Below are 55,801 nucleotides of genomic sequence, written 5' to 3'. Positions count from 1 at the left end.
ACTCATGTGGGCGGGGATTCACGGCGGAGCCGAGCTGGAGATCATCGCGGGCACCAACTGGTTCGCCCAATGGCAGCTGACGGCCCGGTGCAATACGCTCAGACAGTCGATGTGGGATGAGACGATCTTGCCGCCCGAGGCCCCGCGCGGAGCTATCGCGCTGGCGGTGGTGGATTTCTGGCGGGCAGCGTTTGGGCGCGACGCCCAGACGCCAGACGCGTTCGACCTGGGGCTGCGGTACGAGCACCACAAGGCGAACATGCGCGCGCTCGACCTGGATCTGCCGCATGTAGATCTGGATGGTGAAATGCTTCGAGCTACCCGCAAGTGGATGGCGAAGCGGCATGGGCTTGCCGATGGGAACGCTGGGCCCTTGCCAGATGCTCCCTTGTCCTTGACGATTGACAATGGACTGATGCGCATGGAGGCTGGTGGCGCCGTCTATGGCTGCTCGGTTCGGGGAGGCTGGATCGATCCTTGCCAGGTTTCGTTGCGCGAGTTTCTGGCGCTGCCGGCATGGGCCCTCAAGGGACACATCCTTCGGTTGACCACCGCCATTCATGAGGTTCGCTTTGGCTCATGGGCGATCCGATCTTTACCGACGGGAGCGGCTTGATCGGCCTCCAGCGGATGGCGCTAGCTATCGCCAAACCTGGCGAGCTGACCACAGCGTCCGGGATACCGGGGAAAGCGATGCCCGATCATTCAACGCAAGTGTTCGAGCGAAAACAAGCCCCAGCGGCTATCTAGACGCGCCCCTCGACACACATCGAAACTGGACTTCAGCCGACGCATACGTTCCCATCCCTGAGTCCTGGCCGGAGCTGTTGAGAGGCTGCATATCACGACCGCTCTCCTGACAATACTGCTGCGCTTGCTGAAAGTAGCGTGCCTTCACAGCACTCGCAGAAAAGTCAGTGAAGCGGCCGTGGCCTCCGACCATGTACATGTCAGGGCCGATGCTAACCACCCCATCAGTACCGGTTGCGCAACCTGAGAGGCTGCTCAACACGACGGCACATGCAAGAAAAATACGACGCATGATGGAAGCTCCAAAAAACAGTGTCAATAAAAAAACGAGAGCGGCGGACTTGGCCATTGTCACGCTTTTCGTGACGACAAATTATCGGCCAGTTACGAAACTCGTGACATGGTTCCCGAGTCAGGCCGAATCCCCAACCTCATCGGGCAGCGAATTCGCTCAAGACGAGAGATGCTGGGGTGGTCTCAGGAAAAGCTTGGCGTACTCATAGGCATTGATGAGTCCTCAAGCCGAGCCCGTATCAGTCGGTACGAGCTCGGGAATCATGAGCCCCCACTGGACACTGCGCGAAACATTGCAAGAGCGCTCGACGTGCCTTTGGCATATCTTTATTGCGAAGAGAAGGATTTGAGCGCTCTCCTGCTTGAGCTCGGAAAGCTTTCAGCGAAGAGGAGAACTACGTTGATATCCGCGTGGATGGAAGACTTGGACAAGTCTCCCTGATTTTCTTTGCACAGTTGCTCGGTCGAGCGGTCGAGCGGCTGAGGTGCATGGAGGAACGAGCGAAATCACAACAGGGTTTTGAGGCGAACCCTCGAGGGCAAATCTGTCCCGCTGTGAAAGACTGAACGCAGCACCTGACTGCATCAGGCCTTTGACCATCGCCATTCATGAGGTTCGTTTTGGCTTGTGGGCGATCGCGTCCATGCCGGCGTAGGCTGTCTTGTTGTCACACTACACGCATACTTTCAGACGACGCGGCACTTTGTAGAACATCCCGCGAAAGGTCTTTCTACATTTGGTCAGCTCCTTTTTCGTAACCGCGGTCGCCCAGCACACGTAGGCTTGAAGGGTGACGGTATGGATCTCGGATGATGGTGTACCAGTCATTCCTCAAACTCGGCCGAGGAAAACTTCAACACTGCAGCATTTTCCTTGGCTGCGCGCTGCGTCGCATCGTCGAATACGCCTCCGCCCGCATCGGCCTCGATCTCAACGCGCAGGCTGACGCGCACGCCGGGCCTGGTGGTAAACAGCATGACCAGTTCGTCGTATAGGTCATTGAAGGACTTCTTCCCCAGCACGGGATCCAGCGTCGTCGACGCATAAAAGCGGCGCTTTGACGGCGATGGCCCGGACTGAGGTGCGCCAGACTCCGTCGTACTTGCCGGCGCCTGCGGTGGCAGCTGCCCGCCGGATCCACCGCCGGCAGACGGCGTAGGTTCACCGGGACTTCGCTCCCGAACCGAGTTCGTGAACGACGCTGCAGCCACTGGGTCAATCAGCAGCAGGGAGCTGTCCAGCACCGGCGTCGTTCGGGTTCCGAACACGAACCCGATGAATCCGTCATCGTCCTTGCCTTGGGCCAAGGCGAAGAAGTCGCGACTCTCGGCACCGGCTGCCACGGCGTTCTGAAAGACGCGGTCATCGCGCAGTCGCGGCAGGTACAACTGGTGGCAAGTCTGATGCCAAACCGTGAGAGCGCCTACGTCCGACTGCTCCGGCTTCCAGAACCAGCTTCGCAGCACGCCAGCCAGGTGGATTGGCGCCCACGCGTTGATGACCAACTCGTTCTCCTTGAGCACACGATCCAGTTCGTCGCCAAAATGCTGCGCGCCCGAGTTGAGCGCGAAGTACTCCCATCGAACTTCGGACAGCCCCTTGCCCGGGCGCGCTTCCTGCACCGGCGCCAGCAGCCATTTGTAGGCCTCCCGGATCGTCCGTCGCACGGTGTCGACTGCCTCGCCCAAGCTGCGCTCTGCCTGACGCGCCTGCAGTTGATCAAGGTTCAGTCGCAGTTCTTTGACGTCGTTGACGATCGATTGCCAAGCCAGCATCGAACGTACCTGGTCCTTGAGGCGCGAAACCGTCTCGAAATCCGCCGCCACAAAGAGCAGGCGGTTCTGCTTGAACCGCGGCTGATCACCTCGTCCCTTCAAGATTTCCGTGGCGCGATCAATGGCCAGGCTCTGGCCACTGCGACTGAACGCCGCGTCTGCGGGCAACACCACCAACCGCAGCATCCAGTCGTCGGGCACGTCGGCGCTGGGCGTGAAAACATGCACCGCGTCGAACGCCGCTGTCGTGATGCTGCGTTGCAGCCGATCGCGAATGGCGGGGAAAACGTCCTCTTTGTCCTGGAACCGGCGCTTGCGGTCTTCCATCTCGCGGCGCAAGTTGGCGCGCACGTCGAACCAGAAACGGTTGTTGCCGCTATTCAGATACTGAAGCCTGTCGCCAAGGCGGCGCAGCGCGTCCTTGAACAGGCTCGGTTGCTGGCCAGGCTGCGCCGCACCCAGCACCACCCGCTCAAGCTCGATGCCTCGCACCACCTGCCCGCCATTGGTGGGCGCACTGCCCAAGAAGATGGCACGCGCAGCTCGGCGGCAAGCCTGGACGCTACCCAGGCGAGGGTCCCTACGCTCGATGTCGGTCGTCTCGGCCCGCTCACCGTCGATGTCCTTTTCAAGCACCGGATCCCAGCCTTGCGGCAGGTAGTAGATCGCCTCGTTGCGAACATCGGCGTCATACAACGGCAGGCTGCCTGGCATGATCAGAAGATCGGTGTTGTTGGCGTTCCAGAGACGGTGGATCACCTTGGCCATCAGCTTGAGAACGCCGCGCGTGCGCTGGAAGTTGTCCAGTGACGACCAGTCCTCGTAGAGACGGTCGAACACTTCCGGATGGATCGGGTAGGCTGACAGCAGCCGGTCGTGATAGCGCGACTCCTGCGTCTCATGAGGGAAGTCGTGCGAATTGGCCACGTACAGATCAGCGAAGGCCCTGCACACCTCCTCGGCCGCCAATTGGTCGCTAATCGACGTGAAGAGCCGGCGCCGCACAATCTCAAACGCCTCGGACGAAGACACCGGCTTCCACAAGGCCTGAACCCGACCGAAGTAGTGCGCCAGGGCGCCGAGCGCCTTCACGCCCCGCTGACTGCCTGCCTCCTTGTCCGACTCGGGTAGCGATGCCAGCAGAATCGCCGTGGGCACTGCCTTGAGTGCCTCGGTCAGTGCCTGAACAAAGCTCAGGTTCGAGTCGAAGGTGCCGCCGGTGAGCGCCTTACCTTCCTCGAACTGGCGCACATACGCCACCAGTTCGTCGATCAGGATCACGCAGGGCGCGTACTTCGACAGCAGCTGTTCCAGCACAGCCTTGCCCGGCGAAGTGCCTGACTGGTCGGCATCGCGCACCAGGTCATAGGCTTCTGCCTTACCCAGCTGCCAGGCCAGCTCGCCCCACAGCGTCTTGACGGCAACGCCTTCATAGACCGCTGGCTGGTTCGGCGATTGCCGGATGCCATCGAGCACAACCAAACGGGCCGGTTGAAGGTCGACAATCCCGGCACTCTCCAGGATTGCAGGAACACCCTGCAGGTTCGACGCCGGCACCGTGCCCTTGGCCAGGTGATACACCGCCAGCATGGTGTGGGTCTTGCCACCGCCGAAAGCCGTCTGCAGCTGAATGACGGGGTCGCCCCCCTTGCCGGCCAGACGCTTGACCACCGAGTCCAGCAGCAAGCGCATTCCTTCGGTAATGAAGGTGCGCTGGAAGAACAGTGCTGCGTCCTGGTACTCGGCCGCAGCGGTCTTGTCATGGACGCGCGACAGGTCGGCTGCAAACTCGGCCTGCTGGAACGTACCCTTGAGCACGTCGGAATGCGGAACGGCGACTTCGCGCCACGGTTTCAATCCCATCTCTTCAACTCCCAGAAGCTTGCGAACTACCAGCTGCATAGCCATGCCGTCGCGGACCACCACCACCGAAGGTTGGCGGCGCCGTCAGTGTCTCCGGCATCGTTTCTGCCGACCCGCCGATGGCCACGGCCAGCTGCGGATACACCGTCAGCAGTTCGTCCGGCATGTCCTTCATCCATTGCGGCTTTGGATCAACCGCCTGGCGCAAGATGCGATGCCCCTTAACGTCGATCGGCCCCTTGCCCAGGGCTTGCATCATCGGCAGCGGCGAGCTGCCGCCCGTCAGCACCACATGCAGGCGTACACCATCCATGGCCAGCCAGCGCAACCAGGTCTCGTCCACGGCTTCGAGTGCCTTCTTGAAACCGGCCTCCACTGCATGGGCAAACCGTGCAACCTTGTCGTCGGCAAGAAACTCGTCGAGCGTCACGAGCCCGACCGTGCTGTCAGCCAGCACGTACTCCACCCTGCCGGTCTTGAACAAGGTCTCCTTCAGGCTGCGAATCCGTCGCGACAGCTCGGCCAACACCATTCTGCCGGCGTTGTCGCTCTGATCGACGGACTCCCGTTGCGCAATGAAGCCCCGAAGCAGACCGTCCACCCGGTCGCCGGCCCACTTCAAGCCCTGAATCGATGTCGGCACCTGGAACACCCGGAGTTCACCGTCATCAGGCCGATGCGTCGAGATGAACAAGCCAAAGTCGGTCGTTCCTGCGCCCACATCGACAACCATGAACGCGTCCCGCAGGTTTTCGCTGTCTGCGATCGCGCCTGCAGCCACCGCGACAGGTTCCGGAATGCCGTCGTCGATCAGGTACTCAGGCCGCTGGCCCAAGGCTTTGATCTGCTCCACAGCCGACTTCAGCTCTCCAACGGGAATGCCACCCGCCCAGCGGGCACTGAACGTATCGGCCAGGATCTGCGCCTCCGCGAGCATCGTTCGCATCTGACGGTCAGCCCACAAGGCTTGCTCCGCGTCCCAACACGGGCGGGCAAACCGGCGCTTGGCATAGCGGGGCGACTTGACGCCTTGGTAGGCCAGCGACTTCTCGGCCATATCGGTCAGGTAGGCCAGGTACACGCGGATCAAATCACCCTGAGTAAGCCGGAAGTCGGTCGGGTTCATCGGCCTTTGCAGAAGGCACGCCTCGCCGTCGAGGTTTCCCTCGCGTCGCAGGCTCAGCCAACCCTTGATCGAGTCCAGCCGCTCGCGGCCTGAATCGACCAGGTCCTGGCTCATCTCGATGGCTTCGAAGCCGAAGTAGGCCTTGCCATCGTCACCGATGAAGACCGACGAAGGCAGCGTGTAGCCCTGCTTGCCAGCCTCGCTGCCCAGCTCGAGGTCCAGGTATCCGTCAGGCAGCACGGTGGCAAACGCCTTTGACATCGCCGTTCCGAAATCGAGGCACAGCATCACATCGGCATCGGTGACTTCATCGCGCTCGATGGAGCCCAACGAGAGCGTGACCTCCGGCAGCGCCGGCTTCTTCGGAGTCGAAGGGGCTTCGGCAACGGAGCTTGCCGCAAGCGCAGCTTTCGAGACCGGCGCAGCTTCGCCGTCGTTGGCCATCGCTACCGACGTGGGTGTCGATGCCGGGAGGGGTGCCCCCTCCGTCAACGTAGCTTCGACTTCGTTCCCACCGTCCAGAGACGCCAGCGCGATCTGCAGCGCTTTGCGCTCCAGCGATGAAACGGCGCCGATGGTTTGGTCGCGCTCAATGCGCTCCATCAAGCTGGCAATCAATATGGCGGCAGTTTTCTTGTCCAACGCGTCCTCCTCGACGATTGATCAGCAATTGCAATCCGGCCTGGCGGCCATCACTCCACGAGCCCCTTGGTCACCACGTCACCGACACCACCGTCGGTGCGCTTGCGCACGATGGCGGGCTGCTTGACCAGCATGCGTTGCCGCGGCACACCGCCCACCATGATGAAAAGCTTGGTCGACATCTCCACTTCCTCGCCCGGCGTGCCGTACAACTCCAGCCCTCGCAAAGCTGCGGCCTGCTCCACTTGCACCGCCAGGGCTTGCACGCTGTCGAGCAGCTCCTGCGCGGCGGGGGCCAAACCGGGGTCGTAGACCTCGAGGCTGGAGACCAAAGGTTCGCGCAGAGTGTCGCGCAGTAGTCGGGCCTTACGGGCGGCCTGCAGCGAGAGACCGATGCTCTCGTCAGCGCTGCTGGCTGCCGCCTCAATGGCCGATTCGCTGGCGCGCCGCACGGTCCGCACCCGCCCATGCTCCAACCAGTCACGCACCTCTTCGTTCAACTCGGGGTGCCGGGCGGCCAGTTCGCGGGCCACCGCACGAGCACGGTCCGAGTTATTGCAGAGAACGTCCAGTTGCGCGAGCAACGCCTGGTCGCGCTGCCCCTGACGGCCGAGCAGCAACAAGGCCTCGGTGACGTCGGTGATCAGCCGCTCCAGAGGCTTCTTCAGCTCATCGGGCCAGGAACGACCGCCACTCAGCCGACGGCAGTAGTCCACCACGCGGTACATGGTCGGGTCGGCCACGACCGAGATTCGCGTGCGCACGATGTCGTGCACCAGCAGCAGCACCTGCCTGCACAGGTCTATCTGGGCCTTGTCTTCTTGCGGTTTTCCAACAGTCGCCAACGGCGCGCTCACGCATTCATGCAAAGCCACACCGAGGTCGTCGCCGGCCTCGATTTCGCTGTCAAGCAGCGCTTCGCGCAGTACCTCCAAGGTTCGCGCTTGCCGCCGTGCCATCGTGTCGCCGGGGGCCTGCGTATCCGGTCGAAACGCCTCAAATGCCGTGGCAAGGCGCTGCAGTGTCTGAGCCAGGGAGTTGGATCGCTCCAGCAGGGCAACCACCATCTCGGCACGCGCCTTGTCCGCCGCCGGCTCCTCCACGATGGAACGCGCCAGATAGTCGGGCAACCATGGCGCAGATATCTGGGCACAGGCACGCGCCAAATTCAACTTGTCGTTTCCGTTGGTCAGCAGCTGCATGTTAGGCAGCGGCTCGGCGAACGCCGGGCGCAGTTGATCCAACATCACAGGAGTCCACCGGTTAACGATCTGTGTCAGGCGGATGCACTCCGCAATTGCCAGCAGGCGATACCCCGGCTTCTCTGCCGTCCGGGCCTGATCTACCAAGTGGCGGCGGCCTGCTTCAATGGCTGGGTCGTCGGCCTGCTTGGGCAACACCTTAGTTGCACTCAGTGCGGACAACGCCTCGCGGCGATCCTCTGGCGAAGTGCCCGCGTCTGCGAACCTCGCCAGTGCGGCGGCGGCGTCTAGGTTGTTGGGAGTGGTGGTCGCCATGAGCACTCCTTCAAAGGTCGAACGAGGTCTGGGTACCCACCGGGCCAGCATCCTGGGCAGCGGATTCGATGCCAGACCAGGCGCCGATCAACTCGTTGTAGGCGCGTGCGTCCTCCGCCTTGCCCAAGCGCTCGCACAAGGTGTAGAGCCGGTAAGCCAGGGCCCGTATCGGCTCGGCGCGTGCCGGCATGCGCGCCAGCAAGGCGCCCGCGGCCGATTCACCGCCCTTGCTGATGGCGCCGATCAACTGATGCAGCGCTTCCCAGATCGGCGTGCGCACATCGGTCTCGGGGGACCAATCCGCGGGCATCTCGGCCCAGCGCAGCAGGCGCAGTTCCCCACCTGAGCTCTCGATTACGCCGGAGCCGCGCAAGCCGTCCACGCTAGTGCCTTTGGCGCGTGCGAGCACATCGGCCTCACCAAACTTGCCCGCCGCCCAGCCCCGGTGCTCGAACCAGGCCAGGCAGAACTGGGTGTCGTGATCGAAGTCGTCTTCGGCCAGGAAGCGATTGATCAACTGGAGCGCGGTCTTCACGCTCATCTTGCTGCCGTCAGCTTCCAATACGGCGCTGTACTGGCTGAAGATGGCCATGCCGGGGCCGATGATGGCTTGGCTTAGGTCGACTGGAGCCACGGGCGAATTGACGCCACCATGAGTCATGTCGAGTAGGGCCTCCGGCAACGCCGCATTCAGCTCGCGGATGAACGCGCGGCGGCCAATTGAGGGGGCCTCATCTGCACGCTGTCGACAAACCAGCACAATGCTGGAAGCTAGGGCATTGGTGCCCGAGCCGATCATGCGGTTACTCATCTCGGTACGCATCGGCCAAGTGCCCGTAATGGCAAAACCGGCGTCCAGCACCGCCTGCAAGAAGGTTTCCCATCCCGTGCTCGACGTTCCCAAGTCCCCTTTTGTGTCACTCTGTTTAAACGCGTAGTAGATCGTCACCGGGAAGGCCGGATGCGCCTTCTCAGCTAAGTTGTGCATGGCTTGAGTCATGCCATCGAGGAAGAATGCTTCGGCCTTGTCCTTACTTCCGTGACGATAAGGTGTAGCCACCAATTCTTCAGCTTTCGGAACAGCCAACGTCGCATACAACCCAGGATAAATGGGCCTCAGGGTCCTGCGCAACCAGACGTAGAAGAAGTCCGATAGATCTGCATAACCAATATTGTCGTAATACGGCGGATCGGTCGAAATCACCTTCGCAAGGCTTATATCCTGGCGCTGAGCGTCGATCTGACATACAAACCCATGGGATGCTGGAGAAATACGATCCAAAACCTTGGCAATCCAATTTACAGAGTCACTGAAGTTCGTCGCCGATTCACTGAACGGATTACCCTCGGCAAAATCCCAAGTCATGGGCATCGCCTGGCGAGAAAAAGTATTGCGAACTGAGGCACTGCGAGAAGGTGACCCAGTGGATGATTTGGAACTAGTAGGACCGCTATCCCAAGAACAAATTGAGTTGTGGCGATCTGACGATCGGCTAACGACAAGAGCGAGGTACGTTGCGATTGCATCGGAGTAGGCCTTCGCGCCCCGTCCCTGACCGTCAAGTCCAGCCTCGTCATCAGCCATGCCGGCACGGACAGCATCTTGCCTGCATCGCTCAGCGGCTTCTTGTACAAGTTCTGAGAGTGTTGTCAAGGCTAGCAATTGCCGCGGGGTAAACAGGTCTCCGTAGGTCTTGAGACCATAAAGCGGTGGTGAGAACCATCGAGGATTCTCAGGAATTGCAACATCAGGTGCCCAGGCTGGGCAAGCCTCCGCCGCAATCGCCGCGTGCTCACCTACGGGCGACAGATAGACTCGACCTCGTTGACCTTCGGCAACGATCGCCATCAACTTTGCACCCATTCTTCCAGCATTTGCCTCAGAATATATATAACTCGAATCTATCGGGGTATCGGACATCAAACACTGAAAATATGCCCCCCGTGACAGCTTCGTACCCTCTTTCGCGCCCTTGTCAGGAGCTCCTACACGAACGGTGAATTCGTACCCCCCGTTGCTTATTACGGGCCGTACATATGCCTGCTGGCCTTCCTTATTTGCCAACAAAAAGGTCGAGGCCAAGGGCACGTCGACGCCTTGGAATGCTGGATTTGGGCTCTTGACCGTCCGCGCCCACAACCAAGCGATGACGGTCAACTTCTCGCCCAAGTAGGGCTTCAGATCGGGCCGCTCAACCACCATCTCGGCTGTTACTTCGACCTTTGGGTAAAGATGGCCAATTCGCTTCTCGGCCTCTGCGCGCATCCATGCGCCGTAACGGCGAAGGTCTTCGGCCAAGCCTGCGGCGCCGCCCCAGTCCTCTCCGAACTTGCCCTGCTTGTCATCGGCCAATCGAGGCCCGACGGGCGCACGACCCGCAAAAAGCGGTGGAATTTCAATCATCGCCTTGTTGATCGTCACCGCCACGGGGTTCAAGTCGCTGGCCCAACTTTCCAGCCCAAGCCGCTGGGCTTCCAGCGGCAGCGCCCCCCCCCCCGCGAAAGGATCATGAAAAGCAGGAAGCCTTTCAGGATCGAAGAGCGCTGCCGCCTGCGGGTGGGCCTTGTTCAGTTTGCAGGTCTCGATCCAGCTCTCTCGGATGGCCGCTCTCGCGCGCGACAGCACCTCTTCGTTGTTCGTGTTCTCCCACTTCACCAAGTCTTCGATGATGGCGAACAGCTCATCTCGCTTGACCTGTGCCTGCGCCTTGGTCATGCCCGCGAAGTACCCACGCTCGCCACCTGGGTCGTTGACCATCTGCGCAAAGATCACCGCCCGCGCCGCCGCTAGCGGACGGCGCGCCCACCACAGGTGCAAGGTGCTGGGGTGGCCATGGCGAATGGACTTCTCTTTCGCCGACGCCACGTTGATGGCGTCAAGCGGCAGCGCCACTTCGATGAGTTTTTTTGGAGACTTGATGGCGGTCATATGAGTGCAGGCGCGTGTTGCTGTAGGGCGGATTCAGCAACCGGGCCGAAGAACTGGCGGGAGAGAGAGAAGAAGCGGCTGAGCTTGCTATTCACGGGAACAAGGTCGACGGCCGCCAAGTCAGCGAGGCTCCAGTTCTTCTGAAGATGCTCCTCGTACAGTGCGTCCAGCTCGTCCCACCACTGACGACGACGGGTCAACAGGAACGGGCTGTTCAGGTTGAGGATGTCGATCGTGTATTGCGCCTGGTCTTGCTCGCCGGGTTTCAACCCTGCAGCGGGAACGACGCGCCCATCCGACAAGAAGGCGAAGAACCGGCGGCAATCGGGCCGATGACACGAGACGAGGCGCAGCATGTCGCAGGCAGCCTGCTTTCCAGGTGCGTGGCCGCCAAACACCACATCGCCTTGCGCCTTGAAGACTTGCAAGTCCTGGGCGCTGTCGAGTGCGCTGGCCGCAAGGTTGGCGTAGTCGAAGGTGCGCGACGGGTTCTGGCGCTTGTTTTCGACATGCTCGATGTGGTAGCCCAACCCCTCCTCGTCAGCGCGCAGTTCGCTGTAGCAGCACAGCTGAAACTGCTCATCGAGCAGGTTTTGCATGACGGCGTTCTTGTGCCCGAACGAGCCCCAGCGGCTGGTGGCTTGCTGGTGCGTTTGCGGCGGGTTGGCATTTGCTTGCCCCAGGCGGTGTCCGCCGCCACCCTGTTTTTGAATGCTCCTCATTGCTTCAGCGCCTCTTGACGCTGAATGCTGCGCTGCAAGCGCTGCAGCTGCGGATGCTGCGCGCCCAAGGTGTCGGTCAGGCGCTGCAAGAGGCTGCGGGCTTCCGCTTCCTGGTAACGGCCCTGGTCGATCCATTCGGTCAGGCGCTGCAGGTCAGCTTTCTCCGCCACCGGCGGCTGAGGATCGACAAGCATCACGCTGTGAAGCACGTCACCACTGGGCTCGCCATAGGTCATGGCCAGCGGCGGCGCGGCAACGACCTTGCCGCTGCTGTCCTGCCCAATGACGCGGATGTTCTCGCGCTTCACCGTGCTGAGCACCTGCGGGCTGTGGGTGGTCACGATGAACTGCGTGTTGCGGAAGGTCTGCATCAGGTCGGTCAGCACGCGCTGCTGCCAGGACGGATGCAAGTGCAGATCGACCTCGTCGATCAGCGCGATGGCCGGCAGATCGAGCGGATTGATGATTTGCATGCCGCCGGAGCGCATCTGGCTGTTGGCCTGGGCCATGCGTCTTGCGAGGTCCATGGTCAGGCCCAGCACCACGCGATAGCCATCACTGAGTTGGCTGATGCGCAGGGTCCGGGTGCTGCCGTCCGGCATCAGCCGGTCTATCACAAAGCGCAGCGGTCCGACTTCGGTGCGTGGCTTGCTGAAGCCCACCGGCAGCACGCGCACGATGGCCATGCGCACGGCGCTCAACTCCGGGTGATGGTAGTCGAAGTCTCGCCGTGCCTCACGCTCGCGACGTTCGACGTCCTCCATCGCGTTGAACCACTCGAATGCAGCACGGAAGCGCGAATTCGGCTCAAGCGCACCGGTTAGCGCATCGAAGCGCGAGAAGCTCTTCTTGAAGCCACGACGGCGCTGAACTTCCTCGCGGATGGCTCGGTTTGTGCCGTAGTACGCAATGACGGGAAGGAAGTAGGCCTGCTGGTCGGCGTCGGCCTGGACAAGGCCGAGCGTGAAGTCGTCCAGTTCCTTCAGGCCGCGGCTGAGGAAGGCTTCATGCTCTTCGGACAACAGATTCTTGATAGTAGCGGCACCCACGGTGCCATCGCGTTTGCGCCCGCTGGCCCAGACGACGGGCACATCATCACGTGTGCGGGCTTCCCACGCCAGCATCATGAAGGGCTCGCGGCGCTCGCCGTCTGCAACACGCAGATCGGTGTCCTTGGTGGTGAGGCCAGCAATGCCGGGCAGCTTGGTGAGGTACCGACCAAAGCCGATCGCGATAGCGTCCAGAACAGCCGTCTTGCCAGCGCCATTCTCGGCAATGATCACCGTCAGCCGCTTGCCGAAGTCGATGGTCAGTTCCTCGAAACACCGGAAGTTGCGAAGGTGCAGGCGTTCGAGTTTCATTGTTGGCATCCGAATAACATGCTGAATAGCCCCGCCGGAGATCGCATCTCTAGTCCGACGCCTCCCTCGTGGAGGCGTTTCTCTTTGGGGGCGTCATTGCTGCTTGTGAGCTTCACAGCGATCCCTCCGCCGGCACCGCGCGCTTCAGCAACTGCTGCAGATCGAGATTGACACTGGTGACGGCCCAGTCCGGCTCCTGGGTGAAGGGGCGCCGGATGTAGTGCGGCCCGTCGACGCTGTCGCCGTCCACGTTCACCACCGCCAGCAGGAACTTTTCTTGCTGGTTCAGCCCGTATAGGATTTCGTTGCGCGTCACCGTAACCGAGCTGGCGCCCTTCACGCGCCCCTTCACTTCGACATGGCGTGGCGGCAGCAGGCGACCATCGGCAGCCTGGCGCAGCGCAGTGATGTCCCAGCCGCACTTTTGCGCGGACACGTCGACGACCTCATGCCCAAGCGCTCGCTCGGCGGCCATCACGGCCTCCATGGCCAGGCGCTCCACACGGGCACGCGCGGCGGCATCGGCCGACCAGCCGGGTTCGCCGCGGCGCTGGGCCAGCAGACCCGCCGGGATGACCAACGCGCCGCCGAGCACCACGGGCGTGGACGAAATGACGTGTCGCATGGCCTGCAGCTCGGCCGTGCGCGACTGCAGGCGGGCAGTGAGCTCATCGAGCGTGCGCAGCGCGTTGTCGTAGTTGAGCCGCGGCTGCTTCCCCGCAGCCACATCGTCCTTGAGCTTGATAGCCCGGTCTTGCCAGAAGTTGATCTCCTTGACCAGGCGCTCGTGAACAGCCGTGAGGGTCTTGTCAGCGGCCGTCTCGCGTCGCTTCTTGATCTCGTCGAAGTGCTCCGGCGCCAAGTGAGAGCTGGCATGCGCAAGCGCTTGTGCCTCCAGGTCCCGGGCGATCCAGGGCGCCGCCATGAGGTCGCTCACCAGGGCCAGATCGTCTGCACCCAGCGGCGCCAGGTCAAGGTGGGGCGCCCAGCCGGCGTGGCGCGCCTGGCCCTGCGGGTCGATCTCGACGAATTGCAGCCGACGGGAGACCACCCGCCCCGCGTCAGCGCCCTCGCGCACGCTGTGGTCCAGGATGAACATCACCCGCGGAGTGACGCCCATGTCCGATGGCGCCAGAAGCACCGCGCCCTGCTTGAGCTTGTTGCGGTGCTGCTCCAGCACCATGTCCGTCACGGCCTGCATCAGCGGGTGACCCGGGTGGATCAGGCTGGCCATGGGTGAGCTGGCGCGCTCTGCGACGCGCAGGTGCTGCTTCTCGAAGCAGATGCGCTCGTAGCGGCGCAGCACGGGGTCTACATTCCGGCGGTCGCGGCCGGACAACAGGCGATCACGCTCGCGGATGCTGGCCGGGACGTGGCTGATCTCCCAGCGGCCGGTCTCACGCGGTCGCAATTCACCACCAACCTGCTGAAACGCCTGGGTGAAGAACGCTCGCACGAAGTAGGGCTGCAGGCGACGGGCTTCGGCCTTTTCCATCTCTTCGCGGACGGCGAACAGGCGCTTGGGGTCCATCACCTCTTCGCAAAGCGCGTTGCGTTGGAGGATTTCTTTGAGGTGCCGGGTGTCGAGCGCGCCTTCGACCTTCTTGCGCAGCCGGGCCTGGACCTGGGGATCGTCACCGTAGCGGATGGCCTCGATCAGCAGATCACGCAAGCTCATTTCCTCGAAGATCTCGCCGAGCACATCGAAAACCTTACCCTTGAGCGTCGCCCGGGCGACCTCCATCTTCTCGAACAGCTTGTGAAACACGTCGCCCTCGCGGGTTTCGTTGGCCACCAGGTTCCAAAGGTGGCACACCTCGGTCTGCCCGATCCGGTGGATGCGGCCGAAGCGCTGCTCAAGCCGGTTCGGATTCCAGGGCAGGTCGTAATTGACCATCAGGTTGGCGTTCTGCAGGTTCACGCCTTCGCCGGCCGCGTCGGTCGCCACCAGCACGCGGGTGGCCAGGTCATTGCGGAACAGCTCCTGTACCTTGCGCCGGTCCTCGCGCCTAACGCCGCCGTGAATGACGACGACGGCCTCCTCGCTCCCCAGCAGACCACGGATCTTGCCGGTCAGGTAGTCCAGCGTGTCCTTGTGCTCGGTGAACAGGATGAGCTTGCGCTGACGGCCCGACGCGTCGTGCATCTCGGGCGTCTTCTGGAGCAGTGACGACAGCTCTTCCCACTTCTTATCCAGACCGGAATGCTCGACCTGGCGCGCCTGGTCTTCCAGCGCCTGCAGGCTGATGATTTCCGCCTCCAGTTCCTGGATGGTCTGCGACGCAGTCGCCTGGTCGACCACTTCTTCTTCGAAGTTTTCGTAGGCCTCGGCGGACATGGCCTCCGACGCATCCCAAACGTCGTCAGCCTCCATCGCAGGCGTCACCACGTCGGAGAGGACTGACCCTCGCTGCCGAAGCTTTTCGTTTTCGACGCGCCGCGTCAGCTTGAGCCGCCTGCGGTGCAGCGACTGGTGGATGGCCTTCGGGCTGGAAGCCAGGCGCCGCTGCAATGAGGTGAGCGCAAAGCCGACCGTGCCCTTGCGCGCGCCGTCCTGCAGCTTGTCGGCGCGGTTCATCTCCTCGCGGACGTAGGTCGTGACGGCGTTGTAGAGCGCTGCTTCCTGCTCGGAGAGCTTGTAGTTGACGGTGTAGGCGCGTCGCTCGGGGAAGAGCAGCGTGCCGTCAAACTTGAGAAGCTCTTCCTTCACCATGCGCCGCATGAGGTCGGTGACGTCCACCTTGTGGGCTCCGTCACGGAACTTGCCGTAGAAGCGGTCGCTGTCCAGCAGCGACATGAAGAGCTGAAAGTCTTCTTCCTTGCCGTTGTGCGGCGTGGCCGTCATCAACAGGAAGTGGCGGGTGATGGAGCCCAGCAGCTCGCCCAGTTGGAAACGCCTGGTCTTGTTGACCTTCTGGCCAAAGTAGTTGGCCGACAGCTTGTGGGCTTCGTCGCAGACCACCAGGTCCCAGTGCGACAGGCGCAGCTTGTCGAGCAATTCATCGCTGCGCGCCAACTGATCGACACGCGCGATCAGGAGATCGAGATCGTCGAACGGATTGCCGGATCGCGATTGTTCGATCTGGTCGCGGCTGAAGATGTTGAAGGCCAGGCCAAACTTCTCGTGGAGTTCATCCTGCCACTGCTCGACCAGGCTGCCGGGCGCCACGATCAAGATGCGCTTGGCATCCGCGCGCATCAGGAGCTCGCGAATCAGCAAGCCGGCCATGATCGTCTTGCCCGCACCTGGATCGTCTGCCAGCACGTAGCGCAGGGGCTGGCGAGGCAACATGGATTCGTAGACCGCCGTGATCTGGTGCGGCAGCGGTTCGACGTTGGACGTGTGCACCGCCATCATCGGGTCGAACAGGTGCGCTAGGTCGATGCGCAGCGCTTCTACGCCGAGCTTGAAGCACTCACCATCCGCATCGAACGCCCACGGGCGGCCTGCGTCTGCCAGGCCCAGTGTGGCCTCGTCCTGACGAAACAGCATGCGTTCATGCAGCGTGCCGTCCGGCGTCTTGTAGTAGACCGTCAGCGCGTTGTCACCAATAGGCTCGGTGGTCACGATGCGCACCACTTGGCCCGGCTCCAGGCCGGCCACTGTGGCGTTCTTCTTGATGTCTTCGAGCTTCAGCAAATGTTCTCTCCCTTCGGCGCTTCGTGCGGCGGTCAGTCCGCGCTGTAGCCCGGCGCGAGAGCCAGGTTCTCGACGCCAGCCAGCATCAGCCGGTTGCGCAGCCACAGGTGGAACTCCGGCCCGCGCAGACGGTGATCCGCCGAACAATCGACGTTCATGCGCCTAAGCAGGTAGCCCGCTACGGCGGCCCTCGTGCGGACGGTCAAGACGCCGCCCACCATGCCAAATTCGGCCTCGATCGTGTCGGGGTGCTTCACGTTGGCCGGGTGCGGCACGCACTCGAGATCGACCAGGCGCTGCCACTGCGCATCCTGGTCCAGGGCTTCGTCGTCGGTGCGCTCCGAACTCGAAGTCTCTACGTCGGCGATGCGTGCGATGACGAAGTCTCGGAACGAGGCGGAGCGGCGATCAAAGGCCCGGATGTGCCAGCGGTGACCATCGTTGGCCAGAGCCAGGGGCGCGATTTCGCGTGTCGTCAGCCCACTGGTGAGCGACCGATAGGTTATCCGCACGATCCGCGCGTGATGAATGCCACGGGTTAAGGTGCCCAACACGTCCAGCGGGATCGCCTGCGGCGCCACTGCACTGGCATTCGGGACGGGCGCACGGCCTCGGGCCGGCGTGGCATCGCCAACGCCCTCGACAAGCCATGCGAGCACGCGTGGGGCGCTGTGGTCAAAAAGGGGCTGGAAGCGGTCCGTCCGAACATATGCCCGGGTCGATCCATCGAGCAGCATGTTCTCAGGGGCCAGTTCGCGGTACGCCGCCAGGTCGCGGGTGGCGGCAGCGGTCTGAATCTCGAACCGGGTGACTAGATCGCCGCGACGGATCTCTCCGAAAAACTGCAGACGCAGATCGACGTGCGCCAGCCTATCGCGCTGTGCAAGTGACATAGAAGCCAAGCTTGTCATGTGCAATCAAATCCCAAACAGTCCTCAAGATCGCCATTAGAGATCAAATTGATCTTAAACGAAAATCTTTTGGGTCGCATGATGGGTACCAGCTCTATTTTCACAACCACAGCTGACTCTCGGGGAAATTTGAGTGGCCAGCGGGGCTGACTAAAGTCCCGGCCGCGGTGCCGCACCATTAGCGCCGGAGACTACTTGGGAATCGTGCCTTAAAAAATGGTGCTCGACTCGCACCAGCTCCCGGACGAACAGCAAGGACGAGACGGCCGCTTCGCAGGCCTAGATTCGTTCAAGAATCCTGCGCTGCTCCCGCAACATTTGGTTTGCCTTGCGAACCAAATCGCGCGTCTCGCGCCACACACCACCTTTAAATGCATTCTGCGAGGTCGCAGCCCTACCTGCGGCGCTCTTTGGGCCGGTAGAGCGGGTCCATGGTTGCCATTGACGGATCAGCTCTGCCTGTCGCGCCCGACGCTCGGGCGTCCACCCTGTTCGCTTGCTCATCGTCGTCTTCCAATAGTCCGTTTTTCTCGACTCCCGAGCTTCTCGCGCGCGCGTCGAAGGTTGCGCGTTCGACGCCATTGTTGACCTGCTGCGCGCCGTGAGCGATGTTGGCTTGCTTCACAAAAGTCGGTTGCCTTGGACACTTGAGGTCGACCAGTGTCTGCAGGGTGGCCCTGCTTTGAGCTTGGGCCTTGAACGCCATCGTCATGAAGATCTGGTGGTTAGGCAAGTGCTGCTGGCGGGATGCTTTGAGTGCAAAGCTGGTGAACAAGGTCTGCAAGGCTGTGGCCTGGGCGAGCAGCATGGCTTCAAGATGACTCATGTCACCGGCCTTGACCGCCTGGATGGAGCCTTCGAGGCAATCCATCATCGCGCCAATGTCGACGTCTTCCCCCATGACCTCCTTCTTGAACGCGTCGACGACAAGTAGAGAGTTCACCTCGGGGCGAAGTGCGGCTCGCCCCTTGGCCTCCCGACCGGCCTCAGCGCAGTCGCTCATCGGAGCCGAAGTGCCGGGGTCTGGTTCCCGAGTCTTGGTCATCGCTCCTCCTCGCGCCCAGCATTGGGCCGATCCCCGTACGCTTTCTTGAGATGACCCAGAAGATCGCCCCGAAGGTGAGGCGGAGTGTGGAGAACGTCTTCGCGCATTTGCTCACGGGCGGACTCAGTGTCATTCCATGCGTCGCATACGCGCATCGCTGCCTGCAAGAGCTCGCTTGTGAGAAGCGCTGACTTTTGAATGCAGTCGATCAATGCCTGTTTTTGGGCCAGTACCGCGACTCGCTGCTCGGCCGTAAGCCGCCCTGCAGGAACAACAATGCCGTTTCCATCTGGGGTGAGTGACGGAGTGATGCCGCATTCGAGTAGTTCGTAAAGGAGAACTTCGGCGTTCATAGCACCTCCATGCCACCGGCTTCGTCGAGTTCAACTTGCTCAACTTGCTCAACTTGTTCAACTTGCTCAACTTGTTCAACTTGTTCAACTTGTTCAACTTGTTCAACTTGCTCAACTTGCTCAACTTGCTCAGTCACCACGTGCTGGACAGTGCGTCCTGTTCGTTCTTCTTCGGCAGGCAACTCCCAGGTCCAGCAACCTGGGCGCTTCCGCTTTTCCAATCCGAGATGCTCGGAGGCCCTCCGAACCGTAGCCCACGCAATACCGGCGGACTTGGCTTCTGCCGCGATCACATTGGAAGGAGTCGGTCCTTTACCCAAAATTTCAATCAGTAATGCTTTGGCGGCGTCGCGCCTTCTTCCAACGCCATGTTCTTCTGATGTCGGCTCAGTGAGCAAAGCGCGTGCGGTTCCTCCAACTGCCGGCCCCCATTCCACACGAGAGGCTTGAATGCCAGGCAGAGGCTCAACTTGATCGAGCCTATATTCGAACCCTCCATCGTCCGGTCCAATATTGCTTTTGCTGCGGGCCAAGACTCGACGGACTTCGCCGTCCTTACCGCTGACCTGGGCGGCGACAAGAACCACGCGTGCCACGGCCGCAAATGCCACCGAACCGATGACGCGCTGAGTGGGATCCCCACCCTGCCCGCCTTTGGCAAAGTGTGTAATGCCGAGTAAAGCAAAATGGTTATTTGCGGCAGCATCAACCAATGGCTGCAGTGCTCGGCGCACCTCAGTGTTTTTGTGACTGTCCCCCGTCACAACCGAAACCACTGGGTCAATAATCACAAGGCTCGCGCCGCCCGCACTAAGAATTGCGGTCGCCAGCTGCGGCATGTCACGCGCTGGGTCGAAAGGATGCACCCCGCCTTCGTCGCGCGTACCTTGCACAAAGTAGATCCGCGAGCGATCTCCTCCCGCTGCAAGGAAGCGCGGCAGTAGCGTATCAGCGGCATCGTCCTCGCCAGACCAGACGATCACATTGCCGGCTTCGCAGGGTGTCCCATCGGGCCAACGACCACCAACGGTCACGATGGCCGCGAACGCACCAACAGCAATCGTTGTCTTCCCTTGTCCAGGTGCGCCGGCCAGGATGTGTATCTTCCCTAGTGCCAGCCAGTCGCGCCACAGCCACTGCATCGGCTTCGGCTTTAGGTCGCATCCGCGAGCAAGAACCACGCCCGGCGTCGCGTACGTCATGCCCAGCGTATTCCGTCCAGTTTTCTCGTCGGCATCAAGCTCTTCGACAAGTTTGTTGTAGTCAGACCTCATCGGTATGCCTCCGCCAATCGATTCATGCGATTCGCAGCTGTCAGCAGGCGCGTCCGATCGATTTCTGTCAGGCCGACGCCTTGAGAAACATTTCCTGCTGCAACGGCCACGAGCATCGCCTCGAAACTCAGCACCTCTAAGGCAGCGCGCGGCGGCAGCGGTGAGGGCTTCCTGCGATGCTCAGACTTGCCATCGTCAACCCATGCGCCCAAAACCTTTGCGGCATCTAAAAACTCCAGCCCATTTGCCTGCATGTGATACGCAAGTACATCCCCACCCTTGGTGAGACACGCCATGCAGATCCAGGCACCGTTAACGACATTAACGCGCATCGAGTCAGAGCCACCATGAAAATCACAGGAGGTGGTTTTCCATTTGGCTGAACGCGGCCCTTTGAGGACGAGGCCCCGGTCCTCAAAATAGGTCGTGGGCTCAGGGAGGCGGGTCCTGTCGAAACTCATGTTTCCACCCCAAGCAGTCGGCGGAGGTCAATCACCTTCCAAGCAAGACGCCGATTGATGCGCAGCGGGCGAAGCGGACCATCTTCGTGGCAAGCCCAACCTCGCAGAGTTTGAGCGCGTCGATGAAGGTAGTAGGCAGCCTGTTCCGTCGGGACGGTTGGAAGCGTCACCTGCTCCAGTGGCTGGAACTCTTTAACGGGTTTGGCGCAAGGGCCATCTGTGCTTTGTCTGTGCGCGGTCGCGAGTGTCATCGCATCTCCAAAATGAGATGCCACGAGAACTTGTGGTTCAGCGGTCAATGACCGTATAGCCGCGACAAACGCGCACTACACCCAAGCCCTCTTCAAAGCACTCCTGCGCAAATCCGGCGGGTTATGTTGATCTGGTTAGCGACCAAAATCAACGCGAGGGCATGGTAAACGAAACAGAACAATGTTGGGAACAAATTTTTGCGAAGGCCTCGAGCACCTGGCTGGCAGATGGGTGTCTGTCACGCAGTTGTACCCCGCATGCGCGCGTGCCCAAATCATTTGCGCGCACCAGGTGCTGTGTACTGTGCAGCTCGCGCTCTACGAAGCCTCCAAGAATGAAAACCTTGGACTGTCAGTTCCGACTTGGGTCGTGACCAACACTGTTCTCCTATCGACTGTTGACCACGTGCAGCTTGCCCGGTTCGGCTTCGCGCTCAAACTTCACCCCAGCCAGCGCCAGAATGTAAGCCTCTATCTGCTCATGAAAAGGGCGCAGGGCGTCCGTGCTACGAGGGCGATAGCCCTCGGCGGTAGCGCTTGGCTTGTGTCCCATGACTTGAGCGATGGCCCCTGCAGGCGCCCCAGCCGCCTCACCCAACAGCGAGAACGAGCGTCGCAAGCCGTGGATGGTGAGGCCATCGATCGACGCGCTCTTCAATGCTAGGGCGTGACTGGCGCGAGCGTCAGCAATGCGACCTACCTTGCCAGTGCTGACGAAAACGTATTCGCTAGAGCGTGGCATGGTCGCCAGCAGTTGCGCCATGTATGGCGTAAGTGGAATGGTGCGGGTGTCATCCACCTTGTCGGCGAGGGTCAGCTTACGCCACAGGAAGTCCACATTTGCCCATGTCAACGCGGCCAGCTCTTCACGCCGTGCGCCAGTTAGAAGCAAGGCACGAAGATACACTGACGCGGTGCGGTTGTTCAGTTGTTCCACGCCAGCCCACCAGCCGGGAATCTGGGCGGCTTCAAGCGCGTCGGTGCGGCGTGTGTTGCTCGGCAGACTTTCCACGATGGCAGCAGCGCGCCCGGCATCCCGGTCGGTCAACTTGCGATATGCCGGTTGGGAGCTACACCAACGAAGGAAACCCCGGAACATCATCAATGCTCGAGCGGCCTGATGCTTGCCCTTCGTTGCTTCGCAATCGAACCAACTTTTCAGACTGTCCTCGTTCACACCGGCCAACGGCAACGCCAGCAGCGGAAACAGCGGTCCCGGTCGGGTCCGACCCTCACCCCGCTTTTTCTCTACACCACCCGGCGCCGCCATCGCTTCCAAGTCGGCGCGGTAACGAGGCTTCCAGGCGTCGCGGCGCTTAGGCTTGCCATTGGCAAGATAGAGAGGCCACACCTCACCCACAGTAATTGCCTCTGCGGCGCTGGCCGCCACCTTCGCAGCTCGGTCCGCGACCTGTTGACGCTCAAGCTCGCGGGGGTCAATGCCAGTGTCCACCAGCATTTTGAGCCGCTTCGCCTCACCTCGGGCCTTCTCGATGGGCCAGTCGGCAGCGGTCCCGACATTGATGCGGATGGTCGCACCTACAAGCCTGGCCTCAAACACATAAGTCTTGCGACCCGTGGGCGTGACGCGCAGCGCCAGCGTGGGGGTTTCGGTGTCCCAGAGAAATGCCTGGGACTTGCCTGCCGGACAGGCGAAATCAGCCACCCGCCCAACCGTCAAACGAACCCTGCTCTTTTGCTGCTTCATGGTGCCTCGTGAATCTGTAGGCAATCTGTAGGCAACTTCAGTCGAAACTGCCGAACAAAAATCAACGCAAGAGCTGCTTAAGCATCCAGCAAATCTCTTTCAAGCCGTTGATTTTTATAGAGTATATCAACACCACTCAACAAGGATAAATGTAGATATCCTGTCATTCGTAATGAGAAGGTCGGGTGTTCGATTCATCTCTCCGGCACCAACAAACGCTGAAAAGCCCGCCATGAACTTCATGGCGGGCTTTTTGTCTTGAGGCCCCCGCAGGCTCGCTGCAATGGGGCCAGGCGGCATTGGCGCTACGCGAAACGGGCCGGCGAGAACGGCCTCACGTCCACACGCGGCGCGGCGCCCGTCATCATTGCCGCCAGCAGTTCCCCGGTCACCGGCCCCAGGGTGAATCCCTGGTGCCCATGCCCGAAGGCGCACCACAGGCCGGGCACCGAGGGCACGGCGCCGAACACGGGTTTCATGTCCGGCAGGCAGGGGCGCGTGCCCATCCAGGGCTCGGGGTCCACGCGTTCACCCAGCGGGAAGCTGCGGCGCGCGACCTTCTCCGCGGCATCGATCTGCACGGGGGTTCGCGGTGCGTCGACGTTCGCGAGCTCGGCGCCGGTGGTGAGCCGCAGGCCGTCCTTCATGGGCGCAACCACGTAGCCGTATTCGGCGTCGATCACCGTGCTGTTCAAGGCTTTGCCCGGCAGGGGCGCGTAGTGCATGTGGTACCCGCGCTTGGGGATCATGGGGGCCGTGTAGCCAAAGCGCGAGGTGAGCCCCAGGGTCCAGGGGCCCAGCGCCACGACCACCTGCTTTGCCGAGAGCGTGCGCCCGTCGGCCGTGTCCACCTGCCACCCGGCCGACCCGCTGGATCGAAGGCCCAGGGCGTCGCCCAGGTGCACCGCGCCGCCGCGCCGTTCGAACAGGTGCGCGTAGGCCTGCACCAGGTCGCCCGGGCTGCGGATGGCCACGGGGTCGGTCCAGCGCACCGCCCCCGCGAATTCGCCCTCCAGCGCAGGCTCTTCGCGAGCCACGTCCGCGCCCGTGAGCTTGAGGTGATGCACCCCGGCACGGGCGCGCTCATCGGCCACCTCGAAGAAGCCGTGCAATTCACGCTCGCTGCGGTAAAGCATGAGGTAGCCCTGGCCGGCCACAAGATGCTCGGCGCCGGCGTCGCGCATCAGCGACGCGTGCGTGTCCAGCGAGAGCGCAATCAAGGTCTCGTACTCACGCGAGATCCGCTGGTAAGGGTCAGGTGCCGAGTTGCGGTAGTAGGTCCACAGCGGGCCCAGCATGCGCGCGGCATCGCCGGCGTGGTAGCGCACGTCGACGCGCCGGTTGGTCGCGCCGGACAACAGGAATCCGAGGTCGCGCGGCAAGGCATAGGGCGCGATCGCTTCGCGCTGGATGATGCCCGCATTGCCGTAGGACGTTTCGAGCCCGGGTGCGCGGCGATCGAGCAAGGCGACGGACTGGCCCCTGGCCTGCAGGTGCAGCGCGCAGCCGACCCCCACCATGCCCGCGCCGAGAACGATGATGTCGTGTGTCATGGTGCGATTCATTCTAGTTGCTGCCTTTTTCATGGCACGGCGATGACAGCCCTGGCACGCCGCAGGGGCATCTGTTGTATCTCGGGGCAAACCCTCTTGCGGCAGGTCGATGTCACGGAGTTTTCGTGCGGCTTCGATGAAATACGAAGGACTTCCTGCATGGTGCAGGGAGCAAGGGGCCTGCACCGGCCCCCGTGCAATTTCATCGGAGCATCTACATGAAGAAGAGCCTCGTCGCTCTGGCCGTTCTGGCCACCACGGGCGCCGCCATGGCGCAGTCCAACGTCACGCTGTACGGCCGCATCGACACCTCGGTCGGCTCCAACAAGGTCAACGGCGTGAGCACCACGCAGATGTTCAGCGGCAACCTGTCGTCCACCCGCTGGGGCCTGCGCGGCAGCGAAGACCTGGGCGGCGGCCTCAAGGCCATCTTCGGTCTGGAGCAGGGCTTTGACAGCAGCAACGGCACGCAAGCCGCCGGCAGCGCGTTCGATCGCATGTCCATCGTCGGCCTCAGCGGCGGCTTCGGCACGCTCAAGCTCGGCCGTCACGACACCTCGTTCGACGACATCCGCGACCTGAGCGTGAGCAGCAACCTGTGGGACTCGGAATTCAGCCCGACCAAGATCGCCTACACCGCCGGTGTGGCCGATTACTCGAGCCGCGCGAGCAACCAGCTGCGCTACGAATCGCCCTCTTTAGGCGGCTTCAGCCTCGGCGCCAGCTACGGCCTGGACGAGGATTCGACCGTGAAGGCCGACACCACCGCGTTCAACCTGCGTTACCGCGCCGGCAACCTCGACGTGGGCGTGGGCTACCAAGAGCAGAAGGCCAACAACCGCGAGTACACCACCGTGGGTGGCGCGTACAACTTTGGGGTGGCCCGCGTGTCGGCAGGCTACAACCGCGCTGAAATCAAGAACGGCGCCAAGGCCAATGGCTACGCCATCGGCGTGAACGTGCCCGTGGGCAACCTGGACTTCTCGGTGGGTTACGCCTACAGCAAGGCCGAGAACACCGCCGGCGCCACGACCGCCAAGGGTTCTGCGCTGTCCGCCGGCGTGACCTACGCCTTGTCCAAGCGCACCCGCCTGTACGGCGCCTACCTCGACGGCGACGTGGAGAACGGCGCTGGCGTCACCACGACCGACCGCCGCATGTACTCGGTCGGCGTGCGCCACGACTTCTGATTTCCCGCTTTCGCGTTACTTCCTGCCTTTTCCAAGGTTTCATGCCCTGCGGCCGGCTTCGGCCGCAGGGCTTTTTGCCTTGCGCGAAGGGCGGTCCATCCAGCGGCACCGGGCAACCGGCTTTGCCGGACCTCGGGTGTCGCCCCCTTCAGAGGCTGGCGCGCCGCAGGCGACGCGAGAGGGGGCTCACTGCATGCCCGGGTTGCCGTCCATGCCGACGATGCGCGGGGTGTTGATCTTCACGCCCTTGATGACCTTCTTGTCGCGCAGGTAGCCCGAGACCACGTCCCAGATGGGCTCGCCCTTGGCGCCTTCCTGCACCGAGGCCCAGCCAGCGACCTTGTAGGTCTTGCCGGCCTCGATCGGCTTGCCCTTGAGCATCATGTTGTTGATGCGCTGGCCCATCGCGGCCTTGGGCGAGACCGTGTACTGCATGCCCCCCACGCGCACCATGTCGCCACCCTGCTGGTAGTAGGGGTCGGGGTTGAAGATGTTGTCGGCCACGTCTTCGAGGATGGTCTTGATCTGCTCACCCGTGAACTCGTTGAGCGTGGTGGCGGGGTAGGTCATGGCCATCTGGTCCATCATGCGCTCGTAGGTGATGGTGTCGCCCGGCAGCAGCGAGGTGCCCCAGCGCACGCCCGGCGAGAAGGCGATGTCGGCGCCCTTGTTCTGCATCAGCGCATCACAGATGACCTGGTCCCACGAACCGTTAAAGTTGCCGCGGCGGTACAGCAGCTCTTCGGTGACCGCGAGCTTCTCGTCGAGCTTGTCCTTGTAGGGCGCGCGGACCTTGTCGATGTAGGCCTGCATCTCGGCATCGGCCGGCAGCAGGTTGGAAAACACCGGCATCAGCTTGTAGCGGAAGTCCTGCACCTTGCCGCCGCGCACGTCGAAGTCGAGCACGCCCACGAATTTGCTGTTGGAGCCGGCGTTGGTCACCAGGGTCTGGCCACCACCGTTCTTCACGATGGTGGGCGCGGGCATGCCGTCGTGCGTGTGGCCGCCGAGGATGGCGTCAATGCCGCGCACGCGCGAGGCCATCTTGATGTCGACGTCCATGCCGTTGTGGGAGAGCACCACGACGACCTGCGCGCCCTTGCCGCGCGCTTCATCCACCATCTTCTGCATGTGCTCGTCCTGGATGCCGAAGGTCCAGTCGGGCACCATGTAGCGCGGGTTGGCGATGGGGGTGTAGGGGAAGGCCTGGCCGATGACGGCCACCTGCACGCCATTCATTTCGCGCAGCGCGTAGGGCTTGAACACGAGGTCTTCGAAGTCGGTGGTCTTGACGTTCTGCGCGAGGAATTCCATGTTCCCCTTGAAGTCCTTCTCCACGATTTCCTGCACGCGCTTGGCGCCGAAGGTGAACTCCCAGTGAGGCGTCATCATGTTCACGCCCAGCAGTTTGCAGGCATCGACCATGTCCTGGCCGTTGGTCCACAACGAGGTGGCCGAACCCTGCCAGGTGTCGCCACCGTCGAGCAGCAGCGCGTGCGGGCGGCTGGCGCGCAACTGCTTGATCAGCGTGGCCATGTGCGCGAAGCCGCCCACCTTGCCGTAAGTCTTTGCGGCCTGGCTGAAGTTGAGGTACGAAAACGCGTGCGCGTTCGCGGTGCCCGGCTTGATGTTGAAATGTTTGAGCAGCTTCTCGCCCACGATGTGCGGCGGGCGCCCCACCGCATCGGCCACGCCGAGGTTCACGCTGGGCTCGCGGAAGTAGATCGGCTGCAACTGGGCGTGGCAGTCGGTGAAGTGCAGGAAGCTCACGTTGCCAAACGTTGGCACCTCGTACAGCTTTTCACCCGCGCCGGGCGCAGCGGCCAGCACGTCGCGGTGGTTCAGGGCCATGCCGGTGGCACTGGCCACGGCGAGCACCTGCATGAATTCACGGCGACTGAAACTCATCTCTGTCCTTGATTGATAACTGATGACTGATATTTGAGCGAAATTTTTTTGAAGGGCCCCGGCCGCTGTGTGCGGCCGGGGCCCGATCGCTCTACTTGTTGACGGGCGAGGCGGGGTCCAGCAGCAGGGCCATCACGTCCTTGAGCTGCTTCTCGTTGAGGATGCCCTTGTGGCCCACCCGCGGCATCTGCGAGCAGGCGTTGTAGGCGCGCGAGTTCCACAGCTTGCCCCAGGTGTATTCCACGATGGCCTTGCCACCGGCGCTGTTCGGGTCGGTGACGCCGCGCAGCTTGCCGTAGTTGTACAGGCTCGGGCCCAGCGTGCCGAAGGAGATTTCCTCCTTGCTGATCTGGTGGCAGTTGTAGCAGTTGCCGCCGTTGGCATCGCCGGCCTTGTCGGTCCAGGTCAGGCCGCGCCCGCTCTGGGCGATCTTCTCGCCCTCTTTCCAGTCGCCAAGGAACTTGCCGTCGCTGGGCCACTTCACGGTCTTCATGTTGGCGGCTTCGATGGCCTTGGCCACGGTCGGGTCGATCGTCTTGCCCGCCACGTCGGCGGCCGCGCATTCGCGGTTGGCGTCGTCCTGCACCAGGCGGTCCACCTTGGCGATGCCGCGGTCCTGGAAGGAGTTCTTGATGATGTCGGCGGTGGCCTTGTCGTACTCGGCGGCCGAGGGGGACACGGTGCACGCGGACAGCGCGAGGGCCGCCACGGGCAGCAGGGCGAAGGCAATGGCTTTGTTCATGTTCGGTGTCTCCGGTTCAGCGCTTGATGGCAGGCACGATCGACTCAGCGGTCTTGGCGTTCACGCCCATGTAGACACCGAGTGCAATGGTCGCGTCGCTGCCGAACTTGGGCTCGGGAAAGCGCTGCTGGCGGAAACAGTCGTTCAGGCGCAGCTGCATGCCCCACATTTGCGAGTTGGACACGCGGTAGGCCGGCCAGGCCGCGAAGCCGATGCCGTCGCCCGGGTTCTTGGTGAGGTTGGGCAGGTCCTGCAGCCGGATGCGCTTGTCGCTCTCGCCATGGCAGGAGGCGCAGGAGAAATCGTGGGTGCCGCCGCGCGTGAAGAACATGCGCTTGCCAGCTTCGTACATCAGCTTTTCCTGCGCGTGCGACTGCGGCAGGTTGAAGCGCATGCCCTTGGAGGCGGTCGCCACATAAGTGGCCAGGGCCGTCACGTTGGCCATCTCACCGCGGCCAAATGGCGTCTTGGCAATCTCCGCACCGTTGAAGCCCTGCAGGGTTTCCATGCAGGTGATCAGGCGCGTCTCCAGGTCCTGCACGCGGCCGGTGTCCTTGAAGAAGCGCGGCATCTCGACGAAGGCGCCTTTGATCACGCCGGGACCTTTGCCCAGGTCGCACTGCTCCAGCGATGCGTTTTTCGGACCCCGTTTCTGTTTCCAGAGTTCTTCACCCTTCATCTCGAACAGCTCGGCAGGGTTGCCGTCCTGCAGCATCTCCCGGTACTTCGCGATGCCGTCGGCAGTCGCATCCTGGGCGTGCGCGATGCCCAGTCCTGCAGACAGGGCCGCAACAGCCAGCAGGCGGTGGGACAGATGGTGCTTCATGGGGTCTCCTCTTTATCGTGGTGAGAAATCGAAAAACGGCCAGGCTGTGAAGACTGGCCGTTCATGCCTGCGCGTGGCTCAGGCGATCGTGGCTTCGTCGGTCCGCGTGTCGCCCTTGGTATCGACCCACTTCACCGTGACCTTGTCACCCTTGGCAGCGCCCTTGAACTTGAACGAGAGGAAGGGGTTCTGTGCCACCGAGCCGGTGAACAGCGAACTCAGCACAACCTTGCCGTTGTGCGTGGCTTCCACTTCCTTGATGAAGTGGGCGGGAATGAGAGCGCCAGCGGCGTCGCGGCGCGTGCCGGGCTCCATGACGTGGGACATGAGGATGCGAACGGTGGTTTCGTCACCGGCGAGGGCGGCGCGGATGCGCATCGGATCGGCCATGATGGACTCCTGGGTATCTGTAAATGGTTGGCTTGGAAGGACGTCGGGATCGGGGGGCGATCAGCCGCCGCAACCACCCAGCGTGACCTTGGTTTCCTTGGTGGCCGAGAAAAGCTTGCCGTCGGCCTTGACCACGGCAATCACGTTGCTGCTCTGACCCATCTTCAGGCGGGTCTGCACGTCGGGCGCAGTGCCGGCCGGAATGATGAAACCGCACGACAGGGGCATGGGGTTCTTCTCGACGATCAGGTAGATCTCGGTGGTGTTGGGCAGCTTGCTGGTGGCGCCCACAGGCACCACGGCGCCGTTTTCAGCGATGTCCGGTGCGACCACGGTGACCTGGTCGCTGTTGGCGGGCGTGCCGCCCACGGCCTTGAGCGCCTCGGCCAGGGTCTTCACTTCGAAGCCGGCGCGGTCCACGGCGGCCTGAGCCTGGCCCTGGGTGATGACGCCCAGCGACACGAGTGTGGCGAACGCCCCGGTGGTCTTGAGGGCGACTCGGCGTGAGTTGTTCATGGGGAGCTCCTGGTGAGAATGAAAAAATGGGTTGAGTTTACTGGGGGGCCCCAGCAAGGATCCAGCCGGCAAGCAGTTTGAGCTCGTCGTCTTTCAGATTCGGTTGTGGGGGCATGGGCACCGGGCCGTACAAGCCCGAACCGCCGGACTTGATGCGTGCCGCCACCGCCTCCAGCGCTCCCGCCTGTCCTTTGTGCTTGGCGGCCACGTCCTTGAAGGCGGGGCCGACCAGCTTCTTGTCCACCGCGTGGCAGGCCATGCAGGCGCTCTTGGTCGCCAGGGCCTTGGCGGCGGCGGCGTCCTGGGCGTGGGCACCCGCGCTCCAGAGCGCACCAGATGCTGCCAGGCACAGCAGGATCGATTTCATGGACATAGCGTAAGGTCTCCTTGTCGTGGGGGGAATGGGGTTTACGAGTAAATGCAAATATTTAGAAGCATACTCAAAGGGCCCATGGGCAGCGCCCGCCGGGCCCTTTGAGGCGCGCGCTTACTTGGCGCCGTCGGCGATCCATTTGGCGATGGCGGCCGCCTCGGCTGCGCTCAATTGGGGCTGCGCGGGCATGGGCACGGCGCCGAACACCCCCACGCCGCCTTCGCGGATCTTCACGGCGAGGTAGGCTTCCAGGCGCTCCTGGCCTTTGTGCTTCTTCGCGATCTCGGTAAAGCCCGGACCCACGATCTTCTGCGACATGCCGTGGCAAGCCGTGCAGCTGTTGGCCGCGAGCAGGGCTTTCACGTCACCGCCTGCAGGCTTGGCGGCAGCGACCACCACGGTCGGCTTGGAACCGCTGCCCACGGGTGCCGTGGGCGCTGGCTTGGTGGTGTCGGCGCCGCGCACCGGGCCGATCACGCGGTTCTGCTCCTGGATGTTGCCGTGCGCGTCGCGCGCGAAGTCGGGCAGCGAAGAGCGGATGGTCGGCTCCACCGGGCAATCCTTCATGCAGGCCACGTTCTTGACGTCGCCCTTGCCTTCGAGTTTCCACAGCGGCTCGTAAAACACCATGCCGTTGCGGTTGGGCATGCGCTTTTGCACCTCGGCAATGTTCTGGTCGCTCAGGGTGAAGTCGGCCGGTACCACCTCGGCCAGGCTCAGCAGGTAGGCCGTCACAGCGTAGACCTCGTCGGTCTTGAGCGTCTTGGGCGCGTTCCAGGGCATGGCGCGGTTGATGTAGTCCCACAGCGTCGAGAGCGTGGCCACCTTCATCATGGTGGTCTTCTGCGGGAAGCTGCTGCCGGGTTCGAGGTTCTTCACGCGGCCACGTTCGATGTCGGCCTTGGTGGTGCCGCCCACGATGGGGGTGAACACCTCGTTCGACTCGCCGAAGCTGCCATGGCAGGACGCGCACTGCGCCTCCCACACCTGCTCGCCCAGAGCCACCGAGCCCGCGCCCTTGGGCAGGCCCTTGAAATCGGGACGCACATCGATGTCCCAGGCCTTCACCTCGGCCTGGGTGGCATCGCGGCCCAGGTCGTGCCAGGGCTTGGTCTGCGCCAACGCGCTGCCGGAGCAAACCATGGCGAGCGACGCGAGGACAACACCAGAAACAACGCGGAACCGGCTTGGCCGGGCCGCAGGTGTTGCCCCCTGGAGGGGGGCGCGCAAAGCGCGGCGGGGGGTCGTCATATCAGTACACCTGGACATTGGAGACTTCGCCGTTTTCAGCGACGCGCCATGACTGGATGGCGTTCTGGTGGTAGATCGAGCGCGTGCCGCGAACGGCGCGCAGCTGGTTGATCTTGGGTTGCACATAGCCCGTGCTGTCGATCGCGCGGCTTTGCAGCACGGCGGGCTTGCCGTCCCAGACCCAGTCGATGTTGAAGCGCGTCAGCGCCTTGGGCAGGATCGGGCCTTCCAGCCGCGCGGTGCGCCAGTTGCGCCCACCGTCGGTGCTGACATCCACGCGCTTGATGGCGCCACGGCCCGACCAGGCCAGGCCGGTCACGTTGTAGTAGCCCTTGTCCAACAGCGTCTGGCTGCCCGAGGGCGTGGTGATCACGCTCTTGCATTCCTGAATGCCGGTGTACTGGCGGTGCGTGCCGTCGGGCATGTGGTCGATGTAGTGCACCGCCTCGTCCTTGGTGGCCCACTTCTGGTCCCCGACTTCCAGGCGGCGCAGGTACTTCACCCAGCTCACGCCCTGGATGCCCGGCACCACCAGGCGAAGCGGATAGCCGTTCTCGGGGCGCAGCATCTCGCCATTCATGGCCCAGGCCACCAGGCAGTCATCCATTGCGCGGTCGATGTCGATGGTGCGCGTCATCGACGAGCCGTCGGCGCCTTCGGCCAGCACGTACTTGCCGTTCTTCTTGTCGTATCCGCACATCTCCAGCAGGGTGGAGAGCAGCACGCCGGTGAACTCGGAGCAGCTCACCATGCCGTGCGTGTACTGCACGGAGGGCAGCGCCACATTGCCCCACTCCGGCGCGGAGTTGGCGCCACACTCGATGAAGTGGATGCGCGAGACGCTGGGCAGGCGCATCAGGTCGTCCATGGTGAAGACGCGCTCGCGCTTGACCAGGCCATTGACCATCAGGCGGTGCTGGGAGGGGTCGATGTCCCACCAGCCCTGGTGGTGGCGCTCGAAATGAAGGCCGCTGGGCGTGATGATGCCGAACAGGCCCTGCAGCGGTGTGAAGCTCACCGAGGCCTGGGGCACGCGGGTGAGGCCCGGGCTCTGGCGGCGCTGCAGGTTGCTTTCCCATTTGCTGGGCATCCCGTAGCCCAGCGTGGCCACGGGCTGGCCCAGGCCGGTGCTGTGTGCAGGGAGCTTGAGGATCGCGTCCTCGCCATCGGCGGCCAAGGCGCGCGTGCTGGCTGCGGCGCTGGTCACGGCGCCTGCGCCCATGGCGAGGGCCTTGCCCATGAAGCTGCGGCGGGCCTTGCGTGCCTGCTCCAGCTTCTCGGTGCTCAGGTGGTTTTCCGGGGCGGGCAGAACGCGCCCGATGACGTCACTCAGGTCTTTGGACACGGTGGGATTTCCTTGTGGGGTGGGCGATGGCCTGTCGCCTTGGATGTGGGACTATATGAGTGATTGCTGATATTCGGATTAGTAGAAACCCGTAACCCCAAGGGTTAACACGGTAAAGCACTCCTCAGCCCCGCTGCTAGCATGAACCATCGAAATATGCGTACTTACGGATAGTTAGGCGCAACAAGAGGCGTCTGCTACAGTTTTGGATGCACTTACATTTCAACACCCCACTGGAGACCACGATGGTGAAAACAATGAAATGGCTGACCGCGGGCGTGCTCTGCGCCGCCGCCATGGGGGCACAAGCCCAGGTCAATCAGATCAAGGTGTGGGCTGCGGCCTGTGCCAACTGCCATGGCACCGATGGCCGGGCCCAGGCAGGCGCCATCTCGCTCGCAGGCCAGGGCAAGGACGACCTCCTGCAGAAGCTGCTGGAGTTCAAGGCCGGCAAGCGGCCCGCGACCATCATGCACCAGCTCGCCAAGGGCTACACCGATGAACAGCTGGCCGATATCGCCGGTTATTTCGCTGCACAGAAGAAGTAAGGAGCCCCTGCCATGAAACGCCGTCAATTCGTTCAAACGCTGGGGGCCGGTTCGGCCGTGGCCAGCCTGGGTCTCCTGAGTGGCTGCGCCACCACCGGCAGCGGCGCCAAGGTCGTCGTGGTCGGTGGCGGCTACGGTGGCGCCACCGCCGCCAAATACGTGCGCATGTTCTCCGACTACGGCATCGATGTGACCCTGGTCGAGCCCAACGCGGCCTTTGTCTCCTGCCCGATTTCCAACCTGGTGCTCGGTGGCCACAAGACCATGGCCGACATCACCACGCCGTACGACAACCTGAGCAAGCGCCACGGTGTGAAGGTGGTGCGCGACATGGTGTCCAGCATCGACCCGGCCAAGCACACCGTGAAGCTGGCCAGTGGTGGCGAACTGCCCTACGACCGCCTGATCCTCTCGCCGGGCATCGACTTCATGTGGGACACCCTGCCCGGCATGGGCAGGCCTGGTGCCGCCGACAAGGTGCTGCACGCCTGGAAGGCCGGCCCGCAGACGCTGGCGCTGCGCCAGCAGCTCGAGGCCATGCCCGATGGCGGTGTGTATGCGCTGTCCATCCCGCTGGCGCCCTACCGCTGCCCGCCCGGCCCCTACGAGCGCGCCTGCATGGTGGCGAGCTACTTCAAGAAAGCCAAGCCCAGGAGCAAGGTCGTCATCTTCGACGCCAACGACGACATCACCTCGAAAAAGGGCCTGTTCATGAAGGCCTGGGACGAGCACTACAAGGGCCTGATCGAATACCGACCCAAGCACAAGCTGGTGGATGTGGACGCTGCCACGAACACCCTGAAGTTCGAGTTCAACGACGACTTCAAAGCCAGCGTGGCCAACGTCCTGCCTGCGCAGCGCGCAGGCGAGATCGCGGTGAAAACCGGCCTGGCCACCGCCAACGCGCGCTGGTGCGAAGTGGACTTCCTGACCTTTGAATCGAAGGCTGCGAAGCACATCCACGTGCTGGGCGACGCGATCCAGATCGCCCCGGGCATGCCCAAGTCGGGCCACATGGCCAACCAGCACGGCAAGACCTGCGCTGCCGCCGTGGTCTCGCTGCTGCAAGGCAAGGAGGCGCCTTCGCTGCCGATCTACGCCAACACCTGCTACAGCTTCGTCACCGCGACCGACGTGGTGCACGTGGCCAGCGTGCACAAGTACGACGCGGCGCAGAAGACCATGCTGACGGTGCCCGGCTCGGGTGGCCTGTCCAGCGCGGCCAGCGAACTCGAAGGCCAATACGCCATGGCCTGGGCGCGCAACATCTGGGCCGATTCGCTGGCCTGAGGCCGCCGCACGCCAGCAGCCCCGCTCGCGGGGCTTTTTCTTGCCCCGTCCACACCAGGGAGTTCCATGAAACGCCGGTCGTTCGCCTCGCTCGCCCTCCTCCCCCTGTTCACCCGGCCCGCCTCGGCGGCCGAGCGCATCGGTGTGCTGATGCTGCACGGCAAGAACCCGGGCGGACCCGCCAGCCCGCAGTACCAACCGGTGAAGACGGCGATGGAACAGCAGGGCTGGCTGGTCTCGCTGCCAGACATGCCCTGGTCGCGCAACCGCTACCTGCAAGGCCACTGGGATGGCGCCATGGCCGAGGTGGCGCAGCACGTGAAAGCCTTGCAGGATCAGGGCGCCACGCGCATCGTGATCTGGGGCCACAGCATGGGCGTGCCCGCCGCCATGAGCCACGCCGCCCGCGGCGGTGTGGCCCACGCGCTGGTGCTGATGGCACCGGGCCACGTCCCGCGCGGCTACTTCACCTCGCCCAGCCTCGCGCCGGTGCGCGACAGCATCCAGAGCGCCCGCGAGCTGCTGGCCGCCGGCAAGGGCGACGAGACGCAGCGTTTCCTGGACATCAACCAGGGCCGGCAACAGCCGGTGGTCACCACCGCGAAGAACTTTCTCTCGTACTTCGACCCCGAGTCCGACGCCGACATGGGTGTGACGGCGCCGAGGCTGCCCCCGGGCCTGCCCGTGCTGACCGCCATCGGGGAAAAAGACCCCCTGTTCTCCCGCGTGCGGGCCTACTACGTGGACCGCCTGCCGGCCAACCCGAAAACGCAACTGCTGGAAGTCCCGGGCGGCCACCTGGAGACACCCCAGGTGGCGCTCGACCAGGTCATGCAGTGGATTCCCCAGGCTCTCGGGGCCTGAGCCGTATACTTCGTCCCGCGCCATTGCTGGCGCATCCGCTAGGGGTGTTGCCCCGGGCCTTGGGCCCGGGCGCGACTGAGAGAGTCCCTTTGAACCTGATTGAGGTAATCCTCGCGCAGGGAAGCAGGCCGGATACCCAAGCCCCGTTGCGCCGCGCGGCAGGCACCCGGCCCAGCCCACCTGCTTCAACACTGCTTGGAGCGTTTCCATGTCGATGAATCCATCCCCGGCCAACCAGGCCCTGACCCCCGTGCCGCAAGACAACCGGGTCTTCCACTTCCACGAACACGCCGCCCTCTGGTTCAGCCTGGGCACCGGTCTTCTGGTGATGCAGATCGGCGCCTACCTGGTGCCCGCGGTGGGCACGCGCGACGCGGTCATTGCCATCGTGCTCGGGTCGCTCATCGGCGCCGGGCTGCTGGCCTGGACGGCCCGCCTGGGTTGCCAGACCGGCCTGTCCAGCGCCGGCCTGATGCACGCCACCTACGGCAGCGCCTTCGCGCGCCTGCCAGTGCTGCTCAACATCGCTCAGCTGGTCGGCTGGACCACCTTCGAGCTGGTCATCATGCAAGAGGGCACGGTCGCCATCCTCAAGCAGGCGCTGGGCAGCGAGCCTGGCGGCCTGCTCGATGGCACCGGCGGCAAGCTGCTGGCCACCCTGCTGTGGGGTGGCGTGCTCACCGCGCTCATGGCGGGCTCCATGCTCACGCTGGTGCGCCGCTTCGTGAGCCGCTTCGGCCTGCCGCTGGTGATCGCCTCGCTGGCCTGGCTCACCTGGCAGTTCGGCACGCGCCTGCAGGCGCAGGGCTTTGAAGGTTTCTGGAACCGCCCCGGCGCCGGTGGCATGGGCCTGTTCTCCGCGATGGACCTGGTGATCGCGATGCCGGTGTCCTGGCTGCCGCTGGTGGCCGACTACGCGCGCCACGGCAAACGCACCGCCTCCACCCTGGGCGGCACCTGGCTGGGGTATGCGCTGGCCAACATCTGGTGCTATGCGCTGGGCGTCCTGGTGGTCAGCACGGTGGAGCCGGGCACCAACCTGGTGGGCTCGCTGCTGCTCGCGCAGGGCGGCCTGATCGCGCTCGGCCTGATCCTGCTCGACGAAATGGACAACGCCTACGGCGACGCGCATTCCGGCGCGGTCTCGGTGCACAGTCTGCGCCCGCGCTGGAGCATCCGCGCCGCCGGGCTGGGTTTCGCCCTGGTCTGCACCGGCCTGGCGCTGCTGCTGCCCATGCACACGCTGGAGCCCTTCCTGCTGCTGCTCAGTTCGGTGTTCGTGCCGCTGTATGGCGTGATCCTGGGCCGCCTGGGCACGGGTGTGGCCACGGGCTCGTCCCGCTCGGTGGACTGGAGCGCGGCCGCACTGTGGGTGCTGGGCATCGCCTGCTACCACCTGCTGGCGAAGTTCGCGCCTCAACTGGGTTCGGCCCTGCCCACGCTGGCACTGACCTTCGCGCTTGCCGCGCTCTCGCGGCCACGCGGTGCTGGCGGGCTGACCCCGGCACGGGCCTGAGCGCCATGCCGACCCGCCGCCGCGCCTCAGTCCCGGGGCCGCTTGTGCAGAGCAAGCGGCGCGTGGCTGTGGTTCAGCGGCCCGTGGCCGGCACCGGTGTACACGTCGGCGCCCATCGCGATGGCCTGCAGGATGTAGCTGCGTGCCTTGGCCACGGCCTGCTCCAGCGGCTGGCCCAGCGCGAGGTAGGCCGCGACAGCGGACGACAGCGTGCAGCCGGTGCCATGTGTGTTGCGGCTCGCGATGCGCGGCGACGCCAGGCGTTGCGCGGGCCCGTCGCCGCTCACCAGCAGGTCGGCAACCTCGTCGCCGGGCAGGTGGCCGCCCTTGAGCAGCACCGCCTGGGCGCCCAGCGCGAGCAGGTCGCGCGCGGCGGCATCGAGTTCGCCCGCATCGGCGATGGGCCGGCCCAGCAGGAGCGCGGCCTCGTCCAGATTGGGCGTGACCACGGTGGCCAGCGGGAACAGTTCCTCCACCAGCACCTGCACCGTCTCTGGCGCGATCAGGCGGTCGCCGCTGGTGGCCACCATCACCGGGTCCAGCACCACAATTTTCACCCCGTAGTGCCGCAGCGCCCACGCCACGGTGCGCACGATCTCGGGTGCGTGCAGCATGCCAATCTTCACCGCGTCCACGCCGATGTCGTCGAGCACCGCGCTCAGCTGGGCCTTGAGCATCTCGGGCGGCACACCGTGGATGGCGCTCACGCCGAGCGTGTTCTGCGCCGTCAGGGCGGTGATGGCCGTCATGCCGTAGCAGCCAAGGGCCGCAAAGGTCTTGAGATCGGCCTGGATACCAGCGCCCCCGCCGCTGTCGGAGCCGGCGATGGACAGGACGCGGGTGTAACGTTGCGCTTCATGGGTCATGGCGCGCATTCTAGAGAGACTCCCCCGACCCGACTTCCTTCATTGCGCCCCCCAGCCCCTCTTTGACATGAACGCATCCTCCCCACCCGACGCCGTGGTACTTGGCGCCGGCCTCATGGGCCGGTTGCTGGCCTGCGCGCTGGCCCGGCGCGGACACCGCGTCGAGGTGATCGACGCAGGCGGTCCGGAAGCCGCGCACGCCGCCGCGCGCGTGGCCGCCGCCATGCTGGCCCCTCTGGCCGAGTCCGCCGTCACCGAGCTCAACGTCGTGCGCATGGGCCAGCATGCGCTCGCGCGCTGGCCCCAGCTGCTGGCCACGCTGGAGCAGCCCGTGTTCTTCCAGCAAAGCGGCACGCTGGTGCTCTGGCACCGGCAAGACGCCGCCGAGGCCGAGCGCTTCGCCGGCCAGCTCGCGCGCACCAGCGCTGCCCTGCCCTCGCTGCCTCAGGCGCAGCGTCTCGATGGCGCGGCGCTCACCACGATGGAGCCGGCCCTGGCCCACCGCTTTGCGCAGGGCCTTTACCTGCCCGATGAAGGCCAGCTCGACAACCGCGGGCTGCTCGCAGCGCTCGCGCACCAGATGCAGGTGCTGGGCGTCACCGTGCGCTGGCACACCTCGCGCACGCCTGACGAGGTGGACCCGGGACCGCACGGCTGGCTGTTCGATTGCCGCGGCCTGGGCGCGCGGCCGCAATGGAACGCCCTGCGCGGCGTGCGCGGCGAAGTCGCCCGCATCCACGCGCCGGGCGTGAGCCTGTCTCGCCCCACGCGCCTGGTGCACCCGCGCTACCCGCTCTACATCGCCCCCAAGCCCGACGGCGTGTTCGTGATCGGTGCGACCGAGATCGAGTCCGACGACCTCTCGCCCGCCAGCGTGCGCTCCACACTGGAACTGCTGAGCGCGGCCTACACCGTGCACCCGGGCTTTGGCGAAGCGCGCATCATGGAATTGGGCGTGCAGCTGCGGCCCACGCTGCCGGACAACCTGCCAGCGCTGCGCCTCGAGGGGCCGCGCAGAATGGCGATCAATGGCCTGTACCGCCATGGCTTCATGATCGCGCCGGCCGTGCTGGACGCCGCGCTCGAAGTGGTGGATCAGGGCCACTCCCCCCTGGCCGACGCCCTCGGCCTGGCCGTCATCCGCTGAACGAACGGAACCTCGCATGAACGTGATCATCAACCAGGAAACCCGCGAACTGCCCGACGGCGCCACGCTGGCCGATGCCCTGCGCGTCTGGGAGCCGCCCGCCGTGTTCGCCGCCGCTGTCAACCTGCAGTTCGTGCCCCGCACCGGCTACGCGCAGCACCGGCTCAACGACGGCGACCGCATTGAAATCATCGCCCCCATCACCGGGGGCTGAGGAGAGACCTGCCATGGACATGAACACCCCACCGCTCACCCAGGAAGACCCGCTGGTGCTCTACGGCGAGACCTTTGCCGGCCGCCTGCTGCTGGGCACCTCGCGCTACCCGTCACCGGCCACGCTCGAAGCCGCCGTGAAGCGCGCCCAGCCTGCCATGCTCACCGCCTCGCTGCGGCGCCAGGGTGCCGCGCAGCCCGAGGCCGGTGCGGCGTTCTGGAAGCTGCTGCAGGAACTGGCCGTGCCGGTGCTGCCCAACACCGCCGGCTGCCACACCGCCCAGGAAGTGATCACCACCGCGCAGATGGCACGCGAAGTGTTCAACACGCCGTGGATCAAGCTCGAACTCATCGGCGACGACTACAGCCTGCAGCCCGACACGCTCAACCTGGTGGACTGCGCGCGCCAGCTCATCAACGACGGCTTCAAGGTGCTGCCCTACTGCACCGAAGACCTGGTGCTGTGCCAGCGCCTCGTGGACGTGGGCTGCCAGGCCGTGATGCCCTGGGCCGCGCCCATCGGCACCGGCCAGGGCCCGGTGAACCCCTATGCCATGCGCCTGCTGCGCGAGCGCCTGAACGTGCCGCTGATCGTGGACGCCGGCCTGGGTCTGCCCTCGCATGCCTGCACCGTGATGGAGTGGGGCTTTGACGCCGTGCTGCTCAACACCGCCGTGGCGCTGGCGCAGTCGCCGGTGGACATGGCCGGCGCCTTCGCCGACGCCGTGCGCGCCGGTCGCGCCGCCTTCCGATCCGGCGCGATGCAGCCCCAGGCCAGCGCGCAGCCGAGCACGCCCGTGATGGGCACCCCTTTCTGGCACCACGGCGCATGAGCACCACCCTCACCTCCACCGAAGCGATGGTCCAGGCCATCGTGAATGCCCACCGCGCCACGCTCGCCTTGCCCGTGGCCGCCCACGCGGTGGCGCCCGCGCCCGCGTCCGACGACCCGGTGTTCGTCGCCGCCCTGCAGGCCGCCCACGAACTTGGCTTCATCGACATCGATGCCGTTTGCGTGGCGCGTGCCTGGTCCACCCGCACGCGGCGCACCGGCCGCTTCGACGCCGGGCACTGGCCCGACGAGCCGGCCGACTTCGACATGGCGCCCTACCCGCGCGAGAACGCCTTCGCGCCCTGCCCGGCCGAACTGGGGCTCTACGCAGTGATGCCGGATGCCGAATGGACAGTCCGCATGGCGCGCGCGGGCGTGCCCACGGTGCAGCTTCGGTTCAAGTCGGGCGACGCGCAGGCCATCCGTGCCGAAGTGCGCGCCGCCGTGGCCGGCGTGCAGGGCACGGGCGCGCTGCTGTTCATCAACGACCACTGGCAAGAGGCCATCGAAGCCGGCGCCTACGGCGTGCACCTGGGCCAGGAAGACCTGCAGGCCATGGCGCCCGACGACCTGGCCGCCATCCGGCACGCCGGGTTGCGCCTGGGGCTGAGCACCCACGGTTACGCCGAGATGCTCACGGCCGAACGCCACAACCCGAGCTACATCGCCATGGGCGCGGTGTTTCCCACCACGCTCAAACAGATGGCCACCGCGCCCCAGGGCACGGGCCGCCTGCGCGCGTACGCGGCGCTGCTTCGCTCAGGGGTCACGCACATGGCGATCGGCGGCATCGATCTGCACAACCTGCCCGAGGTGCTCAAGGCCAACGTGCGTTCCGTGGGCGTGGTGCGTGCCCTCATGGCCGCGCCCGACCTGGACGCGGCCGTGGCCGAGTGGAAGGCCGCGCTGGCGCGCGACTAGACCGGCCTGAGCGGCACGTGCGGGACGGGGGAACGCAGCACCTGGATGCGGTCCTGCGCAGAGATCTCGCCACCGTGCAGCACCACCGCCATCACCCCGGCCTTTCTCACCAGTTCGCCGTCGGCCGTGCGGTCCAGCACGGCGGCCCGCAGGCCGGGCTGAAATCGATCGATCTGCACGCAGGGGTTGCGCAGGCCGGTGATCCGCACCCGGGCCTCGCGCCCCAGCTGCAGCTCGGTGCCCGTGGAGAGTTCCAGCAGATCGATGCCTTCGGTGGTGATGTTCTCACCCAGCTCGCCCGGGTGGACCGTGTGCCCCTGTCGGGCCAGGGTCGCGAACAGCTCGGCCTGCAGCAGATGCACCTGGCGCAAGTTGGGGCGGCTCGGGTCTCGCGCCACGCGCGAGAGGTGCTGCACCGTGGCCCCGCAATGCGCGTCGCCTTGCACGCCCAGGCCCTCGAGCAAGGTGATCGCGTGCACCCGATCCTTGGAGAACTGGTGCAGGGGGCTGCGGTGGACGGCCAACACGCGGGCGTTCATGGTGCCTTGCGTTGTAGCACAGGGCCGTTGCGCGGCCGGCAGAGGCCCTCCTGCGCGTCGGTGTCCTGCCGCACAGACCGCCCCAGGGGGCCAGGCGCACATTGGAAGGCATGAATTTGCCATCCCACAAGGAGCGACCATGAACCTCTTTCACACCCCCTTCCATGTGTCCCACCGCAACGCCTTGCTGGCGGCGGTCGCCGCGCTGGGTCTCGCCGGGTGCGGCTCCAGCCCGCCCGTGAGTTCACAGGCCTACCCTTCACCGGTGTACCAGGCCCCCGCCCCGGGCCAGCCGGTGGCGCGCGACTACCGCCGCCGCGAGTCGGAAACCCTGTATGAAGTGCCGGTGAGCGCCTCGCGCGCCATCTACGGTGGCGGGCAGCGCTGCTGGATCGAGCGCGAGGAAGTCGAGCGCCGGCGCAACGTGCCTGGCGCGATCGTCGGCGGCGTGATCGGCGGCATCCTGGGTCACCAGATCGGTGGCGGCACGGGCCGCGACATCGCCACCGTCGGTGGTGCGGTGGCGGGTGCGGCCGTGGGCTCGAACGTGGGCCGCAACAACCCGCAGACGCAGGACGTGCAACGCTGCACCAACGTGAGCAGCAACAGCGCGCCCGAGTACTGGGACGTGAGCTACACCTTCCGTGGGGTGCAGCACCATGTGCAGATGAGCTCGCCTCCGGGGCGCACCATCCTGGTCAACGAGAGCGGCGAACCGCGCATCTGAATCCCGTGGTGTCAGGCGCTGTGCGCCACATGGCGGGCGGCGCGCCGCACTTGCGGCAACCGGGTGTGCAGGGCCTCCACCGGCCGATCGCCGCCGAGCCACTGGTTGGGGGTCACGAACCAGAGGGCCACCTCCGGCCCCTGGAGAACGTCGCCCAGTTCCGCCCGCACCATGGGCACCTCCGGGTGCAGGTTGCCGCGCTCCAGATCGAACTGGAACAACGGCAAGACGATGCCCCAGGGGCTGTCCATGGAGATGGCCCGGCCCGAGACGATCCAGCGCGCCACCAGCGACACCGGCTGGGAAATTTGCAGCGCCGCGTTGTGCAGGGACTGATGGCGGATGAGGTCGGCCAGTTCGTCCCCGCCGACCAGCCCCCCGGTGTCGGCAAACGCCGCGGCCATGGACATCCAGCGGTTCGCGTCGCTGCTGGCCGTGGACCGCATCGCCTGACAGCGATTCATCGGCGAGAGGGTGGGCAGGTGAAGGTTGGCCATGGAATCCCCTGGAGACGTGCCGCGCGCGGGCGGTCAAGGAGATCCAAGAATGCCGCAGGCCATGCCTGCCGATCTGCACCACGGCACGCAGCGACCGGTGGGCGGCACACGCCGGCCCCGTGCCGCCACCAAACGCCTGGCGGCGCCCAGGCGCAGCGCAAAAGGGCTCAGCCGCCCAGCGCCACGTAGCGGTCGGCGCGCGCGGCGTGCCGCACGGCGGGCAGGCGGGTGTGCATCGCCAGCGCGGGGCGCTCCCCTTGAAGCCATTCGTTGGGGGTCACGAACCACAAGGCCAGCTCCGCGCCTTCGAGCACGCCGCGCAGTTCCGCCAGCACCACGGGCATCCCGGGGTACAGCGAGGCACGCGGCAGATCGAACTGGAACATGGGCAGCAGGTGACCCCAGGGGGTGTCGATCGACACCACCGCACGCGACACGATCCAGCGCGCCACGAGCGAGACGGGCTGGGTCACGCCCAGGCTCCCGTTGCGCTCGCCATGCTCACGCAGGCATTGCGCCAGTTCGTCACCACTGATCAGGCCCCCGGTGTCGGCGAAAGCGGCGGCGGTGCTCATCCAGTGACCCGCCGGCATGCCATCGGGTTGCGGCGCTGAGGGCAGCTGAACCAGCGTGTCGCTGAACCAGGTCGAGGCGGGCGTTTCAGCCGCCGGGCGGGCATCGGGCATCGGGACTCCTCCAGGCATGTCGCGCACAGGGCGCAGGATGGACCCGAGGGTGGCGCAGCCGCCCAGGAGCGTCTGTGCGATGACACACAGTGGCTTTGGCGCCACGGCCAACGCCAACCTGTCGTCCAATAGGGGGATGACCACGTTTTCCCAAACCCCTGGCGCCGAGATCGAACAGCGCCTGACCGAACTCGAAATCAAGGCCAGCTACGCCGACGATCTGCTCGACACGCTCAACCAGCTGGTGGCCCGCCAGCAGGAACAGATCGACCTGCTGCTGCGCGAGGTCGGCCGCCTGCGCCAGCAGGGCGCCCCCCAGGCAGCGCCGGTCGTGCGCAACCCGCGCGACGAGCTGCCCCCGCACTACTGAGGCGAAACCCCGCCGGCCTCAGCCACCGCCCACCTGGAGCGAGGCCCCCGTGGCGTAGAACTGCCCCCCGGCCACGTAATGCAGGGTGCGCAGGTGATCGGGTGCGCCATCGAAGTGCCAGCGCCCCGCGCGGAAGACCCGCTCGTCCGCCCACGCGCCCACCACCTCGCCGATGAACAGGTCATAGGCGGCCTGGTTGTGCGGCTCGGGCATCACCCGGCACGCGAGCCAGGCCACGCAGCCCTCCACCAGCGGCAGGGCCGGGTGCGCGGGCGCATCAAAGACCTTCACTCCATGGCGCGCGAGCTTGTCCGGCACGGTGAGCGCGCTGTCGGTGCCCACGCCCAGCGTGAGCGCGGCCAGGCCAGCCGATGGCACGCACAACGCAAAGCACCCGCTGCCCTCCACCAGCGCGCGCGTGCGGGTGGCCTTGTCGATCACCACCGTCACCTTCGGCGGTGAAAAGTCCAGCGCACAGGCCCAGGCAGCGGCCATCACGTTGACCTCGCCGGCGTGGGCGCAGGACACGAGCACCGTGGGGCCGTGGTTGATGAGGCGGTAGGCCTTGTCGAGGGGAACGGGCTGGAAGAAGCGGGGTTGGGGTGCCGGGGTGGTCGTCATGTCCGGCATTGTGCAGAGACCGCCTCAGCGCCGCTGGCTGCCCGGATTGGTGACCGTGCCGCTCAAGGGGTCCAGGCGCTGGTGCACCGCGGTCTCGCGCGCGAGCGACGCGGCGAAATCGCCCAGGTGTTCCCGGTGCAAGAGTTGCTTGACCTCGGCGAGCAGCGCCGGGCTGCTGGCCGCCAGCCGCTGCGCCAGCTGGCGCGCCTGGGCCGGCAACGCGTCGTCGTCCACCACTTGCCACACCAGGCCCCAGCGCTCGGCATCCTCAGCCCCCAGCTCCTGTCCCAGCATCAGCAGGCCCTTGGCCTTCTGCAGCCCCACCAGGCGCGGCAGCAACGCGGCCACGCCACCGGTGCCGAACAGGCCCACCTGCACCTCGGGCAGCGCCAGGCGCGCGCCGCGCGCGGCCAGGGTGAGGTCGCCGTTGAGCATGAGCTCGACACCGGCGCCCACCACCCAGCCCTGCACCGCCGTCACCACCGGCTGGGGGCAGCCCACAAGCACCGAGGCCAGGGCTTGCAGGGTCTGCACGAAGGCGGGGGTGGGCGGGTCGTCCCGGTCCTTGCCGGCGCAGAAGGCGCGGCCTTCGCCGGTGAGCAGGACGACCCGGACCGCCGGATCGGCGACACCCGCCTGCGCCGCCGCCAGCAGGTCGCTCGCGAGCGCCAGCGTGAGGGCGTTGAGGCGCGCGGGGCGGTTCAGGCGCAATTCGAGCACGCCCGCATCAAAGGTCTGGATCAGGTGCATGGGCCAGAGCGTACACGCGTCTTGTCACAGGGCGATGGGCCTGGGCGCCTTACTCCCTCGCCCAATGCCTCGACTTGGCGGGCACGGCGCACAAGGGCCTGCGCCTGCTCCAGGCAGGTCCTGCTATGAAGCCAGCCACTGAGCCAGCGACACCTTGCCGATGCGCGCGCCGGGGCCGGGGATCAGGGCAGGGCCTTCCAGTGGCGAGCCGAAGTAGGTGGCCTGCGGGTCCGACACCACCTCGCGCGGGTCCTGGCGCGCCTGCAACAGCTGCCGCACGAGCTGGTCCAGTGGCACGGCCTGGGGCCCCGCGACCTCGCAGGTCCCGTTGAGCGGGGGCTGGACCGCCACGTCGGCCAGCGCCCCGGCCACGTCGCTGGCCGCGATGGGCTGCAGCGGCGCCGGGGGCAGGCGCACGGTCCGGCCTTCGGTGGCCACGTCGGCGATCGCCATCAGGAACTCGTGGAATTGCGTGGCGCGCACGATGGTGTACGGCACCCGCCCTTCCTGGATCAGCGCTTCCTGCGCCACCTTGGCGCGGAAGTAGCCGCTCGCGACGACGCGCTCAGAGCCGCCCACCGACAAGGCGACGAAGTGCCTCACACCGGCGCGCGCGCTGGCGTCCAGCAGGTTGCGGGTGGATTGGCGGAAGAAGTGCATCACCGCCTCGTCCTCGAAGGACGGCGAGTTGCTCACATCCACCACCACCTGCGCGCCGGCCAGCGCCTCGCTCAGGCCTTGGCCGGTGACGGCGTTGACACCCGACGAAGGCGAGGCCGCGGTGACCCCATGGCCGGCCTGGCGCAGCAGGGCGGTGAGTTGTTTCCCGATGAGGCCGCTGCCTCCGATGACCACGATGTTCATGCGATCTCCTTGTGGGCCACGGGTGCGTGCATGCCCACGGCCATGCGGTTCCAGGCGTTGATCTGCGCGATGGTCCAGCACAGCTCGACGATTTCCTGATCGCTGAGCTGGGTCTGTAGCAGCGCGAAATCGGCGTCGCGGCTGCCGTGGTGATCCACCAGGCGGGTCAGGGACTCGGCCCAGTTGAGCGCGGCACGCTCGCGCTCGCTGTACAGGCCCGCCTCGCGCCAGGTCACAAGGCTGTTGATGCGCTGCCAGCGCTCGCCGTGCTTGCGCAGGTCGCGCACGTGCATGTCCACGCAGAAGGCGCAGCCGTTGAGCTGCGAGACACGGGTCTTCACGAGTTCGATCAGGATGGGGCCAAGCGAGGAGCCGGCGGTGGTGGCGCCGACGGCGGCCATGGCCTGGTAGGCCTTGGGGGCGATCTCGGTCCAGGGGAGTCGGGGTGATGTCATGCTTCGCCTTTCAGAGGGGTTGGGGAACACACCTCTGAAGACGGTCAAGGCCTCGGGTTTGTGACAGCCAGGGGCCGTTCACCCGTCGCTACGCCAGCCCCCCAGTCTGGCCGTCGTCGCGCCCCAGCGCAGCGGCGATGCGCGCGAGCTTGTCGGGGTTGCGCTGCACGTGCAGGCGCAGGATGCGCTCGCCGTCGGTCACGAACGACTGCGCCGACTCCAGCCCGCCCTGGATGAAGCGCAGCAGGCCCCATTGCCCGTTGAGCACCACGACCTCGAAGCGCACCCCCGCCCCGAAGCGCCGGTGCGTGGCGTAGAAGAGCTGCGCAATGCGCCGCGCGCCCACCAGGGGCACGCCGATACTCGGCACCTTGCCGCCGCCGTCGCCGATCAGCTGGGCGTCTTCGGCCAGCAGCGACTGCAGCCTGTCGAACTGTCCGGTGGCGGCGGCATCGGCAAAGCCGCGCAGCAGGCGCAGCTGGGCCTCGCGCGGCACGATGTGGCGCGGTCGGTCGTCCTGCAGCTGCGCCTTGGCGCGGTGCACGATCTGGCGGCAGGCGCTCTCGGTCTTGCCCAGGGCCTGCGCCACCTCGCCATAGTCGGCGTCGAACACCTCGCGCATGAGAAAGGCCGCGCGCGCCTCAGGCGCCAGCCGCTCCAGCATGGCCAGAAAGGCCACCGACACGTCGTCGGCGCGCTCGAGCATCTGCTCGGGCGTCACCGGCCCATCGCCCAGCAGCGGCTCGGGCAGCCAGGTCCCGATGTAGTGCTCGCGCTGCACTTTGGCGCTGCGCAGGCGGTCGATCGCCAGGCGCGTGGTCACGGTGACCAGCCAGGCCTCGCCGCTGTCCAGGTCGGCGTGCGCGGCCTCGTGCCAGCGCAGCCAGGCGTCCTGCACCACCTCCTCGGCCTCGGCTGCGGAGCCCAGCATGCGGTAGGCGATGCCCTGCAGCCGGGGGCGCAGGCGGTTGAAGGTCGTGGTGGGATCGTTCATGAACAGCCAGACGGACGAGCGCCCCCGTTTGTGACAGAACGCGATGCTACCCGCCCCGTCCACCCCGCACGCGCTCTGGTGCGCAAGGCCCCCAGCGCGGCGGGCGGCCGCTACACTGACCCGAACCATTCCACCCTCCGCCATGCCAGACATCCCCACACTCGATCCGGCCGCGACCCTTCATTTCGTCATCAACAGCCGCTCCGGCAGCCAGGATGGCGACGGCACGCGCGCGACCATCGAGGCCGCGCTGCGCGCTGCGGGTCGGCCGGGCCAGTTGCACGTGTGCGAACCGGCCGATCTGCCCCGCCGCACCGCGGAGCTGGCGCAGCAGGCGCGCGAAACGAACTCGGCCATCGTCGCCGTGGGCGGCGACGGCACCATCAACACCGTGGCCCAGGCCGCGCACACCGCCGGCTGCGCCCTGGGCGTGATTCCGCGAGGCACCTTCAACTACTTCGCGCGCACGCACGGCATCGCCACCGACGTGGCCGCCGCCATGGCGCAGCTCATGGGCGCGCGGCCCGAGCCGGTGCAGGTCGCCGCCGTCAACGAGCGCTTGTTCCTGGTGAACGCCAGCGTGGGCCTGTACCCCGATTTGCTGGAAGACCGCGAGGTCTGGAAGAACCGTTTCGGGCGCAGCCAATGGGTGGCGATCTGGGCGGCCTTCGCCACGCTGTTTCGCGCGCAGCGGCGTCTGACGCTGCGCATCGGCCTGGACGGCGCGCAGCGCGAGGTGAAGACCCTCACGCTCTTCGTGGGCAACAACCGCCTGCAGCTCGAGCAGGTCGGCGTGGTGGCAGACCAGCGCCCCGATGGCGCGCGCGACAACGGCCGCGTCACGGCCGTGATGCTCAGGCCCATCGGCACCGGGGCCCTGCTGCGCCTGATGTGGCAAGGCGCCATGGGCACGCTCGGCGAGGCCGACGACATCGAGCACTTCGAGTTCCAGCAGATGGTGGTGCGCGCACCGGCGGTGGCGGGGGCGCGGCGCCTGAAAGTCGCGATCGACGGTGAAGTCATGCGCATGAAGACACCGCTGGATGTGCGCGTGCTGCCAGTGCCTCTGTTCCTGCTGAAACCGGCACCCGCCGACCGCGAGGTCCCTGCTTGAGTGCGATCCTGCAGGTCTCCGACCCCCACTTCGGCACCGAGCAGGCGCCCGTGGTCAATGCCCTGGTGCAGCTGGCCCAGCGGCTGCGACCCGATCTGGTGGTGCTCTCAGGCGACATCACCCAGCGCGCCCACGCTGGGCAGTTCGAGGCCGCTCGCCGTTTCATGGACCAGCTGGGCGCGCCCCGGCTCGTCATCCCGGGCAACCACGACATCCCGCTCTTCAACGCCTGGGCGCGGCTGATGCGGCCTTACGCAGGCCTGCGCGCGGCCTTCGGGGACGAGCTCGAACCGCAGTTCAGCTCGCCCGGAATGTTGGTGCTGGCGGTGAACACCACGCGCGCGCACCGGCACAAGAACGGCGAGGTGTCGACCGCGCAGGTCGCGCGCGTGGCGGCGCGGCTGGCCGAGGCCACGCCAGCCCAGCTGCGCGTGGTGGTGGTGCACCAGCCCATCGACGTGCAGCGCCCGCAAGACGAGCCGGACCGCCTGATCGGCCACGCCGCCGCACAAGCTGCCTGGGCCGCCGCCGGGGCCGACCTGGTGATGGGCGGCCACATCCACCTGCCTTACGTCATGGCCCTGCCCGGCCTGGCGCGGCCCATGTGGGCGGTGCAGGCTGGCACCGCCGTGTCGCGCCGCGTGCGGCCCGGCGCGCCCAATTCGGTCAACCTGGTGCGCTGGCATGCGGCCGAACGCGCCTGCACCATCGAGCAGTGGGACCACTCCGTCACCGAGCAGGCTTTCGTGCAGGCGCGCGTGACGCGCGTGCAGCCCGCGAGGTAAGGCCACCCGGTGAGCCGCCTCGCGGCTCCCCTTCTCTCGCGCCTCAGGCTGGAAGGGGCCGCCATGGGGGCCGGGCCGGACCCTCGGTGCGCTGGAGGGCGTCCTCTTGTGTGAGCGCGCGTCGCGCTGCCGCCAAGGACCGAAGCATCCTGTCAACCGAACATCAGGGTGCGGTGCGCGCTGGCCCCGGCCATGGCACCCGCGCCCACCGAGATCGCCACGTTGCCCGCCGCACGGGCAGCGTCGCCGCAGGCGAACACGCCGGGCACACTGGTGCCTTGCATCGCATCGGTGCGGATGAACGCGCCCGTGGGGCCTTCGTCCATGGCGCAGCCCAGCTGCGCGGCCACCGGGCTGGCCAGGTGCGTGCGCGCCATCGTGAACAGGCCGTCCATGGCGAAGCGGCGGCCATCGCGCATCGCCACCGTGGCCGTGTCCAGCAGGCGCGCCACCGCGCCTCCTTCCACCGCCACCCCTCGCGCGGCCAGCGCGGCGCGCTGCGCCTCGTCGGGCACGAAGGCATCGTTGAGAAACAGCGTGGTCGCCCCCCAGTCCGGCAGCATCAGCGCATGGTGCATCGACATCTCGCTGACCGCGAGCACGCCGATGCGCCCGTTGTCCAGTTCGTAGCCATGGCAGTAGGGGCAGTGGAAGACGCCCCGCCCCCAGCGCTCGGCCAGCCCTTCGATGGGTGGCAGTTCATCGACCACACCGGTGGCGATCACCAGCGTGCGGGCCTGCTCGGTGCGGCCATCGGCGAGCTCCACATCAAACCCCTCGCCCTGCGCCTGTGCGCGCGCGACCGTGCCGTCCAGCCAGCGCACATGGGGGTAGGCCAGCAGCTGGGCCTTGCCCTCGGCGGCGATGTCGCCGGGGGCGCGGCCATCCTGGCCCAGGAAGCCGTGCGAGGCGCTGGCGAAGCGGTTGCGGCGAAGGCCGGCGTCGATGACCAGCACGCGGCGGCGCGCCCGCGCAAGCTGCAGGGCGGCAGACAGGCCGGCGTAGCTGCCGCCGATCACGATCGCGTCATTGGGGAGGGTGGTGCGGGTCATGGTGGCTCCTGGCATGGGGATGGGCGTCGAAACGGCGGTTGAAATCGGCCGCGAGGTCGGCCAGCGTCACGCGGCCGAGTCGCTGCACCAGCAGGGCCTGGGCGTCCTGCAGCGCACCCGACAGCGCCTCATTCACCGCCTGCTCGACCAGACACTCGGGGTTGTCCGAGCGGTGGCCGATCGCGAACACCGTGGGTGCCCCGACCGCGTCGTACACATCGCGCAAGGTCACGGTCTTGAGGTTGCAGGCCAGCACCCAGCCGCCGCCGTGTCCCCGCTCGGAGCTCACGAAGCCGGCCTCGCGAAGGCCGGCGAGCGTGCGCCGGACCACCACCGGGCTGCTGCCCTGCAGGCACGCTGCCAGCGCCTCGGAGGTCATGGGCCGCTCACTCTGCGCCATGTGCAGCAGCAGGTGGAGGATGGAGGAAAGTTTGCTGTCGAGTTTCATGTAACTTGAATAGTTACATGAAATGAAACCAACCACCGACGAAGTGGCGATCAACCCTCTCAGGCCGTGTGGCTTTCCGAAGCTGGCGGCCGCACGTCGAAGGCGTCGTGGTAACTCACCTCGCCATGCGGCACCCGTCCATTGAGGGCCAGGGCCTGGAAATACGCCGGCGGCACGCCGGGCAGCAGCAGGCTGGGCCAGGCCCGAAAACCAAAGCGGCCGTAGAAGGCGGGCTCACCCACCAGCACGCAGCCGCCTGCGCCCAGATCGCGCAGGCGCTGCAGGGCCGCGCGCATGAGCCCGCTGCCCACGCCCAGCCCCTGGTAACCGGGCAGCACCGAGATCGGCCCCAGACCAAACCAGTCCCGCGTGCCGTCTGAGACGGCCACCGGTGACACCGCCACATGACCCACCAAGGCCCCCTGCCGCTCATCGACCAGCGACACCGCCAGCTGCCCCGCAGCGCGCAGCGCGTCGACGATCAGGTGCTCGGTGTGGCTGGTGTGCGGCGCGCGCTGGAAGGCCGCCGCCGTCAGGGCGTGGATGGCTTCGACGTCGCCGGGCGACTCGGGCCGGATCACTTGGCCAACTCGCGGCCGCCGCGCACCGGGCCTGCGCGCGACTCGACCACCGCCTCCACCTCGCGGCGCAGGCCCATCAGGAAGGCCAGCTCGGCCACCACGAACAGCGGACCGATGATGAGCCCCATGACGTCATCCACAAAGGCCGGTTTGCGGCCTTCGAAGACGTGCCCGACGAACTGGATCACCCAGCCCACCACGAACAGGCCGACGCCGAAGGTGGCCCAGGCGCCGGTGGACAGGCTGGCGGTGGCATGCGCCACCGCCAGGCAGGCGGCGAGCAGCACGCCCATCACCACGCCAAAGCGCAGGTCCAGCCGCAGGTAGTAGAGCGTGGCAGCGATCACCGCCAGCGTGGCCAACGACAGGGACAGGCCCGCCACCTCGAAGGCCGGTCGGGCCAGCAGCACCACGACCGAGAGCACGATCATGGGAATGCCGACGAAATGCGTGACGATGTTGCGGCGGTCGCGGTGGTAGGCCGCGTACTGGCTCAAGTGGTCGTTCAGGGTTTTCATCGTGGTCTCCGTGAAACAGCACAGGCGCACATCATCGCCAGAGCGGCGCCGCCGCGCCAGCGGGATTTCACCCGCCGCGTCACAGCAGCGACTGCGCGTCGTCCTGAGGTCGCACGGCCGGCCCGCTGCGGGCCAGCGCCATCCACACATGGAACGGCAGGCGTTCGATCGCGCGGCGCGGCGCCTCGCGCGCCACCACCAGCCGCTCGCCTTCGAGCTGCATCACGCCGCACTCGGCCGGCACCTCCTCGGGCGCGGCGATGGGCCGGCCCCTGGCGTCCTGTCCCAGCACGTACCAGCAGGCGCTGGCCAGGCCCAGGTAGGCGGCGCGCTTGGCGGGTTTGCGCAGATCACCCAGCAGGTCGGCCCGGCTCACCTTGATCTCATGCACCACGGGCTCCAGATAGGCCTCCACGGTGGTGTGGCGCACGGAGAACACATCCGGGCAGGCCACGCACCAGGCGTGACCGGGCGCACCGGACACGGCCTCGCCCTCGAAGGCGCAGGCCTGCTGCGGGCCACCCGGTTGCGTGGCGGGCTCGCCGCCATCCAGCAGCTCACGAGGCAGCGGCACGCGCAGTGCCAGGCCGCGCCAGGTGAGCCGGCCCGACTGCGCCATCGCCGTGGCCACGCGCTCCACCAGCGCCTCGTGCGGTGAGCGCGCCGCCTTGTTCTGGCTGAACACCTCGGCCAGCCGCTGGATGCCAGCCTCGGTCACGCGCAGGCTCTCGAACCCCCCGGGCGAAGGCCGGCGCTCCAGCAGGCCGGCGGCCAGCAGTTCCACCTCCAGCATGTCGTGACAAGGCCAGCCGGCCGAACGGTAGATCTCGCGAAGGCGCTGGTGGTGGCGCCGCGTCAGGGCGGGGGCGATGGCGTCCATCCACTGACTATATATCCAGTACCATGGTGGGCCATGTCGGCCAACCCACCGTCCATCGACACGTCCACCCCCTCTGTGGCGGTGCGCGTGCTGTGCGCGTTCGCGGCCAAGGCGGGCGACCTGGACCTGCGCTTCACGCCCTCGCCCAGCGCGCAGGAGGGCATCGCCGGCCACAGCCTGGTCACCGCGCGGCGCGCGGCGGGCTACCTGCGCGAAGTGCCGCTGAGCACCTGCTGCGGCGGACTGCGGGTGCAAGGCCGGGCCGATGGCTTCGACCCCGCGGTACCGCGCCTGGAGGAAATCAAGACCCACCGGGGCGACGCCGCGCGCATCCCCGACAACCACCGCGCGCTGCACTGGGCGCAGGCGCGGGTCTACGGCTGGATGCTGTGCGAACAGCACGCGCTGGAGCGCATCGAGCTCGCGCTGGTCTACTTCAACATCGACACCGGCCAGGAAACCGTGCTGCCCGTGTGGCACAGCGCCCTGGAGCTCAAAGCCTTCTTTGAAGCGCTTTGCACCCGCTACGAGGGCTGGGCGATGGCCGAGCGGTCCCACCGCAGCGCGCGCGACGAGGCGCTGCGCGCGCTGGCCTTTCCGTTCGAGGGCTTCCGCCCCGGGCAGCGCGAGCTGGCCGCGGCCGTCTACCGCTGCCATGGTGCCGGGCGCCACCTGCTGGCTCAGGCCCCCACCGGCATCGGCAAGACCATGGCCACGCTGTTCGCGGCCCTGCGCGCCGCACCCGACCAGGGCACGCACAAGCTCTTCTACCTCACCGCCAAGACACCCGGCCGCCAGCTTGCGCTGCATGCGCTTCAACGCCTCAAGGTCCGGCCACTTCGCGTGCTCGAACTGGTGGCGCGCGACAAGGCCTGCGAGCACCCGGACAAGGCCTGCCATGGCGAGTCGTGCCCCCTGGCGCGCGGCTTCTACGACCGGCTGCCGGCCGCGCGCGAGGCGGCCGTGCAGGCCGGCTGGCTCGACAGGACCGCGCTGCGCGAGACCGCGCTGGCCCATGAGGTGTGCCCCTATTACCTGGGCCAGGACCTGCTGCGCTGGAGCGACGTGGTCGTGGGTGACTTCAACCACTTCTTCGACCTCAGCGCGCACGCCTGGGCGCTCACGGTGGGCGACGGGCTGCGCGTGGGCCTGCTGGTGGACGAGGCGCACAACCTGATCGAACGCGCGCGGCTCATGTACAGCGCCGAGCTGCGTCCGGCCGCGTTCCAGGCCGTGCGCAAGAGCGCGCCGGCGGCGCTGCAGAAAACCATGGCCCGGCTGCAGCGGCCCTGGAGCGCCCTGGCGCGCCTGCAGACGCGGGAGCACACCGTGCTGCCCGAGCTGCCGGGCGCCTTCATCGACGCGCTGCAACGCCACAGCGCGGCGCTGTCGGACCACCTTGCGCTGGAGCCCGAGGGCGCGAACGCGGCAAGCCTGCAGGAATGGCTGTTCGAGGTGCAGCGATTCCTGCGCGTGGCCGAGGTGTTTGCCGAGCACTCGCTGATGGACCTCACCCCCTCCCCGCGCGCGGCCGGGCGCACGCGCCAGCCGGTCCTCCACATCCGCAACCTCGATCCCGGCCCGCTGCTGCAGCCGCGCTGGCAGGCCGCGCACAGCGCCACGCTGTTCTCGGCCACGCTCAGTCCCATGGGTTACGTGGGCGACCTGCTGGGCCTGCCGCCAGACACCGCGCGGCTGGACGTGCCCTCGCCCTTCGATCCATCGCAGCTGCAGGTGCGCGTGACACCTCACCTGTCCACGCGCTACGCCGACCGCGCGGCGTCGCTCGACCAGCTGGTGGCGGTCATGGCCGCCCAATACGCCCAACGGCCGGGCAACTACCTCGCTTTCTTCAGCAGCTTCGACTACCTGCAGCAGGCGCTCCAGCGGCTGCAGGCCACGCACCCGGCGCTGCCGGTGTGGGCACAGTCGCGCGGCATGGGCGAGCCCGAGCGGGAGGCCTTCGTCGCGCGCTTCACCCCAGAGAGCCAGGGCATTGGCTTCGCGGTGCTCGGCGGAGCGTTCGGTGAAGGCATCGACCTGCCCGGGCAGCGCCTCATCGGTGCCTTCATCGCCACGCTGGGCCTGCCGCAGCTCAACCCGGTGAATGAACAGCTGCGCACCCGGCTGCAGGCGCGCTTCGGCCAGGGTTACGACTACACCTACCTCTTCCCCGGCCTGCAGAAGGTGGTGCAGGCGGCCGGCCGCGTGATCCGCGGGCCGGACGATGAAGGCGTGGTGGTGCTGATGGACGAACGCTTCGGCCGCCCGGAAGTGCGTCGCTGGCTGCCCGCGTGGTGGGGACTGTGAGCGCGCGGCTCAGCCGTCGGCCTCGGCCTGCGCTTGCGCTTCGGGCGCTGGCAGCCGCGTGATCAGCACCTGGTCGATGCGGCGCCCGTCGAGCACCAGCACCTCGAAGCGCCAGCCCACGCAGTCCACATGCTCGCGCCGGCCCAGCAGCTCGCCCGCGACGGTCTGCATCAGGCCGGCCACGGTGTTGTAGCGCCCCTTGTCTTCGTCGGGCAGGTCATCGATCGCCAGGCGCGACTTCAGCTCGGCCACGGGCATGGCGCCGTCCACCAGCCAGGCACCATCCTCGCGCTGCGTTGCCCAGGCGTCCACCGCGGTGCGCGGCGAGAGCTCGCCGGTGATGGCTTCCAGCATGTCCAGCGGCGTGAGCAGGCCCTGCACCACACCGTATTCATCGACCACGAAGACCATGCGCGTGGCGCGTTCGCGGAACTGCTCCAGCAGTTCCATGCCGCTGAGCGTCTCGGGCACGAACACCGCGGGCAGCACGTGGCGCATCAGCGGTTCGTTGTTGCCTTCGGACTGCAGCGCAAGCATGCGCGGCAGGTGGATCACACCGACCACGTCGTCCAGTCCGCCACGGCACACCGGGTACCAGGAATGGCCGGTGGTCCACGCTTTCTGCACAGCCGCATCGATCCGGTCTTCGGCGTCAAGCCATTCGATCTCGGAATGCGGCACCATGATGGAGGTGAG

The 55,801-nt window shown here is 65.8% G+C and carries 53 protein-coding genes and 1 riboswitch (1 of these 54 cut by a window edge); of the genes, 16 read left to right on the top strand and 37 right to left on the bottom strand.

Features of this window, described 5'->3' with window-relative positions:
- Positions 1-616: the 3' portion of a hypothetical protein gene (locus KIT86_RS03385; protein ID WP_297395050.1), read on the top strand. The gene continues 497 nt to the left of window position 1, outside the view; the window shows 616 of its 1,113 coding nt (coding positions 498-1,113); the start codon falls outside the window, past its left edge; the stop codon is at positions 614-616.
- A gap of 534 nt (positions 617-1,150) precedes the next feature.
- Positions 1,151-1,486: a helix-turn-helix transcriptional regulator gene (locus KIT86_RS03380; protein ID WP_297395049.1), complete on the top strand. Its 336-nt coding sequence runs from the start codon at positions 1,151-1,153 to the stop codon at positions 1,484-1,486.
- A 383-nt stretch (positions 1,487-1,869) separates the two neighbouring features.
- Here the strand turns inward: KIT86_RS03380 and KIT86_RS03375 are convergent, their stop codons facing one another.
- The 14 genes from KIT86_RS03375 to KIT86_RS03305 all read right to left on the bottom strand — a co-directional run bounded on the left by KIT86_RS03375 (position 1,870) and on the right by KIT86_RS03305 (position 24,176).
- Positions 1,870-4,728, bottom strand: a complete 2,859-nt coding sequence (locus tag KIT86_RS03375) for an ATP-binding protein (RefSeq protein ID WP_367185418.1) — start codon at positions 4,726-4,728, stop codon at positions 1,870-1,872.
- A complete protein-coding gene (locus KIT86_RS03370) occupies positions 4,688-6,451 on the bottom strand; it encodes a hypothetical protein (protein ID WP_297395048.1) in 1,764 nt (587 codons plus the stop codon). Before KIT86_RS03370 ends, KIT86_RS03375 begins: the two co-directional genes overlap by 41 nt.
- Positions 6,452-6,501: 50 nt before the next feature.
- A complete protein-coding gene (locus KIT86_RS03365; RefSeq protein WP_297395047.1) occupies positions 6,502-7,968 on the bottom strand; it encodes a hypothetical protein in 1,467 nt (488 codons plus the stop codon).
- 10 nt (positions 7,969-7,978) lie between these two features.
- Positions 7,979-10,897 carry a DUF1156 domain-containing protein gene (locus KIT86_RS03360; RefSeq protein WP_297395046.1) on the bottom strand — a complete coding sequence of 973 codons (2,919 nt, stop codon included), beginning with the start codon at positions 10,895-10,897 and terminating at the stop codon, positions 7,979-7,981.
- Positions 10,894-11,619 (bottom strand): retron system putative HNH endonuclease, encoded by a 726-nt coding sequence (locus KIT86_RS03355; RefSeq protein ID WP_297395045.1) that lies wholly within the window; start codon positions 11,617-11,619, stop codon positions 10,894-10,896. The genes KIT86_RS03360 and KIT86_RS03355 overlap by 4 nt, the downstream gene beginning before the upstream one ends.
- Positions 11,616-12,980, bottom strand: a complete 1,365-nt coding sequence (locus KIT86_RS03350; RefSeq protein WP_297395044.1) for an AAA family ATPase — start codon at positions 12,978-12,980, stop codon at positions 11,616-11,618. Before KIT86_RS03350 ends, KIT86_RS03355 begins: the two co-directional genes overlap by 4 nt.
- A 112-nt stretch (positions 12,981-13,092) precedes the next feature.
- Positions 13,093-16,620, bottom strand: coding sequence for a helicase-related protein (locus KIT86_RS03345; protein WP_297395133.1), 3,528 nt, complete (start codon positions 16,618-16,620; stop codon positions 13,093-13,095).
- A 32-nt stretch (positions 16,621-16,652) separates the two neighbouring features.
- Positions 16,653-17,513, bottom strand: coding sequence for a WYL domain-containing protein (locus tag KIT86_RS03340; protein ID WP_297395043.1), 861 nt, complete (start codon positions 17,511-17,513; stop codon positions 16,653-16,655).
- A 412-nt stretch (positions 17,514-17,925) separates the two neighbouring features.
- A complete protein-coding gene (locus KIT86_RS03335; RefSeq protein ID WP_297395042.1) occupies positions 17,926-18,474 on the bottom strand; it encodes a hypothetical protein in 549 nt (182 codons plus the stop codon).
- 98 nt (positions 18,475-18,572) lie between these two features.
- Complete coding sequence (locus tag KIT86_RS03330) at positions 18,573-18,929, bottom strand: hypothetical protein (protein ID WP_297395040.1); 357 nt, start codon at positions 18,927-18,929, stop codon at positions 18,573-18,575.
- On the bottom strand, positions 18,926-20,203 hold the full coding sequence (locus KIT86_RS03325) for an AAA family ATPase (RefSeq protein WP_367185417.1): 1,278 nt from the start codon (positions 20,201-20,203) through the stop codon (positions 18,926-18,928). The genes KIT86_RS03330 and KIT86_RS03325 overlap by 4 nt, the downstream gene beginning before the upstream one ends.
- Positions 20,200-20,664 (bottom strand): CHC2 zinc finger domain-containing protein, encoded by a 465-nt coding sequence (locus KIT86_RS03320; RefSeq protein ID WP_297395038.1) that lies wholly within the window; start codon positions 20,662-20,664, stop codon positions 20,200-20,202. The genes KIT86_RS03325 and KIT86_RS03320 overlap by 4 nt, the downstream gene beginning before the upstream one ends.
- Positions 20,665-21,303: 639 nt before the next feature.
- Positions 21,304-22,623 (bottom strand): integrase family protein, encoded by a 1,320-nt coding sequence (locus KIT86_RS03310; RefSeq protein ID WP_297395035.1) that lies wholly within the window; start codon positions 22,621-22,623, stop codon positions 21,304-21,306.
- Positions 22,624-22,928: 305 nt separating this feature from the next.
- On the bottom strand, positions 22,929-24,176 hold the full coding sequence (locus tag KIT86_RS03305; protein WP_297395033.1) for an FAD-binding oxidoreductase: 1,248 nt from the start codon (positions 24,174-24,176) through the stop codon (positions 22,929-22,931).
- A gap of 218 nt (positions 24,177-24,394) precedes the next feature.
- Between KIT86_RS03305 and KIT86_RS03300 the strand changes: the two genes are divergently transcribed.
- Positions 24,395-25,366: a porin gene (locus KIT86_RS03300; RefSeq protein WP_297395031.1), complete on the top strand. Its 972-nt coding sequence runs from the start codon at positions 24,395-24,397 to the stop codon at positions 25,364-25,366.
- A 186-nt stretch (positions 25,367-25,552) separates the two neighbouring features.
- Here KIT86_RS03300 and soxB read toward each other — a convergent pair whose 3' ends face one another.
- The 8 genes from soxB to soxC form a co-directional block, all read right to left on the bottom strand.
- Complete coding sequence (gene soxB, locus KIT86_RS03295; protein WP_297395029.1) at positions 25,553-27,274, bottom strand: thiosulfohydrolase SoxB; 1,722 nt, start codon at positions 27,272-27,274, stop codon at positions 25,553-25,555.
- 91 nt (positions 27,275-27,365) lie between these two features.
- On the bottom strand, positions 27,366-28,016 hold the full coding sequence (soxX, locus tag KIT86_RS03290; protein ID WP_297395027.1) for a sulfur oxidation c-type cytochrome SoxX: 651 nt from the start codon (positions 28,014-28,016) through the stop codon (positions 27,366-27,368).
- A gap of 16 nt (positions 28,017-28,032) precedes the next feature.
- On the bottom strand, positions 28,033-28,842 hold the full coding sequence (soxA, locus tag KIT86_RS03285) for a sulfur oxidation c-type cytochrome SoxA (RefSeq protein WP_297395025.1): 810 nt from the start codon (positions 28,840-28,842) through the stop codon (positions 28,033-28,035).
- A gap of 78 nt (positions 28,843-28,920) precedes the next feature.
- Positions 28,921-29,232, bottom strand: a complete 312-nt coding sequence (soxZ, locus tag KIT86_RS03280) for a thiosulfate oxidation carrier complex protein SoxZ (RefSeq protein ID WP_297395023.1) — start codon at positions 29,230-29,232, stop codon at positions 28,921-28,923.
- Positions 29,233-29,292: 60 nt separating this feature from the next.
- Positions 29,293-29,748 (bottom strand): thiosulfate oxidation carrier protein SoxY, encoded by a 456-nt coding sequence (gene soxY / locus KIT86_RS03275; RefSeq protein ID WP_297395022.1) that lies wholly within the window; start codon positions 29,746-29,748, stop codon positions 29,293-29,295.
- Positions 29,749-29,785: 37 nt separating this feature from the next.
- Positions 29,786-30,115: a c-type cytochrome gene (locus tag KIT86_RS03270; protein ID WP_297395130.1), complete on the bottom strand. Its 330-nt coding sequence runs from the start codon at positions 30,113-30,115 to the stop codon at positions 29,786-29,788.
- A gap of 120 nt (positions 30,116-30,235) precedes the next feature.
- Complete coding sequence (locus KIT86_RS03265; protein WP_297395020.1) at positions 30,236-31,264, bottom strand: c-type cytochrome; 1,029 nt, start codon at positions 31,262-31,264, stop codon at positions 30,236-30,238.
- Positions 31,265-31,373: 109 nt separating this feature from the next.
- Positions 31,374-32,717 (bottom strand): sulfite dehydrogenase, encoded by a 1,344-nt coding sequence (soxC, locus tag KIT86_RS03260; RefSeq protein WP_297395018.1) that lies wholly within the window; start codon positions 32,715-32,717, stop codon positions 31,374-31,376.
- 245 nt (positions 32,718-32,962) lie between these two features.
- Between soxC and KIT86_RS03255 the strand changes: the two genes are divergently transcribed.
- The 4 genes from KIT86_RS03255 to KIT86_RS03240 all read left to right on the top strand — a co-directional run bounded on the left by KIT86_RS03255 (position 32,963) and on the right by KIT86_RS03240 (position 36,935).
- Positions 32,963-33,265 (top strand): c-type cytochrome, encoded by a 303-nt coding sequence (locus KIT86_RS03255; RefSeq protein ID WP_297395017.1) that lies wholly within the window; start codon positions 32,963-32,965, stop codon positions 33,263-33,265.
- Positions 33,266-33,277: 12 nt separating this feature from the next.
- Positions 33,278-34,555 carry an NAD(P)/FAD-dependent oxidoreductase gene (locus tag KIT86_RS03250; RefSeq protein WP_297395015.1) on the top strand — a complete coding sequence of 426 codons (1,278 nt, stop codon included), beginning with the start codon at positions 33,278-33,280 and terminating at the stop codon, positions 34,553-34,555.
- 66 nt (positions 34,556-34,621) lie between these two features.
- A complete protein-coding gene (locus KIT86_RS03245) occupies positions 34,622-35,419 on the top strand; it encodes an alpha/beta hydrolase (protein ID WP_297395013.1) in 798 nt (265 codons plus the stop codon).
- Between the two features lie 30 nt (positions 35,420-35,449).
- Positions 35,450-35,558: riboswitch (TPP riboswitch) on the top strand.
- A 75-nt stretch (positions 35,559-35,633) separates the two neighbouring features.
- Positions 35,634-36,935: a cytosine permease gene (locus tag KIT86_RS03240; RefSeq protein ID WP_297395128.1), complete on the top strand. Its 1,302-nt coding sequence runs from the start codon at positions 35,634-35,636 to the stop codon at positions 36,933-36,935.
- A 26-nt stretch (positions 36,936-36,961) separates the two neighbouring features.
- On the opposite strand, the gene thiD is transcribed toward KIT86_RS03240, so the two are convergent.
- Positions 36,962-37,810, bottom strand: a complete 849-nt coding sequence (thiD, locus tag KIT86_RS03235; protein WP_297395011.1) for a bifunctional hydroxymethylpyrimidine kinase/phosphomethylpyrimidine kinase — start codon at positions 37,808-37,810, stop codon at positions 36,962-36,964.
- Positions 37,811-37,868: 58 nt separating this feature from the next.
- Here thiD and KIT86_RS03230 point away from each other — a divergent pair, with 58 nt between their 5' ends.
- The 4 genes from KIT86_RS03230 to KIT86_RS03215 are packed head-to-tail and all read left to right on the top strand — an operon-like array spanning position 37,869 to position 40,914.
- Positions 37,869-38,948, top strand: coding sequence for an FAD-dependent oxidoreductase (locus KIT86_RS03230; RefSeq protein ID WP_297395010.1), 1,080 nt, complete (start codon positions 37,869-37,871; stop codon positions 38,946-38,948).
- A 16-nt stretch (positions 38,949-38,964) separates the two neighbouring features.
- Complete coding sequence (gene thiS, locus KIT86_RS03225) at positions 38,965-39,162, top strand: sulfur carrier protein ThiS (protein WP_297395008.1); 198 nt, start codon at positions 38,965-38,967, stop codon at positions 39,160-39,162.
- 19 nt (positions 39,163-39,181) lie between these two features.
- Positions 39,182-39,994: a thiazole synthase gene (locus KIT86_RS03220; RefSeq protein WP_297395127.1), complete on the top strand. Its 813-nt coding sequence runs from the start codon at positions 39,182-39,184 to the stop codon at positions 39,992-39,994.
- Positions 39,991-40,914 carry a thiamine phosphate synthase gene (locus KIT86_RS03215; protein ID WP_297395006.1) on the top strand — a complete coding sequence of 308 codons (924 nt, stop codon included), beginning with the start codon at positions 39,991-39,993 and terminating at the stop codon, positions 40,912-40,914. The genes KIT86_RS03220 and KIT86_RS03215 overlap by 4 nt, the downstream gene beginning before the upstream one ends.
- Here the strand turns inward: KIT86_RS03215 and KIT86_RS03210 are convergent.
- Complete coding sequence (locus KIT86_RS03210; RefSeq protein ID WP_297395005.1) at positions 40,911-41,453, bottom strand: MOSC domain-containing protein; 543 nt, start codon at positions 41,451-41,453, stop codon at positions 40,911-40,913. The genes KIT86_RS03215 and KIT86_RS03210 overlap by 4 nt on opposite strands.
- 139 nt (positions 41,454-41,592) lie before the next feature.
- On the opposite strand from KIT86_RS03210, the gene KIT86_RS03205 reads away from it, so the two are divergent.
- Complete coding sequence (locus KIT86_RS03205; RefSeq protein WP_297395003.1) at positions 41,593-42,180, top strand: glycine zipper 2TM domain-containing protein; 588 nt, start codon at positions 41,593-41,595, stop codon at positions 42,178-42,180.
- 11 nt (positions 42,181-42,191) lie between these two features.
- On the opposite strand, the gene KIT86_RS03200 is transcribed toward KIT86_RS03205, so the two are convergent.
- Positions 42,192-42,677 (bottom strand): hypothetical protein, encoded by a 486-nt coding sequence (locus KIT86_RS03200; RefSeq protein WP_297395001.1) that lies wholly within the window; start codon positions 42,675-42,677, stop codon positions 42,192-42,194.
- A gap of 167 nt (positions 42,678-42,844) precedes the next feature.
- Positions 42,845-43,363 carry a hypothetical protein gene (locus KIT86_RS03195; RefSeq protein ID WP_297394999.1) on the bottom strand — a complete coding sequence of 173 codons (519 nt, stop codon included), beginning with the start codon at positions 43,361-43,363 and terminating at the stop codon, positions 42,845-42,847.
- Positions 43,364-43,499: 136 nt separating this feature from the next.
- Between KIT86_RS03195 and KIT86_RS03190 the strand changes: the two genes are divergently transcribed.
- Positions 43,500-43,733: a SlyX family protein gene (locus KIT86_RS03190; RefSeq protein WP_297394998.1), complete on the top strand. Its 234-nt coding sequence runs from the start codon at positions 43,500-43,502 to the stop codon at positions 43,731-43,733.
- 18 nt (positions 43,734-43,751) lie between these two features.
- On the opposite strand, the gene KIT86_RS03185 is transcribed toward KIT86_RS03190, so the two are convergent.
- From KIT86_RS03185 to KIT86_RS03165, 5 genes are all read right to left on the bottom strand, one after another.
- A complete protein-coding gene (locus tag KIT86_RS03185; protein ID WP_297394997.1) occupies positions 43,752-44,354 on the bottom strand; it encodes a flavin reductase family protein in 603 nt (200 codons plus the stop codon).
- A gap of 24 nt (positions 44,355-44,378) precedes the next feature.
- Positions 44,379-45,104, bottom strand: a complete 726-nt coding sequence (locus KIT86_RS03180) for an enoyl-CoA hydratase-related protein (protein ID WP_297394996.1) — start codon at positions 45,102-45,104, stop codon at positions 44,379-44,381.
- 123 nt (positions 45,105-45,227) lie between these two features.
- Positions 45,228-45,968, bottom strand: coding sequence for an SDR family oxidoreductase (locus tag KIT86_RS03175; protein WP_297394995.1), 741 nt, complete (start codon positions 45,966-45,968; stop codon positions 45,228-45,230).
- Positions 45,965-46,423, bottom strand: a complete 459-nt coding sequence (locus tag KIT86_RS03170) for a carboxymuconolactone decarboxylase family protein (protein ID WP_297394993.1) — start codon at positions 46,421-46,423, stop codon at positions 45,965-45,967. The genes KIT86_RS03175 and KIT86_RS03170 overlap by 4 nt, the downstream gene beginning before the upstream one ends.
- Positions 46,424-46,511: 88 nt before the next feature.
- Positions 46,512-47,417 carry an RNA polymerase sigma-70 factor gene (locus KIT86_RS03165; protein WP_297394991.1) on the bottom strand — a complete coding sequence of 302 codons (906 nt, stop codon included), beginning with the start codon at positions 47,415-47,417 and terminating at the stop codon, positions 46,512-46,514.
- A 142-nt stretch (positions 47,418-47,559) separates the two neighbouring features.
- Here KIT86_RS03165 and KIT86_RS03160 point away from each other — a divergent pair, with 142 nt between their 5' ends.
- On the top strand, positions 47,560-48,531 hold the full coding sequence (locus KIT86_RS03160; protein WP_297394990.1) for a diacylglycerol kinase family protein: 972 nt from the start codon (positions 47,560-47,562) through the stop codon (positions 48,529-48,531).
- Positions 48,528-49,316 (top strand): metallophosphoesterase, encoded by a 789-nt coding sequence (locus tag KIT86_RS03155; RefSeq protein ID WP_297394989.1) that lies wholly within the window; start codon positions 48,528-48,530, stop codon positions 49,314-49,316. The genes KIT86_RS03160 and KIT86_RS03155 overlap by 4 nt, the downstream gene beginning before the upstream one ends.
- 152 nt (positions 49,317-49,468) lie before the next feature.
- Here the strand turns inward: KIT86_RS03155 and KIT86_RS03150 are convergent, their stop codons facing one another.
- From KIT86_RS03150 to KIT86_RS03130, 5 genes are all read right to left on the bottom strand, one after another.
- Positions 49,469-50,368, bottom strand: a complete 900-nt coding sequence (locus KIT86_RS03150; RefSeq protein ID WP_297394988.1) for an NAD(P)/FAD-dependent oxidoreductase — start codon at positions 50,366-50,368, stop codon at positions 49,469-49,471.
- Complete coding sequence (locus tag KIT86_RS03145; protein ID WP_297394986.1) at positions 50,343-50,816, bottom strand: Rrf2 family transcriptional regulator; 474 nt, start codon at positions 50,814-50,816, stop codon at positions 50,343-50,345. Before KIT86_RS03145 ends, KIT86_RS03150 begins: the two co-directional genes overlap by 26 nt.
- 59 nt (positions 50,817-50,875) lie before the next feature.
- The gene (locus KIT86_RS03140; protein ID WP_297394984.1) at positions 50,876-51,397 is read right to left on the bottom strand and encodes a GNAT family N-acetyltransferase; all 522 of its coding nucleotides are present in this window, start codon (positions 51,395-51,397) and stop codon (positions 50,876-50,878) included.
- Complete coding sequence (locus tag KIT86_RS03135) at positions 51,394-51,915, bottom strand: DUF962 domain-containing protein (protein ID WP_297394982.1); 522 nt, start codon at positions 51,913-51,915, stop codon at positions 51,394-51,396. Before KIT86_RS03135 ends, KIT86_RS03140 begins: the two co-directional genes overlap by 4 nt.
- Positions 51,916-51,994: 79 nt before the next feature.
- Positions 51,995-52,795: a hypothetical protein gene (locus tag KIT86_RS03130; RefSeq protein ID WP_297394980.1), complete on the bottom strand. Its 801-nt coding sequence runs from the start codon at positions 52,793-52,795 to the stop codon at positions 51,995-51,997.
- A gap of 33 nt (positions 52,796-52,828) precedes the next feature.
- Here KIT86_RS03130 and KIT86_RS03125 point away from each other — a divergent pair, with 33 nt between their 5' ends.
- On the top strand, positions 52,829-55,105 hold the full coding sequence (locus KIT86_RS03125) for an ATP-dependent DNA helicase (RefSeq protein ID WP_297394978.1): 2,277 nt from the start codon (positions 52,829-52,831) through the stop codon (positions 55,103-55,105).
- Positions 55,106-55,114: 9 nt separating this feature from the next.
- On the opposite strand, the gene KIT86_RS03120 is transcribed toward KIT86_RS03125, so the two are convergent.
- The coding region (locus KIT86_RS03120) for a transporter associated domain-containing protein (protein ID WP_297394976.1) at positions 55,115-55,801 on the bottom strand (687 nt) is incomplete at its 5' end.

The sequence above is a fragment of the Hydrogenophaga sp. genome, from assembly GCF_026125825.1.
In the GTDB taxonomy this organism is placed as follows: domain Bacteria; phylum Pseudomonadota; class Gammaproteobacteria; order Burkholderiales; family Burkholderiaceae_C; genus Hydrogenophaga.
The sequence above is the reverse complement of the archived record's forward strand: the minus strand, read 5'-3'. Positions and strand labels throughout refer to the sequence as shown.

Coding starts and splice junctions, on each gene's coding strand:
- KIT86_RS03380 (WP_297395049.1), top strand. CDS start 1,151: ATGGTTCCCGAGTCAGGCCGAATCCCCAACCTCATCGGGCAGCGAATT.
- KIT86_RS03375 (WP_367185418.1), bottom strand. CDS start 4,728: ATGGCTATGCAGCTGGTAGTTCGCAAGCTTCTGGGAGTTGAAGAGATG.
- KIT86_RS03365 (WP_297395047.1), bottom strand. CDS start 7,968: ATGGCGACCACCACTCCCAACAACCTAGACGCCGCCGCCGCACTGGCG.
- KIT86_RS03360 (WP_297395046.1), bottom strand. CDS start 10,897: ATGACCGCCATCAAGTCTCCAAAAAAACTCATCGAAGTGGCGCTGCCG.
- KIT86_RS03355 (WP_297395045.1), bottom strand. CDS start 11,619: ATGAGGAGCATTCAAAAACAGGGTGGCGGCGGACACCGCCTGGGGCAA.
- KIT86_RS03350 (WP_297395044.1), bottom strand. CDS start 12,980: ATGAAACTCGAACGCCTGCACCTTCGCAACTTCCGGTGTTTCGAGGAA.
- KIT86_RS03340 (WP_297395043.1), bottom strand. CDS start 17,513: ATGTCACTTGCACAGCGCGATAGGCTGGCGCACGTCGATCTGCGTCTG.
- KIT86_RS03330 (WP_297395040.1), bottom strand. CDS start 18,929: ATGAACGCCGAAGTTCTCCTTTACGAACTACTCGAATGCGGCATCACT.
- KIT86_RS03325 (WP_367185417.1), bottom strand. CDS start 20,203: ATGAGGTCTGACTACAACAAACTTGTCGAAGAGCTTGATGCCGACGAG.
- KIT86_RS03320 (WP_297395038.1), bottom strand. CDS start 20,664: ATGAGTTTCGACAGGACCCGCCTCCCTGAGCCCACGACCTATTTTGAG.
- KIT86_RS03310 (WP_297395035.1), bottom strand. CDS start 22,623: ATGAAGCAGCAAAAGAGCAGGGTTCGTTTGACGGTTGGGCGGGTGGCT.
- KIT86_RS03305 (WP_297395033.1), bottom strand. CDS start 24,176: ATGACACACGACATCATCGTTCTCGGCGCGGGCATGGTGGGGGTCGGC.
- KIT86_RS03300 (WP_297395031.1), top strand. CDS start 24,395: ATGAAGAAGAGCCTCGTCGCTCTGGCCGTTCTGGCCACCACGGGCGCC.
- soxB (WP_297395029.1), bottom strand. CDS start 27,274: ATGAGTTTCAGTCGCCGTGAATTCATGCAGGTGCTCGCCGTGGCCAGT.
- soxX (WP_297395027.1), bottom strand. CDS start 28,016: ATGAACAAAGCCATTGCCTTCGCCCTGCTGCCCGTGGCGGCCCTCGCG.
- soxA (WP_297395025.1), bottom strand. CDS start 28,842: ATGAAGCACCATCTGTCCCACCGCCTGCTGGCTGTTGCGGCCCTGTCT.
- soxZ (WP_297395023.1), bottom strand. CDS start 29,232: ATGGCCGATCCGATGCGCATCCGCGCCGCCCTCGCCGGTGACGAAACC.
- soxY (WP_297395022.1), bottom strand. CDS start 29,748: ATGAACAACTCACGCCGAGTCGCCCTCAAGACCACCGGGGCGTTCGCC.
- KIT86_RS03270 (WP_297395130.1), bottom strand. CDS start 30,115: ATGAAATCGATCCTGCTGTGCCTGGCAGCATCTGGTGCGCTCTGGAGC.
- KIT86_RS03265 (WP_297395020.1), bottom strand. CDS start 31,264: ATGGTTTGCTCCGGCAGCGCGTTGGCGCAGACCAAGCCCTGGCACGAC.
- KIT86_RS03255 (WP_297395017.1), top strand. CDS start 32,963: ATGGTGAAAACAATGAAATGGCTGACCGCGGGCGTGCTCTGCGCCGCC.
- KIT86_RS03250 (WP_297395015.1), top strand. CDS start 33,278: ATGAAACGCCGTCAATTCGTTCAAACGCTGGGGGCCGGTTCGGCCGTG.
- KIT86_RS03245 (WP_297395013.1), top strand. CDS start 34,622: ATGAAACGCCGGTCGTTCGCCTCGCTCGCCCTCCTCCCCCTGTTCACC.
- KIT86_RS03240 (WP_297395128.1), top strand. CDS start 35,634: ATGAATCCATCCCCGGCCAACCAGGCCCTGACCCCCGTGCCGCAAGAC.
- thiD (WP_297395011.1), bottom strand. CDS start 37,810: ATGCGCGCCATGACCCATGAAGCGCAACGTTACACCCGCGTCCTGTCC.
- KIT86_RS03230 (WP_297395010.1), top strand. CDS start 37,869: ATGAACGCATCCTCCCCACCCGACGCCGTGGTACTTGGCGCCGGCCTC.
- thiS (WP_297395008.1), top strand. CDS start 38,965: ATGAACGTGATCATCAACCAGGAAACCCGCGAACTGCCCGACGGCGCC.
- KIT86_RS03220 (WP_297395127.1), top strand. CDS start 39,182: ATGAACACCCCACCGCTCACCCAGGAAGACCCGCTGGTGCTCTACGGC.
- KIT86_RS03215 (WP_297395006.1), top strand. CDS start 39,991: ATGAGCACCACCCTCACCTCCACCGAAGCGATGGTCCAGGCCATCGTG.
- KIT86_RS03210 (WP_297395005.1), bottom strand. CDS start 41,453: ATGAACGCCCGCGTGTTGGCCGTCCACCGCAGCCCCCTGCACCAGTTC.
- KIT86_RS03205 (WP_297395003.1), top strand. CDS start 41,593: ATGAACCTCTTTCACACCCCCTTCCATGTGTCCCACCGCAACGCCTTG.
- KIT86_RS03200 (WP_297395001.1), bottom strand. CDS start 42,677: ATGGCCAACCTTCACCTGCCCACCCTCTCGCCGATGAATCGCTGTCAG.
- KIT86_RS03195 (WP_297394999.1), bottom strand. CDS start 43,363: ATGCCCGATGCCCGCCCGGCGGCTGAAACGCCCGCCTCGACCTGGTTC.
- KIT86_RS03190 (WP_297394998.1), top strand. CDS start 43,500: ATGACCACGTTTTCCCAAACCCCTGGCGCCGAGATCGAACAGCGCCTG.
- KIT86_RS03185 (WP_297394997.1), bottom strand. CDS start 44,354: ATGACGACCACCCCGGCACCCCAACCCCGCTTCTTCCAGCCCGTTCCC.
- KIT86_RS03180 (WP_297394996.1), bottom strand. CDS start 45,104: ATGCACCTGATCCAGACCTTTGATGCGGGCGTGCTCGAATTGCGCCTG.
- KIT86_RS03175 (WP_297394995.1), bottom strand. CDS start 45,968: ATGAACATCGTGGTCATCGGAGGCAGCGGCCTCATCGGGAAACAACTC.
- KIT86_RS03170 (WP_297394993.1), bottom strand. CDS start 46,423: ATGACATCACCCCGACTCCCCTGGACCGAGATCGCCCCCAAGGCCTAC.
- KIT86_RS03165 (WP_297394991.1), bottom strand. CDS start 47,417: ATGAACGATCCCACCACGACCTTCAACCGCCTGCGCCCCCGGCTGCAG.
- KIT86_RS03160 (WP_297394990.1), top strand. CDS start 47,560: ATGCCAGACATCCCCACACTCGATCCGGCCGCGACCCTTCATTTCGTC.
- KIT86_RS03150 (WP_297394988.1), bottom strand. CDS start 50,368: ATGACCCGCACCACCCTCCCCAATGACGCGATCGTGATCGGCGGCAGC.
- KIT86_RS03145 (WP_297394986.1), bottom strand. CDS start 50,816: ATGAAACTCGACAGCAAACTTTCCTCCATCCTCCACCTGCTGCTGCAC.
- KIT86_RS03135 (WP_297394982.1), bottom strand. CDS start 51,915: ATGAAAACCCTGAACGACCACTTGAGCCAGTACGCGGCCTACCACCGC.
- KIT86_RS03130 (WP_297394980.1), bottom strand. CDS start 52,795: ATGGACGCCATCGCCCCCGCCCTGACGCGGCGCCACCACCAGCGCCTT.
- KIT86_RS03125 (WP_297394978.1), top strand. CDS start 52,829: ATGTCGGCCAACCCACCGTCCATCGACACGTCCACCCCCTCTGTGGCG.